We start from the raw sequence: 50,205 nt of genomic DNA on the forward strand, positions 1-50,205 counted from the left end.
GGCGTCCGCCGAGCGCATGAGGAAGAGAAAGCGGCAGGCGTCCCTCCCCACCTCGTCGATGACCTCCCGTAGCGTCACGATGTCGCCGGAGCGCTTGGAGATGCGCACGACCTCGCCGCCGCGCTTGAGCGTGACGAGCTGGCCGATGATCACCTCCAGGCGTGACGGGTCGACGCCGAGTGCGGAGACAGCCGCCTTCAGCCGCGACACGTGCCCCTGGTGGTCGGCGCCCCAGATGTTGATGACGCGGTCGAAACCGCGGATGAGGAACTTGTCGTAGTGGTAGGCGATGTCGGAGGCGAAGTACGTGGGCACGCCCGTCGAGCGCACGAGCACGTTGTCCTTGTCCTCGCCCAGTTCGCTGCTCGCGAACCAGACCGCGCCTTCCTTTTCGGTCACGTGGCCGCGCTCGCGCAGGAGCCGCATCATCTGGTCGTAGCGGCTGTCGGGCCCGTAGAGGGTGGACTCGCGGAACCAGACGTCGAACGTAACACCCATCGCCGCCAGGTCGTCGCGGATCTTTTCCAGCATGCGCCTCAGCCCGATGTCGCTGAACTCGGGCGGTGGGTCGGGCGCGAACTCGTACGGCCCCACGAAGCGATCGCCGTACTCGTCACGGATTTCGTGCGCGAGGTCGATCACGTACTCGCCCGGGTAGCCGTCGGCGGGTATCTCGGCGTCTTTCCCGAACAGTTGCAGATAGCGCGCGTGCAGCGTGCGGGCGAAGATCTTCACCTGCGTCAGCATGTCGTTGACCAGGTATTCCTCCTCGACCCGGTATCCCGCGGCCTTCAGCGCGTTCGCCAGGGTGCTGCCTATGGAGGCCCAGCGGCCGTTCCCCACGTGCAGCGGGCCGGTCGGGTTAGCGCTCACGTACTCGACCTGGACCCTGCGGCCTTCGCCCAGCGGCACGTTGCCGTACGCTTCCCCTTCGCGCAGCACCGCCTCCGTCTGCTGCGCCAACCACTCCTCGTTGAGGCGGAAATTGATGAAACCGGGAGCCGCGACGCTCACCTCGCCTATTGCGGCGTGCGGCTTGATGTGGCGGGCAATGCTCTCCGCCACCGACATCGAGTCGACGCGGCCCGCCCGCGCCAGGCGGAGGGCGAGACTGGAAGCGTAGTCGCCGTGCTCCGGTCGTTGCGGCCGCTCGATCTCCACTTCGGGCAGGGCCACCGAGGGCAGGTCGCCCTGCTCGCGCGCCTCTTGAGCGGCTTCCGCCACCAGCCCAGCGATCTCTTGCTTGATCATGTTGTTGCCCTCATCAAAGCCTCGGACGAGGTCTAGCCTCGCCCCAACCCCGTATTATAAGCAAAGAAGCGGCAGCGGTGAATCAGGGGGACTTTTCCCTCCCCGGCTGCTCCCAGAACCGGTCCAGCACCATCCACTGTCCAGGGTCCATCCGCAGGTACTTCTCGATGTAGGCAACGACCTTTTGCGTGTTGGCCAGCGCGTCCGCGGCCTCGTTGCCCGTGCGCGTCATCTCGATGGGCGGCTCCGTGTACACCTCGAAGTGCTTCCCGTGCGTCCGCCGGCAGAACATGGGAATGAGCACGGCGTCCGTCCGCAGCGCGAGGTGGGCCGCGCCCACGGGCAGACGCACCTCGTGGCCGAGGAACGGCATCGGCACGCCCGTGCGCTGGATGTCGCGGTCGCAAAGAATTGAGACCGCCCTCCCTTCCGAGAGCCAGCGGAGCGCCTCTTTCATCGTCGAAAGGCTGACGGGGCGAAAGGTCTGCCCCTTGCTCTCGCGCAGACGGTGGATGAAATCGGAGAGCCGTTTCGGCTTGAGGGGTTCGGTGATTCCCAGCGCCCTTATGCCGATGGCGCCCGCGGCCTGCAACACGAGCTCCGGGTTGCCCAGGTGCGCGCTCGCCACGACGACGCCCCGTCCGGAACTGACGGCTTCGAGTACGTAGTGCAGGTTATGCGTCGTCAGGTTGTTCTCGTAGAACTTCGCCACGTTCAGCCGCGGCATCTGGAGGAGGTCGGCGTAGTAGAAGGCGAGGTTGCGGAAGGCCTCCTTCGCTTTCGCGCGCACCTGCGCGGGGTCGGTGTCGGGCCCCATTATCACCCTGATGTTCGCCTGGACGTTCCGTCGCAGCCGGGGGCGAAGGTAGTAGACGAGGGTCGCCGCGCGGGCAGCGATGAAGTAAGCGGCCGCGGTGGGGAGCCAGCCCAATAGCCGGTAAATGAGAACGAAGGCGAGGTACTTGAACATAGAGGCCGCGGCGACCTCAGGGTTCGGGCGCCAGGGCCCGCTCTCTCTGCGGTACCCTGGCCGACCGGTTCCAGAGGGGGTGGAAGATGAACCACTGGTCGGGATCGTGGCGGATGAGCCGCTCGAGCGACCACATGATCTGCTGCGTAAGGCGGCGGACGTCCTCCTCCTCGTCGCCCGTCTTCTCAAACGCGAAGTCGAAGTCGACAACCGGCCGGATCTTGTCCTCCTCGCCTCGCACTCGCAGGAGGACCGCCGGCATGACGCGGGCGCCCGTCCGCAGGGCGATGCGGGCGGGCCCTACCGGCACCTCCATCGGCGAGCCGAAGAAGTCGACTTTCGCTGTGCCGCCGGGCTCCGGCGCGTCGATGAGCAGGGCGAGGATCTCTCCCCGCCGCAGGGCGCGGATGATGCCGGGCCCCACCTTCTCCATCGGCGTCACTTTCATCCCCAGGTGCCGGCGCGACCCCTGCACGAGAGCGTTCATCTGCGGATAACGGAACGTCTCCGCTACCACGTTCACCGGGTAGCCGTAGGCGGCGAGTCCGGCCGCGCCCATGTCCCAGTTGCCGAAGTGTAGGGTTATGAAGATAACGCCCCGGCCCGCAGCCATCGCCTCGTCGATGCGCTCGATATGATCGAAGACGATGCGGCGCCGCACCTCTTCCGGAGTCGAGTCGAAGAAGTGGATGAAGTCGATCACGTACTTGCCAAAATTCCGGAACGAGCGGCGGGCGGCGAGGCTTATCTCCTTCTCGTTGTCCGTGTTCAGCACCCGCGCCATGGCGTCCTTGAGGGCGCGCCGCTGCTCCCGAAAGAACAGGTAGCAAATGTCGGCAATGATCCGGGCGAAAAAGTAACCAACTTTGGGAGGGAAGGGACGTGCCAGGACGATTATGAGTCGGAAGATCCAGTAGACAATCATGCTTCGCTCTGCGCGATAAACTCCTCTACCATTTCACGGGCGCGGTCGTCGGTGAACTGCTGCGGCGGCGACTTCATGAAGTACGCGGAAGGGGCAATGAGGGCCCCGGACATGCCCCTGTCGAGCGCCAGCTTGCAGCACCGTATGGCGTCGATCACCACACCGGCGGAATTGGGACTATCCCACACCTCGAGCTTGAGCTCCAGGTTCAGGGGCACGTCGCCGAAGGTCGTCCCTTCCATGCGAATGTGGCACCACTTGCGGTCCTGAAGCCAGGGGATGTAGTCGCTGGGCCCCACGTGGATGTTCTCTTCCGGCAGCTCGTAGTCGAGCTGTGAGGTGACAGCGCCCGTCTTTGATATCTTCTTCGACTCCAGCCGCTCCCTCTCTAGCATGTTGAGAAAGTCGGTGTTGCCGCCGAAGTTGATCTGGTACATGCGGTCGATGCGGACGCCGCGGTCGCGGAAGAGGCGCGTCAGGACGCGGTGGACGATCGTCGCGCCCACCTGCGACTTGATGTCGTCGCCGATGACGGGCAGCCCGCGGTCGGTGAACCGGCCCTGCCAGTACGGCTCTCGCGCGATGAAGACGGGAATGCAGTTGACAAAGCCGCAGCCGGCCGTGAGCACCTGCTCTACGTACCACTTCGTCGCTTCCTCTGAGCCGACGGGCAGATAGTTGATGACGACGTGCGTCTCCGTCCGGCGGAGTATGTCGACAATGTCGTCGGTCGGGCCCGGGGCCTTGCGGATGATCTGCGACAGGTACTTGCCGAGGCCGTCGTGCGTCATGCCGCGGTGGACGCGCACCCCCAGCTTGGGGACGTCGGCGAAGCGGTAGGTGTTGTTGGGGGGGGTGTAGATAGCTTCAGCGAGGTCTTTGCCCACCTTGTTGGCGTCGATGTCGAAGGCGGCCACGAACTCGATGTCGCTTATGGCGTAGCCGCCGAGCTCGGCGTGCATGATCCCGGGGATCACCGCGCCGGCCTTCGCTCCGCGGTAATAGGTGACGCCCTGAACGAGGGAGGAGGCGCAATTCCCTACGCCGATGATGGCAACGTTAATCTTGCCCAACCTTATCTCTCCTGATAAGCGTTCCAGTGGAGCGGGCAAAACCCGCTGCATTCTAGCAGTTGGCCTGTCTGAGCGGCAAGCTCTAATTCTAATGTAGCGCAATGGCCGCCGTTCGGCCAGTCTGCCGTCGGGCGCGTCGAGAGGTTGGCTCCGCCCGAAAAAAGGGGACAGCGACCCAGACGGTCGCCATCCCGGGGCGCTACAGAGGGACTACTGGCTTAGAGAAAGGAAGTCGTGCTGGCCGGCCTAGCCCTTGCCGATGCGATACATCTTCGTGCCGCAGACGGGGCACTCGCCCTTCGTCGCCGGCTTGCCGTTCTTCATCGTCACCTTCTGGGCGTTCTTCATCTCCCTCGTCTGTCGGCACTTTAGACAGTATGCCTGCATCCGATGTTACTCCCTTCTTAAGAACTGCGGGGTCTTACCCCCGCCCTTTCTCGGCGCCTTCGCCGTCACACCCAATGTTGCTTGCATGATAGCCGTTCCTGAGTCCGTGTCAAGAGATTTGGCCCCAATTGACCCCATTTGCCTCCACCAATACTTTTTCGGGCATCTGCCGTGGCTAGAGGGCGTGCTTGAAAGAATCTGCTGCATGTTTACATAAAAGGGTTGACAGTGCGGGGGGGGCAGTATCGTCCAAGTATTAACAGGCAAGGATATGGTAGGAAGTTTCATAACGCGCCGGCGCGGGCACACGACCCAAACGACGCAGGCGATGAAGCGTGAATAACGGCCTTCTTCCTCCGGTCGCTTTCGAGGGCCGTCTGGTCAAGCTGCGACCCGTCGTTCGCGATGACTACCCGCTGATCTTTACGTGGAGGATCGACGCCTACTCCGAACCGGGCTGGCAATGTGTACGTACGAATGTACAACGGATATACCAGCGGATCGCACACGCTCTACGATACGAAGATCGCTTGGACCGACGGCAGTGAGATCAGCAGCGCATGTTCCCAGAAGGTGAATATTCCTGTGGGCGGCGCCCCCAAACAGTGCAATTTCCCACGTACAGGAGGCGGCGTCGTCAGGACGTAGGCGAGCCCCCTGGGCCCGAGCGCTGATTACGTATATGCCGACGTAGCCTTCGGGCCGTGACAGAGAGACTCCTTCGCTGATCAGGCGAGGAGGAAGGAGATCAAGATGAGACGGATAGCCATCACCGCCGTCCTGACGGTCCTGGCTGCTGTGGCACTCTACCCCCGGCTAGCCGGACGATGTGCAGAGGCTCTGCTTTTGAGTGGCGAGACTCCTGAGGCCTCAGCAACGGTCGTGAGTGCCCCCGTTCCCCCGGTGAGCGGCGGTGACGGGGCGCTGCCCGCCAGCGGCGCGCCTCAATCAGAGCGTGGCTTGGGCTGGGCGCCGTCAGCGGCCGTCGGCGTACTGGGCCTGTCGGCCGTGCTGATGGTCGCGTGGGCAGTCTCCGGGCGGTCGGGTAGACGGAGTCACGAGCGCTAGTTCAGGGTTGGCGGTCACTGGGGCGGGCGTCAAGGCGGGCGGAACACCTTTTCCGGCCGCCAAACGAAGCCAGCGCCCTCGTAGCGCAGGAGCGCGACGAGCAGTCCGTCCTGCGAATAAGCGCGGCACAGCGTGCCTTCGGCAACCGACGCGGCCCTCGTGGCGTCAAGCGGCGTCAGCTCGACGGCGCGTCCGTGGGCCGCCCATTCGCGCGTCTCCTCGCCGAGGATTGCGGCGTATCTGTCCAGTAGCGCGCAGTCGAGCGCATAAAGGAGCTCCTCCCACGTTGCGTCCTCGAAGGCCTGCTGTAGCTCACCCATCGTGATGGAGCAGCGCGCTTCGAACGGCCCTACCGCCAGGCGGACGAGGTGTTCCAGGTGCGCCCCGCAGCCCAGACGCTCCCCCAGGTCGAACGCGAGTGTGCGCAGGTAAACGCCGCGCCCCGATTCCACCTCGATGGTCACGATAGGCGGCTCGAACGCCAGGAGCGATATCGAGTAGACGCGCACCTGCCGCGGCTGCGCCTGCGCCGGCTTCCCCGACCGCCCCAGCCGGTAGAGCGGCGTCCCTTCGTGCTTCACGGCGCTGAACGCGGGCGGTATCTGGCTGATCTCGCCGGCGAACGAAGGAAGGACGTCTTCCACCATCTGTCGCGTCACGCCCGAGGGGTCGCCTGTGCGCACGACCTCGCCCTCGCCGTCGTACGTATCAGTGACGATGCCGAGGCGGATGCGCGCGCGGTACCGCTTGCCAGCGTCGAGCAGGTACTCGACGATACGTGTGGCGCGGCCGATGCATACGGGAAGGACGCCCTCGGCCGTCGGATCGAGCGTTCCTGCGTGGCCGACGCGCCGCGCCCTCGTGCGACGCCGCACCACGCGCACGACGTCGAAAGACGTCCACCCGGGCGGCTTGTAGACGTTGAGTATGCCGTCGGCGCTCAACCCGGGCCCTTCTCCTGCTCCTCAACCTCCCGCAGCAGGTCGAGCACGTGGGCGCCCTGTTCGAGGGAGTCGTCGCGGCGGAAGCTGAGCCGGGGCGTGCGGCGCAGGGACAGGCGGCGGCTGAGCTCGTGGCGCATGAAGGCGGCGGCGGCCTCCAAGCCCTTCAGCGTCTCTTCCCGCTCTTCCTCGCTCCCCAGCACGCTGACGAACACCTTTGCGTGGGCGAGGTCGGCGGACGTTTCAACGTGGGTTACGGTGATCAGTCCGCCCAGACGGGGATCCTTTACCTGGCGGCGCAGGAGGTAGCTTATCTCCTCGCGGAACTGGTCGTTGAGACGTTCGATGCGCCTGCTCATGATGAGGCTCTTTCAGGTGGAGGCTTCCTGTGGGAGGAACGACGGCGCCCGGTCAGGAGACGCGCTCGCGCCGGTAGAAGGAGAGAACGTCTCCTTCCTGGAAGTCGTGGAAGTCGCTGAGGCCGATGCCGCACTCGTAGCCTGCCTGCACTTCGCGCACGTCATCTTTGAACCGCTTCAAGCTTGCGACCGTGCTGCGCGCGATCACTTCTCCCTCACGCTCCACGTTGGCGAGAGCGCCGCGCGTAACCGTACCGTCGCGCACGTAGCATCCGGCGATGTTGCCGACGCGGCTAATCTTGAATACCCGGCGCACCTCCGCGTGACCCTCGACGACGTCCCTGTACACGGGCTCGTGCAGCCCTTTCAGCGCCTTTTCGATGTCCTCCACCAGCTCGTAGATGACGCTGTAGAGATGCACGACAATGCCTTCGTTCTCCGCCAGGCGCCGCGCGCCCGGCTCCGGCCGCGTGTTGAAGCCGACGACAATGGCGTTCGAAGCAAGCGCCAGGTTAATATCGGACTCTGTGATGCTGCCCGATGCGGCGTGGATGACGTTCACCCGCACCTGCTCCGTGCTCAGGCGCTCCAGCGAGTCGCGTATCGGCTCGATGCTCCCCTGGACGTCGGTCTTCAAGACGACGTTGAGCTCCTTGACCTTGCCGGCGCTTATCTCACCGAAGAGCGTCTCCAGGCTGACCGCCCGTTGCTCTCGCAGGGCGGCGGCCTCGCGCTGACGCTGGCGTTCCTGCACCACCGCCCGCGCCGTCTTCTCGTCCGGCACTACGGTGACCACCTCTCCGGCCTGCGGTACGGCGCTCAGCCCCAGCACCTTTGCCGGGGAGCCCGGCCCCGCCGATTTGATGTGGCGGCCGTGCTCGTTGAACATTGCTTTTATCTTGCCGTAAGTCTCGCCGATGATTATCGAGTCGCCCTGCTTCAGCGTTCCCGTCTGCACGAGGACGGTAGCCATCGCGCCCCTGGTCGTGTCGAGACCTGCCTCGACGACGACGCCCCGCGCCGGCCGATCGGGGTTAGCCTTCAAATCGGCCACCTCGGCGACCACGAGGATGTTCGCCAGAAGATCGGGAATGCCTTCCCGTGTCTTCGCCGATACGGGCACGCAGATGACGTCGCCGCCCCATTCCTCCAGCATCAGGCCATGCTCCGCGAGCTGCTGCTTGACGCGGTCGGGGTTTGCGCCCGGCAGGTCGATCTTGTTCAGCGCCACAACGATGGGGACGCCCGCCGCCTTCGCGTGTGAGATCGCCTCTATCGTCTGCGGCATAACGCCGTCGTCCGCCGCGACAACGAGGACGGCGATATCGGCGACCTTGCCGCCGCGCGCCCGCATGGCTGTGAACGCTTCGTGGCCGGGGGTGTCGAGGAAAGTGATCCGCTGGCCATCGACCGTAACCTGGTAGGCGCCGATGTGCTGGGTCATGCCGCCGGCCTCTTCGGCGGTGATGTTGCTCTCGCGGATGACGTCGAGGAGGCTTGTCTTGCCGTGGTCGACGTGGCCCATGATGGTGACGACGGCCGGCCGCGGTTGCAGGTTGCCTTCCTCCTCTTCGCCGACAACCTTCTCCGCCTCCTCCAGCGCTCCGCGGACCTCCGGCGGTTCCGCCGCGGCTGCCGGCTCCGGCTCGAAGCCGAGGTCGTGCACGATGATCGCCGCCGTATCGTAGTCGATCACCTGGTTGATGCTGGCCATGATCCCATTCTTGATGAGCTCTTTGATGACCTCGATCGGCGACATGCCGACAAGGTCACTGAGCTCCTTCACGGTCAGAGTGCGTGGGATCTCGACCGTCTTCTGGCCGTTCCCTGAGGGGGCGGTCGATTTCGTTGTGGCGCGGGAGCCGCGGGTCTCCTTGTTCATGTCGTGCTCAGGATGCCTTCTCGCCCGGTTCCGGCTTCAGGAACTCGTCGGCGTACGCCTTGAGGGCCTCTCTGTCCGCTTCCTGGAGCCGAACGCGAAGAGCCTTTCCCAGTCTTTCTTTCTTAAGCGCTTCTTGCCAGCACTCGTAGCGCCGGCAGAGGTACGCGCCCCGTCCTGCCTTCTTCCCCGTCTCGTCGACCTCGACGTTCCCCGCCGGTGTGCGGACGAGCCGTATGAGGCCGCGCTTGACGGATATTTCGCGGCAGCTCACGCAGGTGCGCAGGGGCGCAGCCTTCTTCTCCACCGTCTGTGCTACTCTTCCCATTCGTCGAGTTCTTCGTCGTAAAGGGGCCGGCGGCTCTTCTTCTGCCGCTTCACGCGGGCGGCTTCCGCTTCCTTTTCGGTCTCCGCCCCTTTGCGGCCCTTGACACGTTTCTTGCCGGCGGGAGCGGGACGAAGCAGCTCTTCCGCAAAGCGGATGTGCGGCTTCGCTTCGGCGGGGGCAGGCACCTCAGCGATTGGCGCTTCGGCCTCTGCCTCGGCGGCGGCCGGCTCCGCCTCCTCTTCCGCCCGAGCGGCGGCGAGCACCGCTTCTTCCTCCGGCGTGAGGGGCCGTTCTTCTTCTGCAGGGGCTTCTGCTCGCTGCGCCTCGGCTTCGGCGACGGCGGCTGCAGGGGCCGTCTTCGCGGCTTTCTTGGGAGCGGGCGCCGCTTCCGCCTCAGCCTCCGGCGCGACCTCTTGCTGCGCAATCGACTCGCTGCGGATGTCGATCCGCCAGCCTGTCAGCTTGGCCGCCAGGCGGGCGTTCTGCCCTTCCTTGCCGATGGCGAGTGAGAGCTGCCGGTCAGGCACGATCACCGAAGCTGTGTTCTCGGCCTCGTTCACGCTGACCCTGACCACCTGGGCCGGGCTGAGGGCGTTGGCGACAAAGCGGGCGGGATCGGGGTCCCACTGCACGACGTCGATCCGCTCGCCGCCCAGCTCGTTCACGATGTTCTGTATGCGGATCCCCCGCAGGCCCACGCACGCTCCCACGGGGTCGATCCCCTCCTGCGACGACCACACGGCCACCTTGCTGCGGTAGCCGGCCTCGCGCGCGATAGAGCGCAGTTCTACGGTGCCCTTGAAGATCTCCGGCACCTCTAGCTCGAACAGGCGGCGCAGGAGGTTCTTGTGCGTCCTGGAGACGGTGACCTGCGGCCCCTTGTTCGACTTGAAGACTTCCAGCAGGTACAGCTTCAGACGCTGTCCCGGCCGGTAGTGCTCCGTCTTCACCTGCTCCTGCGGCGGGAGCACCGCCTCCGCCTTCCCAAGATCGATGATCACGTTCTTGCCCTCGAAGCGCTGCACGATGCCGGAGACGATGTCGCTCTCCTTGCCCGAGTACTCCTCGAACACGAGCTCGCGCTCCGCCTCCCGCAGACGCTGGAGGACGACCTGCTTCGCCGTCTGGGCGGCGATGCGGCCGCCGTCCGTGGGCTTCGTCTCGAACTCGATGACGTCGCCGACGACGGCGTCGGGCTTGAACTTGCGCGCCTCCTCGACGGTCAGCTCGATGCGGGGGTCGGTCACCTCCGCCGCCACCGTCTTCTGGTTGAAGACGCGCACGGCGCCCGTCTCGCGGTCAATGCGGACGACGACGTTGCTGACGGCCGTCTGGTCCTTCTTGTAAGCGGAGGCCAGCGCCGATTCCACCGCCTCGAGCACCATCTCACGGGGCAGGTTCTTCTCCGCCGCCAGTTGCGTTATTGCCATTAAGAAGTCGCTTTTCATACCAGACAAGAACCCCTTGACCTCCGGCTCACCCGTCCGGTCAATAAAAAAGTGGGTTCCACCCACTCCCGAAGAGTTTCCAAGTCTGAGGCTAATATATCACTTCAGAGGTGCGTTTGCAAGGGTCGAGGGGCTAAAATGCGCCTGGGCGGGAGCGCCTTGAGGGGTGACGAGAGAAGGCCGAAAGGCGTTTTTTGTATGAGGCGTGTATGAAGTTTCTCGGCTTTGGCTGGCGTAAGGAACAGCTGCGGGCCCGCTTCTATCCGGCGGATTTCCGCGGGATGTACAGGCGCTTCGAGGACGCGATACGCGAGCTCAGCGAGGGCGCCGCGCTCGTGCTGGACGCCGGGTGCGGCAGCGGGCGCGTCTTCCGCTACGAGACGGCCGCGGGCGCGCGCGTCGTCGGCGTGGACGTGACATCGGAGCTGCGCGGCAACCCCAACATCGGCGACGGCGTGCGCGGCGACGTGACGTCGCTCCCCTTCCGCGACGCCGCGTTCGATCTCGTGCTGTCGAGCCACATGATCGAGCATCTCCGCGAGCCGGAGCGGGCGTTTCGCGAGATGGCGCGGGTGCTGCGAGGGGGCGGCCGCCTGCTGCTGCTCACGCCGAACCGCTTCCACTACGTGCCGCTCGTCGCGTCGATGTTGCCGCAGCGCCTGCACGTGAAGATAAACCGCTCGCGGGGCGTCGATGCGCAGGACGTCTTTCCGACGCTCTACCGCGCGAACACGCCGGGAAAGCTGCGGCGTCTGCTGGAGGGGGCGGGGCTGACGGTTGAGCGTCTGGAGCGCTTCGAGACGGAGCCGGAGTACCTGGCGTTTCATCCGCTGGCGTACGCGGTAGGGGTGGGGTACGAGCGGTTGGTCAACCGGTTCGGCTTCCTGGCGGCGCTGCGCGTCAACCTCGTCGCCGTCGCCCGCAAAGACTAACGTTGGCTGGTTGGCGGGTGGCCGTGTCGTTCACGGCGCGGGGATAGTAATGCCTCCAATGCGCAGCCTAAGTCTCGCTACGATTGCGGTCGGCAATGGCGGCAACGGCAGAAGAGAGTGGAACGAGCGACGATTCCGTCTCCCGGCGACTCCTCAACTCCACGCTGTCTTTCGCGAGCGTGCGCGGACTGACCGTCACCCGCAGCGGCATCCCCAGCAGGTCGGCGTCGTTGAACTTGACCCCCGGCGACTCCTCGCGGTCATCGTACAGCACCTCGACCCCCGCCGCCTGGAGGTCGGCGTACAGCTTCTCGGCGGCCTCGCGGACCGGTGGCGTCTCCACGTTCAGCGCCACCAGGTGTACGTGGTAGGGCGCCACGCTCGCCGGCCAGATGATGCCCTTATCGTCGTGGTTCGCTTCGATCACTGTGGCAAGCAGCCGCTCGACTCCGATGCCGTAGCAGCCCATGACGACAGGCCGCGCCTTCCCCTCGCTGTCGAGGAACGTCGCGCCGAGCTTGTCGCTGTAGACTGTGCCCAGCTTGAAGATGTGCCCCATCTCGATGGCGCGGTGCAACTCGAGCGGCGTGCCGCAGCGGGCGCAGGCGTCGCCCGCCCGGGCGAGGGCGATGTCGCGGACGACGTCGGCCCGCCAATCGCGGTCGTAGTTAAGGTTGCGGAGGTGGGTGTCGGGCTTGTTGGCGCCGCCCACGAGGTTCGGCGAGTCGAGGACGGAATCGTCAGCGACCACTTTCACGCCGCGCAACTCCGCGGGCGACGCCGACCCCGCGACCAGGCCCGCCTCCTGGACCTCGCGGTCGTCCATCAGGCGCAGCTCGCCGCCGCCGAGAGCGTTGCGCAGCTTCGTCTCGTTCACTTCGAGGTCGCCGCGTATGGCGACGAAGACAGGCTGCCCGTCGGAGGCGTAGAAGACCGCCTTGAGCGTCTTCTCGCGCGGGATGCCGAGGAATTGCACAAGGTCGTCTATCGTTTTCTGGCCGGGCGTGGCGATCTCCTCCACGGGCAGCGGCTCTTCCGGCTCCACGCGTTGCTTCTGGAAGTCGGCCCGCTCCGTGTTCGCCGCGTAGCCGCACTCAGGGCAGATGAGGACGGAGTCCTCGCCCACGGGCGTCAGGTGCATGAACTCCTGATTATCGCGCCCGCCGATGGGGCCGGGGTCGGCCTCGACGACGACCGTGGGCACGCCGCAGCGGTCGAATATGCGCTTGTAGGCGCGCAGCATCTTCTCGTAGCTGACGTCGAGGCCGGCGTCGTCGGCGTCGAAGCTGTAGAGGTCTTTCATCGTGAACTCGCGCGTCCGCATGAGACCGCCACGGGGGCGCGGCTCGTCGCGGAATTTCGTCTGCATCTGGTAGACGAGCACCGGCAGGTCGCGGTAGCTCTGCACCAATCGCTTGAACAGGTCGACCACCACCTCCTCGTGGGTCGGCCCGAGGGCGAGCTCGCGCTCGCGGCGGTCCCGCAGCGTGAACAGTATCTGGCCGAACGCTTCCCGTCGGCCCGACTCCTCCCACATGTCGAGCGGCTGGAGGGCGGGCAACATCACCTCCTGGCCGCCGGCGGCGTCCATCTCCTCGCGGATGATCTGACGTATCTTCAGCAAAGCGCGCCAGCCGAGGGGGAGGTAGCTGTAAACGCCGGCCGTGAGTTGCTGGATCAGCCCTGCCCGAAGAAGGAGCTGGTGGTTCGGCGTCTCGGCCTCAGCGGGGACGTGACGAAGCGTCTTGCTGAAGAGGTGGCTCATGCGCATAGGGCATCCTCAATTCGGGGGCTTTTTTCGAGAATAGAGCACGAGCGAGGGTGGGTCAATGGCGGGCCGCATCGCGCCGGCCCGGCGTGCGGGCAAGATGCCGCCCCATACTGAACCGGCGAAGGTCGCGGGGGAACGTTTTCAGTGGAGGTCCCTCAGCCGGAGGTGGCCCCAGTAGACCGTGGCGATTGTAAAGAGAAGCCCGCCCATGAACGCGATTGGCATGCTGATGAGCAGGCTCCTGTCGTCCGTGAACCCGAGCGCGGGGACCAGCAGGCCGCCCACTATGCCTCCAACGATGGACAGCGGCAGCGTCAGCAGGACGTCCTGCCCGTGGTGAACGACGGCAAGCACAAGCCATGGGAGCACGCCGATGCCCGCCCAGAGGAGAAGGAGTATGGCGATGGCGAAGGCGTCGAAGTTCACGACTCACCCTCCGGTGAGGAACTTCTCTCCCTCCTCGATGAGGGCCGCGAGAAAGTCCCTTTCCTCCACGGTCCGCACTATCTCTCCCCGCCTGAATATCACGCCTCGTTCTTTGCCCCCGGCGAGCCCCACATCCGCCTGTCGCGCTTCGCCGGGGCCGTTGACGACGCAGCCCATAACGGCAACCGTTATCGGCTTGCCGAGCTTGCGGAAGTGTTCCTCAACCCGCTCCGCCAGCGGTATGAGGTCGATCTCAGCGCGGCCGCAGGTGGGGCAGGCGATGACCGTCGCGCCACGGCGCCGCAGCCCCAGCGCGCTGAGTATCTCCCAACAGACGGGTATCTCCTGCGTCGGATCGGCGGCGAGGGAGACACGGATCGTGTCGCCGATGCCCTCGGCCAGCAGTATGCCGATGCCGACGGCGCTGCGGACGGCGCCCGCCGCCGGCGTGCCCGCCTCCGTCACGCCGAGGTGGAACGGGTAGGGGACCTTCGGGGCGAGCAGACGGTTGGCCTCCACCATCGTGGGGACGTCGAACGCCTTGAGCGAGACCTTAATCAGGTCGAAGTCCATCTCTTCGAGGAGGCGTATTTCCCACAACGCCGCCGCGACCATCCGCTCGGCGGTGGAGGGCGGCAGTTCGCCGTCTTGGAGCGGAGGCAAAGGCGGCAGGCTGCCGGCGTTCACCCCCACGCGGATGGGCGCGCCGCGCGCCTTCGCTTCTCGCGCTATCTGGCGCACCTTCTCGGGGTCGCGTATGTTCCCCGGGTTCAAGCGCAGTGCGTGCACACCGGCGCGCAGCGCTGCCAGCGCCAGGCGGGAGTCGAAGTGGATATCGGCGACGAGCGGCACCGGGGTATGACGCACGATCTCGGGCAGGGCGTCCGCCGCGCGACGGTCAGGCACCGCCACGCGGACGATCTCGCAGCCCAACTCGGCGAGATCGTATATCTGGCGCAGGGTCGAAGCGGAGTCCTCCGTCCTCGTGTTCGTCATCGATTGGACGACAATGGGCGCCCCACCGCCCACCGTCACGTCGCCGATGTGTACTGCTTTGCTGGGCCTGCGCGCCGTCAACGGAAGAAACTCTCGCCCCTTATGATGCGCACGATATCAAAGTAACTGATGACCACAAAGAGCGTCATGAAGAAGACCAGCCCGATCAGGTGCACCAGCGCCTCCCGCTGGGGCGCGATGCGCCGGCCGCGACGCAGTATTTCGAGCAGCACGAAGACGATGCGTCCGCCGTCGAGCATGGGCAGAGGGAGTATGTTTATCACCGCCAGGTTGATGCTGAGGAGCGCCGCCAGGTCGGTAAGCGACTTCCATCCCGCTTCCTTCACCACCTCACCCGTTGCCTGGGCGATGCCCACCGGGCCCGCCACCTGCGGGCTGCTCGCGCCCTTGATCCAGGCGATCACCTCGTTGCGGGCGAGCTTCAGGGCGTCGAAGGACGCGCGCCAGCCCAGTGGCACGGCCTTCCATGGCGGGTACGATTGCATCTCCGTGAACGGGTACTGGGGCGCTATCTGAATGCCCGTCGGCCCCTGGCCCTCGGGCGGCGCCCATCGCGCCCTGACCCGCAGGTCAACGAACTCGCGGCCCCGCTTCACCGTCATCGTCATCGTCTCGCCCAGGTTAAGCCGGATGTTGTAGCTGGCCTCCTGCGTGTTCTTGATCTCTCGCCCGTTTATCTCGTAGATGATGTCGCCGGTCTGCAACCCCGCTTCCTCTGCCGGCGACCCGGCCACGACCTCGTTTATGATGGGCCGCCCGACCGAGACCTCCCTGGGGATCATGTAAGCGACACTGAACAGGACGATGGCGAGCACGAAGTTCATCAACGCCCCCGCCGAAAGGACGATGATGCGCACCGGCCGCGACTTGGCGGCGAGGCTGGCGGGATCGGAGGGGTCTTCCTCGCCGAGCAGGCGCACGAAGCCGCCGAGGGGCAGGGCGTTGACCGAGTACTCCGTGTCGCCGCGCTTCACGGCGGCGAGACGCGGCGGGAAGCCTACGCCGAACTCGAGCACGCGCACGCCGAACAGCTTCGCGGCGGTGAAGTGCCCGATCTCGTGCACGAGTATCAGCAGCACGATGATGAAGAAGAAGGGCACGAATGAATTGATAATGTCGCTCACGTCTTCGCTCTCACAAGGTCGTCGGCCTGCTTCCGCGCCCAGGCGTCGGCCTCAAGCACCTCGCTCAGGTCCGGCTCCGCCACGGGCTCGTGCCTGTCCAGAGTCTCCTGGATTACCGACGCAATTTCCATGAAGCCGATGCGTCCGGCCAGGAAGTGCCCGACTGCCACCTCATCGGCGGCGGTGAGCACGGCTGGACAGGTGCCGCCTCGATGCCCCGCCTCGAGCGCCAGGGCAAGGCAGGGGAACCGCTTGAGATCGAGCTGCTCGAAGTGGAGCGCTCCCACCTGCTTGAGGTCGAGATGCGGCAGCGAGGGCATAGGGAGACGCTCGGAGTAAGAGAGGGCGTACTGTATGGGCAGCCGCATGTCGGGCAGCCCGAGTTGCGCCTTAAGGGAGCCGTCCGCGAACTCCACCAACGAGTGGACGATGCTCTCGCGATGCATCACTACTTCAATCCTCTCGAAAGGCACGCCGAAGAGCCAGTGCGCCTCTATGGCCTCCAGCCCCTTGTTCAGCAGCGTCGCCGAATCGATGGTTATCTTGCGCCCCATGCGCCAGGTCGGGTGCCGCAGCGCCTCTTCCGGCGTGACCCGTCGCAGCTCTTCCAGGCTCTTGTCCCTGAAAGCTCCCCCAGAAGCGGTGAGAATGATCCGGCTGACGTCGGAGTGCTTCTCGCCGCGCAAGCACTGCCAGATCGCGCTGTGCTCGCTATCGACAGGACGTATCTCGCCGCTGCCCTCGGCCATCGCCTGCATGACGAGCTTCCCCGCCATGACAAGCGCCTCCTTATTGGCCAGCGCCACGCTCTTGCCCGCGCGCAGCGCCGCCAGCGTCGGGAAGAGGCCGGCCTTGCCGGATGTGGCCGCCACCACGATGTCCACCTCGGGGTGGACCGCCATCTCCTCCAGCGAGGCCCATTGGGCGCCTCTAAAGGCTATAACGCCCCCGGGCGCCGGTTCGTTTCCGCTGTGGCAGATGAGACGGGGCGAAAACTCCCGCGCCTGCTCTTCGAGGAGTGTGACGTTCCGCCCCGCAGCGAGGGCGATGATACGGAAACGATGACGCAGCCCTCGCACCACGTCGAGGGCCTGACGTCCGATGGATCCCGTGGAGCCGAGTACCGCGAGGCCTTTTACGGAAGTACCCACGTCAAGTAATAGTATACCACCACGACCGTCAGCAGGACGCTATCGAGCCGGTCCATCAGGCCGCCGTGGCCGGGTATGAGGTGGCTCGCCTCCTTGATCTCCATACTCCGCTTCAGCTTCGACTCGACGAGGTCGCCGAGCTGGGCGGCGAGCGGCAGCAGCAGCGCAAGGGGAATGATGAGCGCGGCCTCCTTGCGCAGCCCCAGGAAGTAGTTGAAGAGGAGGACGGCGGCCAGGCCGGCGGCAAACCCGAAAAACGCCCCCTCGACCGTCTTGCCCGGGCTGACGGACGGCGCGAGCGCCCTCCGGCCGAAGGCGCGCCCGCCGAAGTAGGCGGCGGTGTCGGTGGCGAAGACGGAGAAGACCGTCAGGTACACCCAGTCGCGCCCGTCGTCGAGGTCGCGCAGCAGCACGAGGTGGCTCCCCAGCCAGCCGAGGTAGAGCACGGCGCCGGCGGTCCAGAACCAGTCCGTGAGCGCCGTCGGGGTGTCGCTCGTGAACGTGATCCAGAGGAGCGGGATGACGACGAGGCCCGTGACTACCCACGTCATCCAGTCGAGGCCGAGGTGCGCGGCGACGGCCAGGAAAGCGGATAGTCCGGCGCTCAGGACGGCGAGCGGTTGGAGCCAGGTGCCGCGGGCGTTGTGGAACTCGAGCGTGGCGACGAGGAGGATGAGGGCGACGACGGAGGCATACCACCATTCGCCGGCCCAGATGAGCAGGACAATCAGCGGCAAGGCGACGATTGCGCTAGCGACCCGCAGCTTCAGCATGCGTCCTGCCTCCTGAGTTTCCCGGCTGCTCTCTGCCGGGCGCATCCCTTCGTCTAGCCGACGCCGCCGAAGCGCCGTTCGCGGCGGGCGTACTCCTGCAGCGCCTTCTCCATCTCCTCCGGCCCGAAGTCCGGCCAGTAGACAGGCGTCGAATAATACTCGGCGTATGCTGCCTGCCAGACGAGGAAGTTGGAGAGCCGCATCTCGCCTGCGGTGCGGATGACGAGGTCGGGGTCGGGCAGACCGGCCGTGTACAGGCGGGCGGCGAACGCGTCCTCGTCGATCTCCTCCGGCGAGAGCCCTTCGGCGGCGATCCGCCGCGCGGCGTCAACGATCTCGGCACGCCCACCGTAGTCGAACGCCACCGCCACCGTCATCCGCGTATTGTCCTTCGTCAGGTCGACGGCATCCAGCACCTGCTTTCGCAGCTCGGGCGAAAGGTGCTCGAGGCTGCCGAGGTGGACGAGCCGGACGCCCTTCTCATGCAACTCGCGTATTTCCCGCTTGATTACCGTTCCCAGCAGACGGAGGAGGGCGCGGACCTCGGCCCGGGGGCGCCGCCAGTTCTCTGTGGAGAAGGCGTAGAGGGTCAGGTAACGGACGCCGCGGTTACCCAGGTAGTCGATGATACGGCGGATGTTTTCCGTGCCGGCGCGGTGTCCCGCCTGGCGCGACAAGCCGCGTTCCTTCGCCCAGCGGCCGTTGCCGTCCATGATGATGGCGACATGATTCGGAAGCTTCATTGGCACCGGCATGTGACGGGACCGCCGCGCGATGGCGGCGGCAAGACGGCATTGCGCTCCCGGTCGAAAAGCAAGATTCGCGGCGCGCCGGACGCGGAGGTGCAGGGGGCGAAGCCCTCTGCCGGGGGGTTGGGGCGGTGCCCCGTCAAACTGAGATGGGGAGGCCGCGAGCCGCCCTTTCTGGAAGGGGCGTGCGACGTGGCCGGCACATCGATCGGCTTTTTCAGCGATCTCCCGATATTCACCGGCCCGGAGGAATGCGCCCGAAGCATCATGAGGCGAAGAACGTACACGGATCTAGATCTCCAGCAGCTCCGCTTCCTTCTCTTTACCCAGCTTGTCTATGTCCTGGATGTAGCGGTCGGTGAGCTTCTGCAACTGCTCCTGCGCCCGCCTGTCCTCGTCTTCCGACACCTTCTTTTCCTTGTCGAGCAGCCGCAGCTCCTCGACCGAGTGCCGGCGGACGTTGCGGACGGCCACCCGGCCTTCTTCCACCTTCTTGTGCACCACTTTCACCAGCTCCTTCCGCCGCTCTTCCGTAAGCTGGGGGATGGCGAGCCGGATGCTGTGGCCGTCGTTGATGGGGTTGAGCCCGAGGTCCGACTTCTGGATCGCTTTCTCGATTGCCCCCAGCGCTTGCCGGTCCCATGGCTGGATGGTGATGAGACGCGGCTCGGGCGCGGTTATGGTGGCAAGCTGATTAAGGGGAAGAGTGCTGTCGTAATAGTCCACCTTGAGCTGCTCGACCAGGCCCGGCCGCGCGCGACCGGTACGGATGGAGTCCAGCTCTCGCTGGAGCACGCTCACGGCGTTCTTCATGCGTCGTTCCGCTTCGGCAAGCGTCTCGTCTATCATCGGCGTCGTACCTCTTTCGAGAAGGAGTTGCGACTAAGAGGCCGCGTCGGCGAACGACGTCGGCCGGCTGCTGATAACCGTTCCCATCTCCTCGCCGCAAACGGCGCGGACTATGCTGTCTCGCTGCGTCAGGTCGAAGACGATGACGGGGAGGTCGCTTTCCATGCATAGCGCCAGGGCGGTGCTGTCCATGACGCGCAGTCTGCGGGCGAGGGCGTCGGCGTAGCTGAGCGCCGCGAAGCGACGCGCCCCCGCAGTCTGCGCCGGGTCCGCCTCGTATACGCCGTCGACCTTGTTCTTCGTCATCAGGAGGACGTCGGCGCCGATCTCCACCGCGCGCAGGGCGGCCGCCGTATCGGTTGTCATAAAGGGGTTGCCCGTGCCTCCGGCGAAGATGACGACCCGCCCCTTTTCGAGATGGCGTATCGCCCGCCGGCGGATGTAAGGTTCGGCGACCCGCTGCATGCTTATCGCCGACTGTGTCCGGACGTCGAGGCCGGTCTGTTCCAGCGCGTCCTGGAGCGCGAGGGCGTTGATGACCGTCGCCAGCATGCCGGCGTAGTCGGCGGTCGCGCGGTCCATCCCCTGCTCGCTCTGGCTGAGACGGATCCCCCGCAGGATGTTCCCGGCGCCGATGACGACGGCGATTTGAGAGCAGTTGTTGTGGGCGGCCCGGATCTTCTCGGCGGTGGCGGCGAGCGTGGGAGGGTCTATGCCAAACCGGCCCTCGCCGGCGAGGGCCTCACCGCTTAGCTTGAGGAGGACCCGCTTGTAGACCGCCCCGGCCATGCTGGGCTAATTTCCAAGCTCGAACCGCGCGAACCGACGCACCCTGATGTTTTCGCCCGTCTTGGCAATGACGTCGTTAACGATGTCCTGCACCTTTCGGGACGGATCGCGGATGAAGGGCTGGAGGAGAAGGCAGGCCTCTTCGAGAGGGCTGTCCGCTTCCGTGGGAAGGTCTTCTTCGGTGACGGCGAGGGGTGCCTGGGCGGCGACCTGCATCGCCAGGTCACGGGCCAGCGTCTTAAAGTCGTCCGTGCGCGCCACGAAGTCGGTCTCGCAGTTGACCTCGACCATCGCCCCGATGCGGCCGCCGGCATGGATGTAGCACTCGACGAGCCCCTGGCCGGTGACGCGGTGCGCCTTCCGTTCGGCGACGCTCAGTCCGCGCTCGCGGAGAATCGCGATGGCCTTCTCCTGATCGCCGCCCGCCTCAGTCAGCGCCTTCTTGCACTCCATCACGCCCGCGCCGGTCTTCTCACGCAGCGCCTTTACGTCGGCCGCAGATACGTTCGCCTGTGTCATCGTCTCTATCTTTCCTCTTCCGTTGGGGTCTCTGCCTCGGGAGTCTCCGCGCTGGTGGTGGTCTCTTCCGGCGCTGCTTCCTCCTCGCCTGCTTCCTCTCCCCGCTCCTCGGGGCCCGGCTCCTCGGGGGAGACGCTGTACGTCTGCCCGGCGAGCACCTCCGCCTCCTCTGGGGTGTACTCTCGCAGCGCCAGCCCCTCGAGCACGGCGTCGGCGATGCGCGACGTGACGAGCCGCACGGCGCGGATCGCGTCGTCGTTCGAGGGGATAGGGTACTCTATTTCGTCGGGGTTGCCGTTGGTGTCGACCATGGCAACGATGGGGATGCCCACGCGGCGCGCTTCCGCCACGGCGATGCGCTCGGCCGTGGTGTCGACGATGAACAGAGCGCCGGGAAGCTGGGTCATCTCCTTGATGCCGCCGAAGTGCCGGTTCAGCCGCTCGATCTCCTTGTCGATCTTCAGCACTTCCTTCTTCGGGAGGCGGTCGTATTCGCCGCGGGCCTTAGCGTCCTCCAGCCGCACCAGGTGGTCAATGCGGCTCTGAATAGTGCCGAAATTGGTGAGCGTGCCGCCGAGCCAGCGGTTATTGACGTACGGCATGCTGCAACGCCGGGCCTCGCTCTCGATGGAGTCCTGCGCCTGGCGCTTCGTGCCCACGAAGAGCAGCGTCTGCCCGCCGGCGACGACGTCGCGGACGAAGTCGTAGGCGCGCTGCAGGTACTGGACGGTCTGCTGGAGGTCGATGATGTGGATGCCGTTCCGTTCGGTGAATATGAACTGGCGCATCCGGGGGTCCCAGCGCTGGGTCTGATGACCGAAGTGGACGCCGGCCTCGAGAAGGGATTTCATGCTCACTGGTGCTGCCAATGGTCCTCCTGCGAATGCGGGAAATGCGCTAACTGCAATAACCCGCCCGCTTTCTATTCGTAGCGGGCGAGCCAACTCACTATAGCATAGGGCGCTATCGCCAGGCAACGGTGCGCGCTCCCCCGGGCCTCTTGTGCCCCCTTCGGGTTGCCTCTTAAGCTTATTCTAGTCTAAAGTAATATCTAGGTAAGCACTTCGGAGGTCTCCCTTGCCGACGTATGAGTATCGCTGTACCCAGTGCAGCCATCAGTTCGAGAAGCGAGAGGGCTTCGACGCCCCCTCTCTCCAAACTTGTCCCCAGTGCGGCAGCGAAGCACGACGCGTGCTGTACCCGCCGCCCATACTCTTCAAGGCCCAGGGCTTCTACGTGACCGATAACCGCAGGCCTTCGCCCGTCGGCTCGTCCGCCCCGGAAGTCGAGTCGGTGACGGCTGTGGAGACGAAGAAGGAGCCGGCAGCCGAAAAGCCCGGAGGCGACGGCGCCAAGGCGTCGGAGGCGGCCGCGGGGTAAGAGCCGTTGAAGGCGGTCATCCAACGGGTAACCCGCGCTTCTGTTTCGGTCGACGGCGAGAGCCTCGGCCAGATCGGCGCCGGCCTGGTGGCGCTTGTCGGCGTCGCCCAAGACGACACCCCGGAAGACGCCCGCCGCCTGGCGGAGAAGACGGCCGAGCTTCGCATCTTCAGCGATCCCGAGGGCCGCTTCAACCTGTCGCTGCTCGATACAGGTGGGCAAGCGCTCGTCGTCAGCCAGTTCACCCTCCTCGCCGATTCCCGCAAAGGGCGGCGCCCCAGCTTCACGCGCGCCGCCGCGCCTGAGATCGCGCGGCCCCTCGTCGAGCGGTACGAGGCGGCGCTGCGCGAGAGGGGGATAACGGTTGTTAGTGGCCGCTTCGCCGCCCACATGATGGTCGAGCTGGTGAACGACGGCCCCGTCACGATCATCCTCGACACCGCCGATCTCGAGAGGCCGCGCCGCGGCTAGACCCCTTCCGCGCACGTCTGTATACTGTCGAAAAACGCTCGCATGCAAGGGGCTGTGACGACGATGCGGGGCAGAGTGTTGCGCGTTCTCCTTCTCGGGCTCTCCGTTCCAGCCGTTATCGCCGTCCTCGTCTTCTTCCTCGTGTCGTGGTCCGATGCGACAGACGAAGACGCTTCTCCGCAAGAACCGCAGGCAGCGGCGGCGCCCGACTGGGACGTGACGGAAGCCCAGGCGGAGATCTTCCTCTACGAGGTGGTGGCGGCGAGAGAGGCGACGCGCCTCGCTCCCACGCCCACGCCCGAGCCGACTCCCACGCCCGTGCCGTCGCCGTTCGAGATCGCGCAGGCCGAGCTGCCGTACGCGGTCCCGCCTCCCAACGTGGCCTACGGGCCTGAGGAGCGCTGGATCGGGGTCAATGTCACTACGCAACGGGCGTATGCCTTCGTGGGCGGCAAGGCAGTCTACGTGGCTCTGGTGACGACAGGCATGCCCGGCTACGAGACGCCGCTGGGCGAGTTCCGCATCAACTACCGCAAGGAGAAGGACATCATGGACTCGGAGACCATGGGTGTCCCTCACGACGACCCCGAGGGCTACTACCTGGAGGACGTGTACTTCGCGCAGTATTTCGCCCCCGGGTATGCGTTGCACTCCAACTACTGGCGCCCGATAAGCTACTTTGGTAACGTTGCCTCCAGCCACGGTTGCGTGGGCATGCTTTACGACGACGCCAGGTTCTTCTGGGACTTCGCGACCTACGGGACACGCATCGTGGTCTACCGGTAAGCGGTGGGGGCAAACAGCTTGCAAGTGGAGAGGGAGCACGTGAACAAGGTCTACGCAACCGCCGTTGAAGCCATCGCCGACGTCGAGGACGGCGCCGTTATCATGTTCGGCGGCTTCGGTTCCGCCGGCAGCCCCACCAACCTCATCCTCGCCCTCGCCGAGAAAGGCGTCAAAGACCTCACAGCCATCTCCAACAACATCGGCCTCGGCGACAAGCTCGATGTCCTTGTGCAGAACAAGCAACTTAAGAAATTCATCGGCTCGTTCCCCATTCGCGCCACCACGAATCGCCGCGACTGGCTCTTCGAAGCGTTCAAAGCGGGCGAGGTCGAGGTCGAGGTCGTGCCGCAGGGGACGCTCGCCGAGCGCATGCGCGCTGCCGGGGCCGGCATCGGCGGGTTCTACACGCCGACGGGCGTGGGCACCGTCGTCGCCGAGGGCAAAGAGGAGCGCGTGATCGACGGCGTGCGCTACCTGCTCGAATACCCTCTGCGCGCCGATTTCGCCTTCATCAAGGCCTATAAGGCCGACACGCTGGGCAACCTGGTCTACCGCATGTCGACGCGCAACTTTAACCCCGTTATGGCGACAGCCGCCCGCGTCACTATCGTGGACACGGAGGAAATCGTCCAGCCCGGCGAGCTGGACCCTGAGGCGGTCGTAACGCCGGGCGTATTCGTCGACCGCATTGTGAAAGGCCCCAAGCATGACCTCCATGGGTTTGAGTAGGGAGCTCATCGCCCTGCGCGTCGCCCGCGAGCTGCGCGACGGCATGGTCGTTAACCTGGGCATCGGCATCCCCACGCTCGTCTCCGACTTCATTCCCCCCGGCGTTACCGTCATCTTCCAGGCCGAGAACGGCATCCTCGGCTACGGCCCGACGACCGCCGACGAGAGCGAGATCGACTGGGACCTCATAAACGCCGGCGGCCAGCCCGTCCTCCTGCTGCCCGGCGCCTGCTTCTTCCACAGCGCCGACTCCTTTGCCATGATCCGCGGCGGCCACATCGACCTCAGCGTGCTCGGGGGTCTCCAGGTCTCGGAGAAGGGCGACCTCGCGAACTGGATGGTTCCCGCGCGCGGCACCGGCAGCATCGGCGGGGCGATGGACCTGGCGGTTGGCGCGCGACGCCTCATCGTCGCCATGGAGCACACGACGAAGACGGGCGAACCGCGCATTGTGAAGGAGTGCACCTACCCCCTGACGGCGGTCAACGTCGTCGACCTCATCGTCACCAACCTCGCCGCCATCGAAGTGCGGCCCGAGGGTCTCGTCGTCACCGAGCTGGCGCACGGCGTCTCGTTCGACCTCGTGCAGTCGCTGAGCGAGCCCTCGCTCATACCGTCACCGGACCTCCGCGAGATGGAGCTGTAGCCGCGGTTGACCACCGTGGCAAGCCAGACGCAGCACTAGCCGTCGAAGGAGGGACTCTTCATGACCGCTCTTCCCTACGAACCCCAGTACACCCGTCTCCGCTGGTTCAACGCGGGCATGGGCCTGCTCCATCTCCTGCAAGGGCTGGCGATACTCGCGCTCAGCACCGGTCTGACCCTGCCCCTGCGCACGACCTTTCTCGACGCGACGGGCCCGCCGGGGACAGGCGTCGATACGGTTACGCGCACCGTCTTCGACATCCAGCTCGCGCCGATGATCGCCGCCTTTCTGTTCATCTCGTCGATCGCCCACTTCGTCACCGCGTCGCCGGCCGTCTTCCCGTGGTACGTCGAGAACTTGAAGCGGCGCATCAACTACATCCGCTGGTTCGAGTACTCGGCGAGCGCGTCGGTGATGATCGTCGTCATTGCCCTGCTCAGCGGCATCTTGGACCTGCCGACCCTCGTCCTCCTGTTCTCCCTGAACGCAACGATGATCTTCTTCGGCCTGATGATGGAGAAGCACAACCAGACGACGGAAAAGACGGACTGGACGGCTTTCGTCCTAGGCTGCTTCGCGGGCATCGTGCCGTGGGTGATCATTGTGTGGGCGTTCACCGGCGCGGTGCTGACCTCGGACGAGGGCGACGTGCCGGCGTTCGTCTACGGCATCGTCGCCTCGCTCTTCGTCTTCTTCAACATCTTCGCCGTGAACATGGTGTTGCAGTACGCGAAGGCCGGGCCCTGGCGCGACTACCTGTTCGGGGAGAGGATGTACGTCCTGCTAAGTCTGACGGCAAAGTCCGCCCTCGCGTGGCAGGTCTTCGCCGGCACCCTGAATTAGCCTCACCGGGCCCCAGGGCGGGCTCCGGGGTCGGAGCGCACGGTAGGGCCGGCGGCGATCGCAAAGCCGGCGTGACGGCAGGCGCGTCGCCGTTTTGTGCATGAGTCCTTTACATTTCTTCCCGCGTCGATCACGCGCGGTGCACGCACCCCTTCTATCATCTCGTCATCGGTCAGGCGCCGTCACGGGTTGACGGACATTACAGGAGGAGGCAAGGAATCGTGCCGACTTATCTGACGCTGTGGAAATGGACCGAGCAGGGGGCGAAGAACGTCGCTGGGGCCGTCGAGCGCGCTCAGGGCTTCAAGGCCGATATCGAGCGCCGCGGGGGGAAGGTCATCGCCTTCATGTGGGCCCTGGGCGAGTATGACGGTTTCGTCCTGGCCGAGGCGCCGGACGACGAGACCGTCACGTCGGCGCTGCTCGGCGTCGCGCAAGCGGGGAACGCGAAGACGCACACGTTCCGGGCGTTCAACGAAGAGGAGATGAAGAAGATCATCGAGAAGATGTAATCGGCCTCAAGGCGCGCGCAGTTCGGGCGGGCCGAGCAGCACCCACGTGCGGCGCTGGATGACCTCCGCCGTGTGCGCCCGCTCGTGGGAGATCATCCGTCTTATCACCTTGCGCGCCGTCCACTCCTGGGGCTCCGTCTGGCCCGGCCGCAGCGGCCTGAATACTCTCCGCCGCTCCTCTTCCGATAGCGAGCGCAGCAGGGCCAGCGTCTTCTCGCGCTCTTCCGCCGGGTCCGCCACCTCCTCGAAGAGCCCTTTCGCCGCGCCGTCGCGCAGCCCGTCGCGATAGTAGACTTCGGTCTGGAAGACGTGCCGCAGGACGCCGCGGATGCCCCTGACGTCCGGCGCCCAGGGGTCGAACGAGGCGAACGCCGACGCCGGCGGCTCCCAGTCGAGGATGGCGTCCGGCACGTCGCGGACGGCGTCCAGCAGGTCGGCCCTCGCGTACTGCATGCGCGCGATGAGGGTCTCGAGCTCTTCGCTGCTAAGGGGCGCGCGGTCGGCATCGAAGAGGGAGTCGGGACGCGAAGTTGCGTCGAGGGTCTCGGTGGTCTCCCATCCCTCCGGGTCGTCGATGGCTTCGCCGTGGCGCCGCAGCCAGGCAACGTGCTCGGCGACGGCAAGGGGCAGCATGCGTGCGATTTCATCCATGTCGCGCCCGCCGGCGAGGCAGCCGGGCAGGTCGAGGACCCAGGCCTGGAGCCGCGCTCCGAGCGTGACGAGGCCGACGCGTAGCTTCATCATTCGCCGCCGGTCAGGAGCGGCGCTTGCGGCCCATGCGCCGCGCGATGTCGGCCGCGAAGTTCGCCGCCGTCCCCACGACGCCCTTCGTCTGCGGTATCGCCCGCATCGCCATCGATAGCTCCGGGTGCGCCCGCGCGTACGCCCGCACCTCGTCCAGCGTCACCCCATAGCTGTCGAGGACGCGTTGCATCTCCTCGCGCGCCTTTTCCTTCGCCTCCTGGAGCTTCATCTGGACGCGGCTCTTCACCAGCACCTCGCCGTCGCCCGTCGTCTCGATGGGCACGAACACCGTGTCGACGAGGTCGCTCACAACCTTCGCCTGCACGCCGTCGCTAACCGTGCTGGGCATGCACCCGAACGGCTTCACCGATATGAGCATGTGCGCCTTCGAGTGCTTGACCATGTATATGTGCTTCGTCACCTCGAGGTGGCCCTCGCCGGCGATGAGCCGCTTCTCGTAATAGCCTTCCGAGTACTTGTCGAGCTTGCTCATGACGGGCAGCGGCTGCGGCTTGAAGTTCATCAGCGCGCGGTAGAACAGGTACACCGTCTCCGCCAGCAGCTTGCCGGCGCGCAGCCCCAGCCAGACGAGCCAGGGGTTGGCGGTGCCCATGCCCTTCTCGTCCGGCTTCACGAACAGGCGGTCGAGCACCTTCAGCTCGTTCAGCCAGATCATGTACTCGAACCACGCGCCGATCGTCTCCCGCGCCACCTCGGCGCCCTCGTCTTCCAGCCACTTCAACAGCAGGTGGTTCGACTCGCCTTCCGCGTGTTTGAGGAAGAATTCGCCCGTCACTTTCACACGCGGCTTCACCCGCAGGTAGTCCATCTCGACCTCGTTGAACAGCTTTCTGATGCCGACCATCGTCTTGCGGGCGGAATGGCCCTCGCGGGCGGCGATCCGCAGGCGGCGCAACGCTTCTGCGGTCACGGCGTCCGTCTCGCCCGGCCTGACCTCGTACGGCCGCACCTGCGAAGCGATATCGGCCACGAGATCGGCTGAGATCGCTACCCGGCCGCCGCGCCAGAACGTGATGGGCCGGATGCGCACCCCCGCCGATTCCTGGTCGATGTCCAGCCCGTGGGCGATGTCGATCATGGCGATGCGGAAGTTGGGGAAGCCCGCCGCCTTCAGCGCCTTGCGCATGTCCGCCTCGTACATTCCCATGCGGCAGGGCCCGCAGTCGGACGCCCAGAACATGGCGTACTGCCGCTCGATCTCGCTGTCGGACATGCCCTGCTTCCGAAGGTCGAGCAGGAACTTCAGCAGGCTGCCGATGGTGTAGTACGTGGGGTTGCACTGCCCGCGGTTGCAGTACTCCTTGCCGATGGACAGACATTCGTTGTCCGGCGTGGGAAGGATCTGCGCCTTGTAGCCCTCGCGTTCCAGCACGCCGAGCAGGACCTGCTGGAGGGTGTCGGGGAGGCCGCAGTAGACGACGGTCGTCTCGCCCTTTCGAATCGGGACGGGCGGCTCCTCGGGCCGCTTGAAGTGACGGACGGGCGGCTCGGCGAGTCCCATCTCCTCCCTCAGCGAGCGGCGGTAGGCCTCGATCCGTGCCTCGATATCGGTTTCCGATAGCGCCATCGTTCTCCTACCTTGCTGCTGTCTGCACGCCGAGCAACTGTCGGCGGTACTCCTCGACCCGCCGCTCGACCTCTTCCGACAGCTCGCGGCGCCGCCGCATGTCCTCCTGCCGTCGCCTCAGGAAGTAGTCGATGGTCTCCACGCGCAGCTTTATCGACCCCACGGGCCGGTTCTCATCGAGGTCGTGGAAGGTGAAATAGGGGGTGTTCGCCGCCTCCAGTATCCCTTCGATGACGTTGTAGATGGGGGCATCGAGGCCGCACTTGAAGGAAGAAACGTCGATGCCGACGAGGTTGGGATGACGGGCGACGTACTTCGCCGCCCACACCTTGCGGCTGGTGTTTTCGCTGAACGTGTGCTTCCAGACGTCGTGGATGTCCGTCGCGTCGGGGATGTCTCCGCGCCGCAGCTCTTCGCCAAACAGCCGCTCGATAATGTCGTCGTCCACGGGCAGCGAGTCGATGCTGAAGACGGGGTAGCCGAGCCGCTGGATCATCTCCGGTATGCCGTGGTGGATGCCGGGGTCGTTGTGGTACGGGCGCCCCAGCAGCACGACGCCGATCCGCTCCTCGCGCTCGAGCTGGTCGAGCGTCTCCCGCGCGCGCCGTCGCAGGCCCTCGCGGAACGCCTCCAGCGCGCGGTAGCCTTCGCGCAGGGCGGCGGCGTTCTCCTCTTCGCTCGCTCCCAGGAGGCCGCGGAAGAAGCTCAGCATCTGCTTTTGGAAAAGGTTGGGCTCGCCGAGGTGGAGCACGGGGTCGTAAAAGGCGACGCCTTTCTCCGCGAAGGCGTCTTTTTCCGTGGTGAACGCGGCCTTCACTACCTCCGGTATCCCCTGCACGGTGGGGCAGGCCCAATTCGACTGGCAGTCGTGGATGTCGCTGGGAACGTTCATGATGATGGGGAAGAAGATGACGTCGACCTGCTTCTTGTACAGCAGGTTGTGGACGTGGGAGACGGCGATCTTCGCCGGGAAGCAGGGGTCGATCGAGCCGCGGCGCGAGCCCTCGCGGTACATTTGGTCGTCCGTGTAATCGGACCAGACGATGTGGCTGTGGGGGACGCCCAGGCTTTCGAGGTAGGCGGTGAAAAGTGGCGCGTGCGAGTACATGGTGAGGAGGCGCGGCATTCCGATCCGCATCGTCGCCCGCCGCGCCCGCGCTCCGCCGCCGTTCGAGCCGTCGCGCCCGAAGAGGAAGCGCCGCTTCTGCGCAAGCCGGCCGTTGGCGCGCTCCGGTGAGTAGCTGCGGAACGCCTCCCGCGCCGCGATCTCGACGAAGTTCGGGTTCGCCTTCTTGACGGCGTTCTCGCGGATGTTGAACGCCCGCACGTCGTCGAGGCTCTCCTGCATCCCTCGCTCGCACGTCGCCGAGATGAAGCGGGTCGTGTGCTCGGGGGACGTCTGGATGTCGACGAAGGTGCGCAGGCACTTGTTCTTGCAGAAGCTGCAGCGGGTCGATTCGTCGCGGGTAGCGGTGAAGGTGAGCGCCTCCACGCGCTCAAAGCCGATGAAGCTGCTCCCCCCGCCATCGCAGACGCGGATCGCCTCTGTGGCCGCGCCCAGCGCCCCGCTTTCGCCGGCGTGCGGGTGGACGTGTATCCGGGCGTCGGGTACGCGCGCGCGGATGAAGTCGTACTGCGCTTTCACCACCGCCAGGTTGTAGTGCGTGCCGCCCTGGAGCAGGAACGTCTTGCCGAAGCGGGCGAGGTTCGTCTCCTGCACCACGTACAGCCAGACGTTCTTGGGCAGGGTAAGCGCCAGGCCGGCCATGATCTCCGGCGGCGACCAGCCGAGCTGCTGGAAGTGGGAGATGTCCTGCTCAAGGAAGACGGCGCAGCCGTAATGGAAGTTGGGCGCGCGCTCCGCGCTCAGAGCGACGTCCGCCCAGCGGCTGATGTCGTAGCCGAAGCGCGCCGTCGTGCTCTGGAGGAAGTAGCCGTTGCCGGCCGAGCACTGGGTGTTGAGCTTGAAGTCCTTGACGGCGCCGCTCTTCATGATGATGACTTTGATGTCCTGCCCGCCCACGTCGGCGATGACGTCGACGTCCGGATAGTAGCGGAGGGCGGACTGCGCGTGCGCCACCGTCTCCGGAATGGCGATGTCGGCGCCCAGCGCTTCCTTCAGCAGGTCCTTCGCGTAGCCGGTCGTCGCCATGCCGAGGATGCGGACGGTCGCGCCCTGCTCCCGCACCTGACGCCACAGCTCGCCGAGCACGTCCTTCGCGTCCTGGAGGGGGTTGCCTTTGCAGAGCTGGTAGGCTTTCGCGAGCAGATTGCCTTCGCGGTCGACCAGCACCGCCTTTGTCGAGGTCGACCCGCCGTCCAGCCCGATGTACCCTTCGACCACCTGTCCGGGTGAGAAGACGGCGGGCGTGAACGGCCGGGGGGCGTAGAGCCGCCTGAACTCCTCGATGTCCTCGCCGGGGGCGAACGGGCCGCGCTGGCCCGTCTCCTCCTTCCCCCTGCGCCGTCCCTGCTCGATGTACTCTCTTAAGGCCTGCGTGCCGGCGTAAGCGGCGCCTGGGCCATCTTCCTGCTGTCCGTAGAGGGCGGCGCCCAAAGCGGCATAGTATAGCGAGTTCTCAGGGACGACGATAAGCTCCTCGGGGTCGCGATCGCCGACGGCGAGTCCCCGTTCGCGCCACAAGGGCGGGATATGACGGCGCCACGCCTCCTGCAGACAGGGGAAGAACGTGTTCGGGCCGCCGAGCAGCAATACGCGCGGCCGCAAAACGTTCCCCCGCGTGAGGACGCTGAGGTTCTGCTGCACGATCGCCTCGAAGAGGGAGACCATCAGCTCTTCCGATGACACGCCCTGCTTCTGGAGGCTGTTCATGTCGGTCTCGGCGAAGACGCCGCACTTGCCGGCAATCGAGTGCACCTTCGTGTTGCCGTAGCGCATGGTGCGGAGTTGCGCTGGGTCGAAGTGGAGCTTAGCCGCTATGCGGTCGATGACGGCCCCAGTGCCCCCAGCGCACTTATCGTTCATGTTGGCGAGCTTGTGCTTCCGGCCCGTCTTCGGGTCCTGGCGCCAGATGATGATCTTGGCGTCCTGGCCGCCTAGCTCGATAACGGAGCCGATGTCGGAGCAGAGGGCTTCCGCCGCCAGGGAGACGGCGTTCACTTCCTGCACGTAGCGAGCGCCGATGTAGGGGGCGAGGGCGCCGCCGCCGCTGCCGGTGACGAAGACCCGAAAACGCTCCGCCGGGGCCTGGAACCGCGCCTCTATCTCCTCGAGCAGCGCGAGAACTGTCTCCGGCTGGCGGGTGCCGTGCAGGCGGTAGTCGGCGTGGAGGATGTCCTTGCTGTCAGGGGCGACGATTACGTACTTGACGGCGGTGGAGCCGACGTCGAGCCCGATGATGAGGCCGCCGGCGGGCGGTTCCCTGACATCCCGCCCTGTGCCCGGCTCGGCCGGCGAGTCGGCGCCTGTCGGATCCTTCACGTTCAACCTCTAGGTAGCAACCGCCGGGGCCCCGTTGTGGAAACCGCGTCCTGCAAGTCCGATCGCTCTGCCCCTCGCGACGGACCGACGTGCCAGGAGAGGCCTATCTCCCAGGGACTCCTATCATACCAGCTTGATAACGATGCCTTCAACGGGCGAATAGGCGACAGTCGGGGGAGCGGCAATTGCGAGCGGGCGATGGACGTGGTGGTATGATGTTTGAGAAGAGCCGGCGGCCCGAAGAGGCTGTCCGTCTACAGGGGGCAAGGATGCGCGAGAGAAGAGACGTCTTCGTCTGGCGAGAGGAGCCGGAGCCATCGGTGTGGCTTGTCGCGGCGGCGATACGCTGGGCGATTAACGCCGTCGCCCTCTGGGTGGCGGCGGGGCTCGTCCGCGGCATCGACATCGACGGGCTAGGGTCGCTGCTGGTGACGGCGGCGGTCTTCGGGCTGGTCAACGCTTTCATAAAGCCGCTGGCTCAGCTCATCGGCCTTCCCATCACCTGTCTGACGCTGGGGCTCTTCGCGCTCGTGATCAACGCCGCGATGCTCGGCCTCGCCGCCTGGATTGCCGATGCCCTCGGAGCCGACGTTCACATCGACGGGTTCCTGGCCGCGTTCCTGGGCGCCCTTCTCGTCAGCTTCGTCAGCACGGTACTGAGCGCGTTTGTCGGGAAGCCGCTGCGCCGCGTCCTCCTCTGAAACAACGCCCTACGGCGGCTCCTGCTCGCCCGGCGGCTCGTCTGAGTCTTCCGGCGCCGCAGGATAGAGGATGTCCTGCTCCCTGAACTCCTCGCGGACGTCGCGGGCGAACTCATCGTCCAGCTCCGTCATGTCGAGTCCTTCCGCGTTCAGCATTGCCCGCAGCTCTTCCTCCGAATCGGTTATAGGCGAGAAGACGACGCCGCCCAGCTCTCCCTCCAGCCGCTCGTACCAGCGCGCAAGCGACCACACGAAGACCCTGCCCTCTTCGGGTTCGTCCGCGTTGGTGGCGAATACCCTCTGGTCCGTTTCTCGCACGAAGAGGTCCTGCTCTTCCATTGCCATTTGCGCCGTGGCTCCTTTACCTTCTTGCGAATCTCTTGCCGGGGCGCGGTGCCGCGCCTTTGCACTCCATCATCCTATGGAAAGGCGCGGAATCCATTGCCCGCCGGTCAAGCGCGGCCGACGAGGAGGACCACGCAGGCCGTCGGCGGCTGCCGTGGGGAAGTCGTGAAGAGGCCTGTGGTCCGGGCGAAGGTGTTAGCGGGAAACGGGAATGACAAGCGTATCGCCGGCTGCAAGCTGGGCGTCGGGCGAGAGGCCGTTGCGGGACGCCAGCTCTGCGGGGCTTATCGTGTACTCGCGGGCAATGCTCCAGAGGGTGTCTCCCTCTACCACCATGCGCACGCCCTCGCCCTCGGTGGCGCCGGGGCCGCTTGCGTACTCGACGGCCGGCCCGCTGTCGTATTCGATCACCGGCTCGACGACAAGCTCGACGACGGGCTCAACGAGAGGGGCGATGGCGGCGCCGGCGACCTCCGAGACTTGCTCGCGGGGCGGTTGCGCAGGCTGCGCCCGTCGCGCGAGAAGTAGCTGGACGTCGGCCGTCAGGCCTTGTGAGGCGTCCGGCGCAGACGCGGGAAGAGAGTTGTTCGCCTTCGATTCTTCCGCCAGCCGGGCCGCCATGGCGTCCGGACGGTAGGCCGCGGGCGCGAAGGTGTCGGCGCGGTCCAGAGAGAGAAAAGCGGCGGCGGTCACGGCAAACCCGATGAAGCAACCCAGCGCAATCATGCCGATCGACTTCAGGAGGGGGTCGGCAGGCGCCTCAGGCATGATGATGCAGTCGATATCGCCGAAAGCGGCGAGCGGCGGCTCGTGCTGCTGAAAAGCCGGTTCTTCGTTCGCGGGAACAGTCTCAGATACGATGGCGCCTGTCTCCATTTGAGCGACACTCCCTGTCTAGCCCAATACAGGATTGCCCGCGCGCCGCCCCGCCGTCAATCGGGACAATCCCTTATTGCCGCGGAGCCTGCCATACGCGCCGGAGCAGTCCCGCATCTGCGGTAAGGGCCGCGAGCGTCCGAAAATCATTCAGGAGTTGTGCAGGATGGAGAACACGCTCCTCAAAGCTCTCATTGTGCAGGACGTCGCAGGAAGTTGACTCTTAGACCAAGGACAATCGGCCGGCGCTACGCGCTCGCGGTGCTCGTCCTGGCGCTGCCGCTCTGTGCTCTCGCTGCGGTAGCGGCGTGGCACGGGCACGACGAGTCGTCGTCGCGTCGCGATTTGGAGAAGAGAAGCCTCGCGGCCGCTGCCCTCGACGATGCTCGCGCTCGCGTCTTCCTCAGCACGCTCTACATCGGCGCCGCCGCCTTCTTCGAAGACCCCACGCCGTTTCTCGACAATTACGCTGCGGCGCGGTCGCGAGTACGAAGCGATCTGGCCGAAGCGCGCGCGATATTCGACTCTCTCGGCGCTACTGAAGAGCTCGCCGCCATGGACGATATCCTGGGGCAGACGGCTTCGCTCGAGAGCCGCAGCTCTTTCCTCTTCAGTTTTCCTTCGCTCCCTGTCACCGAGCGCGTTGATGTCCTGAGGCAGTCCTACGTCTCCTTGTGGCCGGATGTCCAGACCCTGACATCGTCCCTCAACACCTTCGTCGATCAGCAGCATGAGAAGCTGTCGCAGGAAAGACTGGCAGCCGACACGAACGCCAATCTCACGCTCGCGCTGCTGCTGACGTTCTGCTTTTTCGCTTTCGTTGCCGGATCGGCGGCGTTCGTCCTCATCCTCTTCTCCATAGTCCGTCCCATACAGGCCCTCAAGCGCGACCTCCAGGCGATCTCCGACGGCGGCTCGTCTCGCCTTGTGACTGTCTCAGGCCCGGAAGAGGTGGCGTCTCTGGGACGGCATATCAACGAGATGGTGGAGCGCCGAAGAAAGGTGGAGGAGGCGCTCCATGAGAGCGACGAAAGGTATCGCACGCTCTTCGAACGCTCTCTCGATGCAGTATACGTGCACGACTTCGAAGGACACTTCCTCGATGCCAACGACGCGGCTCTTCGCCTGCTCGGGTACTCGCGCGAGGAGATAATAGGACTGTCCTTCGCCGATCTCCTCGACGATTCCCAGCTCGATGTCGCCATGGCCACGACCCGCGAGCTCGCCACCACAGGCCGGCAGGCGAGACCGGTCACCTACCGTCTTAAGCGCAAGGACGGGACGTATATCGAGATGGAAACGGCGGCGGCCGTCGTGCACAACGATGGGCAGCCGGCGGCCATCCAGGGCGTGGCCCGCGACATCACCGCGCGCAAAGAAGCGGAGGACGCGCTGCGCGAGAGCGAGGCCAAGTACCGTCACATCTTCGAGACCGTGCAGGACATCTTCTACCGCACCGATGCCAGAGGCATTATCACGGAGATAAGCCCTTCCGTCGAACGCTGGGGATACAAGCGCGAAGACCTCATAGGCACGCAGGTGCTTGACGTCTACGAGAACCCTCGGCAGAGGGCGGCCCTTCTCAAGGCGCTATTCGAGAAGGGCGAGGTGACGGACTTCGAGGTCCGCCTTGTTGCCGCCAACGGGGAGGTGAGGGATGCCTCCGTGGGCTCGCACCTCATTTATGCCGCCGACGGCAGTGTTGCCGGCGTGGAGGGCTTCCTGCGTGACATCCAGGAGCGCAAGCAGATGGAGCGGGCGCTGCGGGAGCAGATGCGCCGCGACGCTCTCACCGGCGTGCTCAACCACGCGGCCATCGTCGAGGAACTGCGCAAGCTCGTCGGCGGCGGCGAGAAGGCGTCCTGCGCCGTGGCCATGACCGATGTCGACGGGTTGAAGGCGATAAACGATACCTTCGGTCACAGCGTCGGCGATAAGGTGCTTAGTACAGTGGCGCGCGCGCTTTCGAGGGACGGGGCGCTCGTCGGGCGGTACGGCGGCGACGAATTTATCTCCATCCTGCCCGGCGCCGATCGCGACGCGGCGGAGAACTACCGGAGGGAGGTCCTTAAGAGACTGGGAAGGACAAGGATGCGCGACCCCAAGAGCGGGACGCCTGTTCGCGTGGTGGTGAGCGTGGGTGTCGCCATCTCACCCATCGAAGCGAACCGGATAGAAGACCTGATAAACCTCGCCGACGGCGGCATGTATGAGACGAAGAGACAGCGTCTCGTCGGCGTGTCGGCGCCGGACGCCCTTGACGAACTGGCGTCGAGGATTGTGGGCCAGATCGTCCCGCTGCTGACCTCTCCCGGCGAGCTGGGAGAAAAGCTGCGGCTGGTGGGCCGGAGACTATCGATCGCCCGCGAGTACGACGCCGTCAGCTTCGTTCTCTTTCCCGAGGGTGAAGACGCGATCGTCAACACCTTTGCCCGCCTCCCGAAGAAGCTCGCCGATGAGTGGAACGAGGAGCAGCGCAGAAAAGGAAGGGCCCTGCTTGCGACGCGCGACGTGCTGGAACAGGGGCGGGCAGTCATCCTCGACAACCTGCCGGAAGACGGGCGCCTCACCGAGAAGGAGCGCCGCTTGATGCGACTGGCCGGTCTCAAGGCGGCGCTTGCCGTGCCCATGGTATGGCGCAAGGAACTCATCGGCATTCTGTGCGTGGCGAGCAAGCGAGAGGCCGCTTTTGGCCCCCGCGACGCCCGCTTCCTGACGGCCGTTGCCGCCCAAGTGACGGCGCTCGTCAGCATGGCCACGCTTGTCGAGCAGTTGCGCTCCGCGTCGCAGCAACTCTCCCGCGCGCACGCCGAAACCGTGCTGCTGCTTGCCGCCGCCGCCGAAGCCCACGACCGGACGACGGGAGAACACCTCCAGAACGTCTGCCGGATATCGGAGAAGATTGCCATCGAGCTGGGGTGGGAAAGGGACAAGGCGGCAGAGCTCGGGCTGGCCGCCGTGCTCCACGACATCGGTAAGATACGGGTCGCCGATTCCGTGCTCGCGAACAACGGCAAGCTGACGGATGAGGAATGGGAGCTGATGAAGCGCCACGCAGTATGGGGCGAGGAGTTCCTGGCCGGGCGTTCCGGCTTCGAGCTCGCGGCGACGATCGCCCGCTCTCACCACGAACGCTGGGATGGACAGGGCTACCCCGACGGCCTGCGGGGAGAACAAATACCGCTGGCGGCTGCAATCGTGGCCGTCGCCGATGGCTTCGACGCCATGATCAGCGATCGGCCCTACCGTCCGCGTCGCTCAATCTCCGCCGCCATCCAGGAGATCGCCGCCTGTTCGGGAAAGCAGTTCAGCCCAGAAGCCGCCGAGGCTATGATGAGGCTGTACCGGCGGAAAGCCCTCTACGGGCTGCCGCGTCGCCAGAACCAGGAAGCAGCTTAGGACTTCTCGGGCAAGACGAAGAAAGGAAACCATCTGGCCCCCTTTCCTTCGCCTGACCTCGTTCTTCGGGCCGCAACCCCGGCAGAGCTACGCCTTCCTGTTCAGTACCAGCGACCGGCCCTCGTGCCGAAGAACAGATTGAAGATCAGCACGACTATCGCCGCAATAAGGAGTATCCAGATGAACGCTCCCCAGTTGACGGCGAAACCGACCAACCACAACACCAGAAGAACCAGGAAAAGCAGCCACAACAGAGCGATCATTCGTTTCTCCTTTCGAGACTGCCTCCGCGACCTTGCCTTAAGCTTTGCCCCGGATGCTCCTCGACTCTAACGCTCGATCGTAACCGGTCGCCCACCACGGGGGCCGAGGGCGTACATCACCATCCGGATAAGCGCGATCAGAAAGACAGCCAGCACCAGGTACACGACCATCGCGATGATTATCGCGGGCTCGAAGACTCCGCTGTCGACGCTCCGGCTCTCGATAATGCCGGTGAATGGTCTGATCATCTGGTCGGTGACGCCGTAGATGAAATCCACGAAGTTATTGCCCTCGTTCGCGCTCGCCACTTTAAATCCCAGGCGGAAACCGAGCGCGGACTCGGTCAGCAGCGTCAGAATCGCTACAATCGTCACCATCAGGGCGGCCAACGCCGCTGCCGGCTCCCATGGCTGCTCCTCCTCGACGATCTCCTCTTCCACCATTGGCCCTTCCGCTGCCGGCTCGTGCATCTCTGTGCGGCTGCGTCGCCGAAGGATCCTGAACATCGACCCCTCCTTAACCGTCTTCAACTTCCTGTTTACATAATAGGTGTCGATTGTGGACGGGGCGTGCTCGTTGATTGCGAATGTGTCAAGGAAACGTGAATGCTCCGGTTCGGGCGCATGTTCGCGCGGCCGGGCGGAAGCGCGTGACAATTTGGGGTGCTTCGACTATAGTTGTCGCAATGAAGCTGGTGGCTGTCCCCATAGCGGCTATCGTCGCCGCGATCTCATTTGCGATCACCGCAATCGCGCCCGCGCTCGGTGCCCCCGCGGCGCTGGCGCAGGAGCGGGCGAATTGTCCCAACGGCTTCTTTTGGGAGCGGATGTCGGGCCAGTGCTGCGTCCAGGACAGGGCCACGCTCCCCGGGTACGGCAGGATTGGCTACACGGGAAACAGCCTCTGCGCGGAGGGATACGAGGGCATCTATGAGCAGCGCTCAACGACCGACGGAAAGGGCCCTCCCGGATGCCCGCAGTACACCTCGTTCGCTTTTCTTGTGGAGTGCGTCACTCCCGGGGATTGGGACAAGCGCGCGCAGGAACTGGCGAGGGAACGAGACAAGAGGGACGAGCCGGTCGGCGGCGCCGCGAGCACCCTGTACGGGGGAGGCGGAAAGCCTTCGAAGGAGGAGGTCGCGGGCGCGGGAGCGGCAGCCGCCGTTCTAACAGCCGGCGCCGTCGCCGCGACTCGCAGCGGGGTCCCGGCCGGCCGCAGGCGGCTCGAACGACTCCTGCGCGACGCCGACCGCCGGTACCGGCGGCTTCTCCAGCAGGAGGACGTCGCTTACCGGGAATGGCAATCGATGAGGAAGACGGCGGAATGGTACATTGACCGCGCGCTCATACACCTGATCGGCCCCAGCCTGTTCGCCGCCGGCTCGATCACCGCCGGGGCAAGCGCAATGCTTCTGGCCGAGAAAACGGCCCTGCTCTCCAAGTTGCTCATCGGCGGCGGCGCTGCGTCGATCGGCGTGGCGACCGAAGTGGTGCCTCCCGGCGATGCCCTGCGCCAGGCCCAGGCCGCTTGGGAGCAGTACAAGAAGCTTTCTCCCAAGGTGGAGAAGGCCTTCACGGAGTGGCGGCAGGCGCGAAAGGCGTCGGCAGAGATGAGATCGAAGGTCGACGCGCTGCAGCGCGAACTGGACGCGACGCCGGCCTGGACTGCAACCGCGCCGTTCAAGATATAGCCACCGAAATCGGTCGGGCGGCTAGAGCGAGCGAGAAAGCGAAGAGAGATGGAAGCACTGACCATTCAGGAGATAGCCGGCTGGCTGGGGCAGGTGCGGGTGCCCGCTGTAAGCGTCGGCGTGATCGGTGAGAGGAGCGTCAACTTCACCGTCGGCGGCGCGCTGGAGATGACCGTCGAGGCGGCGGGGGACACGCTGTCGGTGTCGGGCGAGCGGGCGCTCCCCGATGAGGCGCAGGCCGCGCTCGCTTCCGTCCGCCTGGAGGACGTAGTAGCGAGCATCGCCCGGGCGGCGGCCGTGCCGATGACCGCCTCGACCCAGCAGTCGGGCGCGAAGCAGCGAGTCGCGTTCACGGCGCCCCTCTTCGCCGACGGCCTCACCCGCAACGAGCTGGCTTCCGCCGTCTGGTGCGTGTGGAACGCCCACGACCTCCTGGTGCGGCAGATCGAAAGCTACAGGCAGATCGAGGCCATTTCGGCGGAGATGCAGGCGCTTCGTGAGCAGGAGGCGGAAGCGCCCGCAGCAGCGGACGTCGGGCCGGAAGCGCTTGCCGGCGCCGACGTGGCCGGGGCGCCGGACGCGGTGACTTTGTTCTGCCCCCGGTGCGGCAACCGGGTCAGGCCGGGGGCGCGCTTCTGCAACAAGTGCGGCGGCGCGCTCGAAGGGTAGCGTGACGTGGACGAAGTCTACCAGGCAATTGCGCTGATCGCCGCTGCGGTGGCGGTGCTCGGCGCGCTCACTACGGTGCTGCGCCTACACGGCGAGCGTCCGTTCTCGGCGCTGGGCGTTATTGTTGCCGCTCTCGGCGCTCTCGCCGCTGTCGTTCTCTATTCGCTCACCTTCGACGTGGAGTTGAAGCAGGAGGCCATCTCGGGACTGGTCGCCGGTGGCGCCGTTGCCGGCCTCGTCCTCGGCTTCAAGCTACCGCTGTACGTCGGCGGCGGCTCCGTCGTGTCGCGAATGGCGGGGTGGCACCTGGCCCTGCCCGGTCTGGCTGTGGCGGCACTACAGATAGAGGGCGTCCGCGGCTCGATGGACGGCGTGGTCTTCAGCCTGGCCGCGCTGTATGCTGCGACGGCGCTCGCGGTTGCAGCGTGCGCCGCGCTCCTGCTCCGACGCGTTGGTCTCAGGCAGGCGCGCGTCATCGCGGCTGAGGAAACGCAAGCGCAAGAGGTCGCTTTGTGCGCGGCGTGCGGAGCGAGGCTTTCCACGGGAGCGCGCTTCTGCCGCCGCTGCGGCTCGGCGGTCCCTTGACGTCGCCCGTTCCGCCCGTCACGTTCTATTGACAGGCGCCTGCCCGCCGTTATGATCTGATCAATTTTGGCCGGAAGGAAGCCGGCAAAGGAGGAAACGATGCGTAGCCGGAGATGGTTCAAGGTATTGTGGCTTGTGGCTCTGATAGCAGCCGTGCTCGCACTCTTCGCCGCCTGCGGAGATGACGAGGAGGAAGAGACCGGAGAGACGCCGGCGGCGGGTACCCCTGCGGAAGAAGGCATAGCCGAGCTGGAAGACGGCGTGCTCCAGGTCGGGTCGGACATCGCCTACGCGCCGATCGAGTTCTACGAAGAAGGGACGCAAAACCCCCAGGGACTGGACATCGACCTGGCGAGGGCGCTGGGCGAAGAGCTGGGAGTGCGAGTAGAGTTCATCAATACCGGCTTCGACGCCATAATCGGCGCTCTCGAAGCCAACCGCTTCGACATCATCATGTCGGCGATGACGGTCACCGAGGAGCGGGAGAAGGAAATCGACTTCATTCCTTACTTCAATGCCGGCACCGACATCCTGGTGGCCGCAGGCAACCCCAAGAACATCGAATCGATTGAAGACCTTTCGGGCCTGACGGTAGGCGTCCAGATCGCGACCATACAGGTCGACCAGCTCGAGGCGGCCAACGAGGAGCTAAAAGCGGCGGGCAAGCCGGAGATCAACGTGCTGATCTTCGACCAGAACCCCCTGGCGGTCGAGCAGCTACGCGCCGGACGGGCCGACGCCGTCATCGCCGACTCGCCGGTCGTCGCCAACGACGCCCGTCTCTCGGACGGCGATCTCGAGGCGTTGGGCCTGGCAATCGATGCCGCCCCCTACGGGATCGGCGTCCGCAAGGACTCGCCCGAGTTGAAGGCTGCCCTCGAAGAGGCCCTTGAGACGCTGATAGACAACGGCACGTACGACGAGATTCTCGCGAAGTGGGGCCTTAAGGGCGGCGCAATCGACTAGGGCGCGTCTCCTCCTCCCTGCCGTAGCAAGCGTTAGCGCTGAAGCCCCCTGGCCGCAGGTTGCCGGTCAAGGGGGCTTCTGTTAGTTTCTTCATTGCTAAACGAAAGAATCAGGGCAGGCCAAGAGGAGGCGGCAGCGATGATCGTTCCCCTTCCGTCAATCGACTTCGAGCCGGACGTCGTCTGGAGATTCCTGTTCAATCCGCTCATTCTGGAAGGGGCGCGCACGACGATCATTGTCGCCGTCCTTGCGCAGATACTGGGCGTGGCGCTGGGCGTGATCTCTGCCCTGATGCGCATGTCGAAGAACCCCCTGATCAGCGGTCCCGCCAACTTCTACGTATGGTTCTTTCGCGGCACGCCCCTCCTCCTGCAACTCCTGTTCTGGTTCAACGGCATCCCGCAGTTGCTCGGCAGCAACCCCGACGTGGCGCAGTTCCTCAGCCCGTTCCGCGTCGCCGTTTTCGGTCTGGCGGTGAACGAAGGGGCCTATATGACCGAGATCGTGAGGGCGGGAATCGAGTCTGTAGAGAGGGGCCAGATGGACGCCGCGAAATCGCTCGGAATGACCACCGGCATGGCGATGCGGCGCATCGTACTGCCGCAGGCGCTTCGAGTCATCATTCCTCCCACCGGCAACGAGTTCATCGCCATGCTCAAGAACTCGTCCCTCGCCCTGGTCATCGGTCTTGTCGAACTGCTGAACGCGGCGCGGTTTACCTACTCCTACAACTATAAGATGATGGAGCTACTTGTCGTCGCGTCCATCTGGTACCTTACGATGACGACGGTGTTCAGTCTGGTTCAGGCGGAGATCGAGTCGCGCCTGGCGGTCGGGGTGCGCGAGCGGCCCCCGACGCTGTTCGGGCGGATGACGGAGGCGTTCGGCGTCGCGCGCACGCGCCTTCACTAGCTGATGATGACAACAGATAACGATCGGGCAATGATCCGCTGCATCGATGTGCACAAGCGCTTCGGCAAGCTCGAGGTCTTGCGCGGCGTGAACCTGGACGTCGCCCGCGGCGAAGTGGTCGTGATCGCCGGGCCCAGCGGTTCCGGCAAATCGACCCTTCTGCGCTGCATCAATCATCTGGAGAGGGTCGATAAAGGGCGCGTTTACATCGACGGCCAGCCCCTCGGCTATCGCGAGGTGAAGGGGAAGTTCGTGGAGAAGAGCGAGCGGGAAGTGGCGAAGATGCGCGCATCCATCGGCATGGTATTCCAGCGCTTCAACCTCTTTCCGCACCTCACGGCCCTCGGCAACGTTGTTAATGCTCCTATCCACGTGCGCAAGATGAAACGGAGCCAGGCGCTGGAGGCCGGCAAAGCGATGCTCGAAAAAGTCGGCCTCGGCGACAAGCTCGACGCCTACCCGAACCAGCTTTCGGGGGGACAGCAGCAGCGCGTCGCGATCGCCCGCGCCCTGGCGATGGAGCCGAAGGTGATGCTGTTCGACGAGCCGACGTCGGCGCTCGACCCCGAGCTCGTGGGCGAGGTGCTCGAAGTAATGAAGTCGCTGGCGCGCGACGGGATGACGATGATCGTCGTTACCCACGAGATGGGGTTCGCGCGCGAAGTGGCGGACCGCATCATGCTTATGGACGGGGGCGTCATCGTCGAAGAGGGAACCCCCGCCGGTTTCTTCAACAATCCTCAGCACGAGCGCACGAGGCTTTTCCTCAGCAAGATACTTTAGTTTCTGCGGATAGCGAGTCGCGGGAGGTGACCGAGAATGAGATTGGCAGGCAAGGTAGCGCTTGTGACAGGCGCCGGCTCGATAGGGCCGGGAATGGGCAACGGCAAGGCGGCGGCCATACTCTTCGCGAGAGAGGGCGCCAGCGTCGTCGCCGTCGACCTTAATCTGGAAGCGGCCGAGGAAACGGTCGGCATCATCAGGGGTGAGGGCGGCGACGCCATCGCCTTGCAGGCAGATGTGACGAAAGAGGCGGACATCCGGGCGATGGTGGAAGCGGCGGTCGCGAAGTACGGCAAGATCGACATTCTCTTCAACAACGTCGGCGGCGCCCGCGGCGAGGCGGGACTGAAGGTCGCGCCGGAGGACTGGGACGCCACGTTCGAGATAAACGTCAAGAGCGTGCTCCTCGTCTGCAAGCACGTGGCGCCGGTGATGATAGAGAACGGCGGCGGCGCAATAGTCAACAACTCCTCGATGGCGGGTGTCTTCTCCCACCCTCTCTTCGCTTACTCGGCGTCGAAGGCGGCGGTTATCGCCCTCACGCGGTGCCTCGCGGTGTCTCTAGCAAAGCACAACATCAGGGTAAACTGCGTCGCGCCCGGCTTCATGGACACGCCGATGGTGGCGGCGATAATGGACGAGCGGCGTAGGCGGACCGTGGAGACGAGGGTACCGATGAGACGGCACGGCCTGGCGGAGGAGACGGCGCAGGCGGTGCTCTTCCTCGCCTCACCGGAGGCGTCCTTCATCACCGGGCAGACCATCCCCGTCGACGGCGGGCTTTCCGCAGTGTAAAGGGGCGCGCGCCCCGTTGCCGGAGCGCGCAGGAAGGGCAAGTGCGGGGGCGGGGTTCTTCAAGTTGGCCGGGTCGCTGCGCCGGGAGTTCTGCACTTCTTCTTCCCGACTCGTTCCCTCCGGTTCCCCCGGCGCAGCGACCAGCCGTCCAAATCTTCTGTTCCAATTAGAGCGGACTATCCTTCGGTCAGGGAGCGGTCCCAGCTTCGCGCCGGCAGATCGAATCCGCCTGCGTCATCGGGCGCCGGCAGGTCGAGACCGCGCATGCCGGGTCCCATCATCCTCGGCCCGACGCCGCGAAACCAGCCATGACCGCCTCTGCCTCCAAAGAACGGAAGCATGCCGCAGCCGCCGCCCTTGATCACGGCGCGCAGGTTGCCGTCGACGGAGACGACCGCCACGCGGTCTCCGCTCTCAAACGCGCCGAGGTCGTTGGGGCGGAGCAGCACGTCGTCGCCTATGGTGTACGTCTGGGACCCGCCGGCGTTCAGGTCGACCGTAATCTTTGCGGCGCCGGCGTCGACCGCGCTCACCGTGCCCAGATCGACGCTGACGGTGTGGCTCTCGCCGTCCTTATCGGTGAGCTGGAAAGAGCCGCCGAGGATGTGGCTGTAAAGCTCGTCCCTGGGGATATCGTTCAGCTCCGGCAGGAACGGGTGAGCCTCAGGCAGCGGCTCGGGCCTTGCCTCTAGGGTAACAGTAACGTCCTGGGCGGCGCCCTCCCTGAGGATCGACAGCGTGAGCGTGTCGCCGGCGTTCTTGTCCCTGATGGCGGCGAGCAGCGCTTTCATGTCGTCGACCGCGGCGCCGTCGACCGCCGTAATCACGTCGCCGCGCTGCAGCCCCGCCTTGTCCGCCGGGCTATCGGCGATGACGGCGGCGATGGTAAGGCCGTCGGAAGTCAGCCTGACCTGCGCGCCCAGCCACGGCGCCTCGTCGACGTCCGTCTCCTGCCCGGCGACGGCGGCGGAGAAGATATCGTCCTGCCCCGTCGAGGCGGCAAGGGCGCTCGTCGAGCCGCCGCCGCTCCAGGCCCTGATTCCCAGGGCCGCGCCGGTCGCTATCGTTAGTACGGCCCCGATAAGCGCTACCGCCAGGATAGGTCTCTTCACACCCCTTCTCCTTTCACTACATCCGCTTCAATGCTGCCATGGTAGCCGGCGGGTCTTAAAGTAAGCTTGGAAAATAGTTAGAATTCTTTAATGTATCTTTAATCTTTGCCCTTTATCATTCATGTCGCCTGCCGGCCTGGAGGAGCGCATGTACATCCTTGTCGTCGAAGACGAACGCCGCCTGGCGCGGGCGATCTACCGGCTTCTCGAAGAGGAGGGGCACACGGTCGATCTCGCGCACGACGGCGAAGAGGGGCTGGCCCTCGCCCTCGACGGCTCGCACGACGTGATCGTTCTCGACGTGCTGATGCCGCAGATGAACGGCCTGGAGGTCTGCCGCGCCATACGGAACAACCGCATCGACACGCCGATCCTGCTCCTGACCGCGCTCGACAGCGTCGAAGACAAGGTGAGGGGGCTTGACGCCGGCGCCGACGACTACCTTCCGAAGCCGTTCGCGTTTCAGGAGCTGCTGGCCCGGCTGCGCGCCCTCGGCCGGCGCAAGGTGCGCGATCACGAGCCGTCGCTCCTCCAGGTTGGCGACCTGACGCTCGACCTGAGAAGGCGCCGGGCGCAACGGGCCGGGCGCAACATAGAGCTGAGCCCGAAGGAGTTTGCCCTCCTCGAATACCTCATGCGCAACGAGGGCCGGGTGCTGACCCGCTCCCAGATCCTCGACCACCTCTGGGGGTACGACTACACGGTGGAGTCCAACCTGGTCGACGTGTACATCTCCTACCTTCGCCAGAAGCTCGACCACGGCCGGCCGGACAAGCTGATCCGGACGGTGCGGGGAATCGGCTACGCTCTGGAGGCAGACCGTGTTCACTAGGGCGCGCTGGAAGCTGACGCTCGCCTTCGCCGGGGCGCTGGCCGTCATCCTGGCGCTCACGGGCACCGCCGTCTATCTGAGTGTCCGCGCCACGCTGTACAACCGCGTGAACGACGATCTGAAGGCGCGGCTCGAGCGGGAGGTCCCGCCGCTAGCGGCGCGTCTCGTCAACGCTTCGCGGATGGGTCAGCCCTTTCACCAGATACCCATCGGCCCCTCTTCGGCGGCGGCAGGCTACTTCTATGCCCTGGTCGGAGAGGACAGGGCTGTCGTCGTCAGCTCCACTTCCGTTCAGCCGCAAGACCTGGCGGGCGCAGAAGCCGAGCAGCGCGCGCTGACGCAGGGTTCGACCTTCGTGGATGTCGAGTCGTCGGAAGGAGACACCCTGCGCATCTACGTCAGAGCCGTGCGCGGCCCCGGCGGACAGAACCTCTTCCTCGAAGTCGGGCGGAGCATCGAGCCGGAGCAGACGCTTTTGCGCGGCCTGCTCTTCGTTCTCGTCGCCGGCGGGGGCGCGGGCCTTGTGCTGGCGTTGATTGGAGGGTTCTTCATCGCCGGCCGCGCCCTGCGCCCGATTCAGGCGGCCATGGACCGTCAGAACACCTTCGTCGCAGATGCCTCTCACGAGCTGCGCACGCCCCTCGCCCTCATCCGCGCCAGCGCCGAACTGCTTCAGCGCCACCGGGACGATACCGTGCAGGCGAACATGGAATCGGTCGACGACATAATCTGCGAGACCGACCGGCTGAGCAATCTCGTCGGCCGGATGTTGAGCCTGGCGCGCGCCGATGCCGGCCAGGCGCCGCTGGAGTTGACGGACGTGGACATGCGGGAGCTAACGGAGGACGTCGTTCGGCAGGCGCGGAAGCTGTGCGGGCCGGAGCGAATACCGCTCGACGTGCCGGCGGACGGGCCGTTGACGGTGAGGGGCGACGCGTCGCGGCTGCGCGAGCTTCTGTTTATCCTGCTCGATAACGCGATCAAGTACGGCGACGCGCGGGAGCCGGTCGGCGTCACCCTCCACCAAAGCGACGGCAAGCTACTGCTTCGCGTCTCCGATAAGGGGCAGGGCATCCCCGAGCACGCCCTGCCGCGGGTCTTCGACCGCTTCTACCGCGTCGACAAGGCGCGCTCCCGCGAGAAAGGCGGCGCCGGGCTGGGCCTCGCCATCGCCAGGTGGATCGTCGAGGCGCATGGGGGGACGATACGAATCGACAGCGTCGAGGGAGAGGGCACCTCCGTCACCGTCGAGCTGCCGGCGGCTTAGAGGCGCCCTCAGGGGCCGATGTGCGTGAAGCGGGTCGATACGAAGGCGTCGAAGTACTGCGTCCCCGAGGCCGACGCCGTCAGCCCCGCCTGCGGGCCGAGCCGGACGAAATCGAGCAGGTAGGCGCTCGTGTTCAGGTTGTTGAGTGACTGGCGGAATGAGCCGTCGACGTAGAAGCGGAACGGCACGCTCGCGCCCGACTGCCAGGCGATTTCGATGGAGTGGGGGGTGTTGTTGGCGATAGTGAACCAGCTTGTGGTGGATGTGCCGCCGGCGCGGGCGACCGTTGCGCGCACCTGGTAGGTGCCGCCGCGCGCGTTCTGGCGTCTGTACTCAACGCTGAAGATATTGGTCCCGGCGGCGTTGAAGCCGGCGAATATGGTTTGTTGCTGGTTGTTGCCGGTGAGCGCGCCGTTGGGGTTGAAGTAGAAGCGCGCGTGGTATGATGTCTCGGCCGCGGGCGAACCGTCGGTCACGTACATCGCCGCCGTGCCGCTGGTCGCCGCCTGCATTCCCTTCGTTCCAAAGATTGCCGCCTCCGCCGATACGCTGAGATCGCCGCCGTTCGTCTCCGCTGAAGTCCATGCGCTGAAGTTGCCGGACTCGAAGCCGTCCGCGAAGACGGGATCGACGACAGGGGTCGCCGTCGGTGGAGGAGGAGTCGCCGTGGGGTCGGGGATCACGGAAGGAATCGGTACCGGCGTGGGGGTAGCCCCCGGCGGAGACGATAGCCACTTGTATGAGGCGTAGACGTCGGGCAGCCCGTACCCGTAGATGTTGTCGGGGCCGGCGTCGCCCAGGTCGGCCGCTCCATTCAAAAGCGCCTGCCGCTGCTGCTCTGCGGTCAGGCCGGGGTAGGCATCGAGCAGCAGCGCGAGCGCCCCCGCGACGTGCGGAGCGGCCACCGATGTGCCGGTCGCGTCATAGTACAGGCCATACCTGTCGGTCGTCCTGATGTTCACTCCGGGCGCTACAACCTCGGGATAGATGCTCGTTTGTTCGCCGCAAGCGGACGGGCCGCGGCTGCTGGAGGCGTACAGCAGGCGGTTATCGTCCACAGCGCCGACGGCGAACGCCTCCGGGTTGTTGGCGGGACTGACGCTCGACGATGCGTTCGGCCCGTAGTTGCCGCCGGCGAAAACGGGGACGATGCCCGCGGCCAGCAGCGCCTGTAAATCGAGCTGGAATTCAAGGCTGCACCCGGGGCTGCCGTACGACCACGAGTTGTTGACGACGTGGGGCGCGTCCGCGGTGCCGGGGTTGCCGTCGGGATCGAGCAGCCACTGGAACCCCTGATGGATCGCCGTGGCGGTCGCTGAGCCCTGGTCGTTAAAGATCTTGACGGCGACCCATGTCGCCTCCGGCGCCACGCCGATCGCCGTCCCGCCGGCGTCGCCGCCGACCATCACCCCCATCGTCCACGTCCCGTGCCCGCTGAGGTCCGCCGGACTTGTCGGATGCTGGCCGTAAGGGTCGTACCAGCTATTCGTCCCGCCGCGCCATTTCGAAATGAGGTCGGGATGGTTCACGTCGACGCCCGTATCCATATTGGCGACGACGATACCCTGTCCGCGCCAGCCGAGGGCCCACAGAGCGGGCGCGTTCACCAGCGCTACGTTCGGCTCCGGCTCGCCCGCCGCCGCTGGCGACGCGGGGACGACGTCGATCTCGTCCGGCGTTATGCTTGCGACCTCCGGGCGGGCGGCCAGCTCCTCGATGACGTCTTTCGTGGCCGTTACCGCCAGCCCGTTAAACACCCAGAAGTCGGTCGCCCGCGCCACCTTCCCCTGCAGCGCCCGCGCCAGCAGGAGGCCCTTGAGCCCGCGTTGAGTCGCCGCCGCCTTGTCCTTCAGCCTCCGCTCGACCTCTCGAAGACGGGCCGGCCGGTTCGCGCTTTTCACTTGGTCGAGGTCGGCCTGCTCACGAAGCGTTACGATCACCGATATCATCCCATCGGGCGGCAGCGCGCGCAGCGCCGACTCCACTGCCGGCGCGACGCGGGCCGTCGCCTGCGGGTGGGCATCGTCGCCGGTCTGCGCCGCCGTGAGGCTCGCCCGCCCGGCGAGCGCCATCAGGAAGACGAGCAGCGGCGCCATTGTAGCTGCCGCCAACAGGATCCGCTTTTTCATGGGAGTTCCCTTTTGTGACTTCACTTCGCGATCAGGTGCTCGAGCCGCACGTCGCCGATGACGACGGTGACGGCGGACCCCGGCTTCACCGAGTTCTCAACGTTGGGGTAGAGGATGAAGTAGGTCTGGCCCGTCTCCGGACGCGTTTCCTCCGGAGCCTGCTGGGAGGGGAGCGTTTTCCCGCTCTCCTCGGCGATCAGTGTGGGCGCTTCCGCGCCCGGGCCGAGCACCTGCGCCGCCTTCGCCGCGTCCGTCACCTGGTAGCGCAGGTCTACGAGCCCTCCGCCGGCGGTGACGGCGACGAGGGTGATGCGGATGCCGTATTCCTCCTCGAGCGCGGCCGCGCCCGAAGGCTCCGGCTGCTCCTTGCCGGCCTCGCCCGAGCCGCACGCCACGCCCAGCGCAAGCGCCAGCGCGACGATGAAGATCAACGGGCCGTGCGGCGTTCCCCTCCTGACTGACGCATCCCTCCCCTGTGTGCTGTCTTCCGTTATCTCTCTCACCCAGACCTCGTTTGTTCGGGAGGGGGCCAGGAGGCGGGTCCCGGCCCCCTCATGCGTTGCTGTTGTCGTCGCTTACGGCCCGATGTAAGTGTTGCGGGTCGATACGAAGGCGTCGAAGTACTGCGTCCCCGAGGCCGACGCCGTCAGCCCTGCCTGCGGGCCGAGCCGGACGAAATCGAGCAGGTAGGCGCTCGTGTTCAGGTTGTTGAGTGACTGGCGGAATGAGCCGTCGACGTAGAAGCGGAACGGCACGCTCGCGCCCGACTGCCAGGCGATTTCGATGGAGTGGGGGGTGTTGTTGGCGATAGTGAACCAGCTTGTGGTGGATGTGCCGCCGGCGCGGGCGACCGTTGCGCGCACCTGGTAGGTGCCGCCGCGCGCGTTCTGGCGTCTGTACTCGACGCTGAAGATATTGGTTCCGGCGGCGTTGAAGCCGGCGAATATGGTCTGTTGCTGGTTGTTGCCGGTGAGCGCGCCGTTGGGGTTGAAGTAGAAGCGCGCGTGGTA

51 protein-coding genes are annotated in these 50,205 nt (G+C 65.6%); 19 read left to right on the forward strand and 32 right to left on the reverse strand.

From position 1 onward, the window contains the following. The 10 genes from QME71_10150 to nusA form a co-directional block, all read right to left on the reverse strand. Positions 1-1,251: arginine--tRNA ligase (locus QME71_10150; GenBank protein ID MDI6858662.1), on the reverse strand; the 1,251-nt coding region annotated here is incomplete at its 3' end. An 82-nt stretch (positions 1,252-1,333) separates the two neighbouring features. Further along, a complete protein-coding gene (locus QME71_10155; GenBank protein MDI6858663.1) occupies positions 1,334-2,221 on the reverse strand; it encodes a lysophospholipid acyltransferase family protein in 888 nt (295 codons plus the stop codon). Between the two features lie 16 nt (positions 2,222-2,237). After that, positions 2,238-3,146: a lysophospholipid acyltransferase family protein gene (locus tag QME71_10160; protein MDI6858664.1), complete on the reverse strand. Its 909-nt coding sequence runs from the start codon at positions 3,144-3,146 to the stop codon at positions 2,238-2,240. Then, entirely contained in the window at positions 3,143-4,219 is a 1,077-nt protein-coding gene (locus QME71_10165) for an inositol-3-phosphate synthase (GenBank protein ID MDI6858665.1), read from the reverse strand. The genes QME71_10160 and QME71_10165 overlap by 4 nt, the downstream gene beginning before the upstream one ends. 246 nt (positions 4,220-4,465) lie before the next feature. After that, positions 4,466-4,606 (reverse strand): DUF5679 domain-containing protein, encoded by a 141-nt coding sequence (locus QME71_10170; GenBank protein ID MDI6858666.1) that lies wholly within the window; start codon positions 4,604-4,606, stop codon positions 4,466-4,468. 1,097 nt (positions 4,607-5,703) lie between these two features. After that, complete coding sequence (gene truB, locus QME71_10175; GenBank protein ID MDI6858667.1) at positions 5,704-6,618, reverse strand: tRNA pseudouridine(55) synthase TruB; 915 nt, start codon at positions 6,616-6,618, stop codon at positions 5,704-5,706. After that, entirely contained in the window at positions 6,615-6,974 is a 360-nt protein-coding gene (gene rbfA, locus QME71_10180; protein MDI6858668.1) for a 30S ribosome-binding factor RbfA, read from the reverse strand. Before rbfA ends, truB begins: the two co-directional genes overlap by 4 nt. Before the next feature lie 52 nt (positions 6,975-7,026). Beyond that, on the reverse strand, positions 7,027-8,856 hold the full coding sequence (gene infB / locus QME71_10185) for a translation initiation factor IF-2 (GenBank protein ID MDI6858669.1): 1,830 nt from the start codon (positions 8,854-8,856) through the stop codon (positions 7,027-7,029). 7 nt (positions 8,857-8,863) lie between these two features. Continuing rightward, entirely contained in the window at positions 8,864-9,181 is a 318-nt protein-coding gene (locus tag QME71_10190) for a YlxR family protein (protein ID MDI6858670.1), read from the reverse strand. Continuing rightward, a complete protein-coding gene (gene nusA, locus QME71_10195) occupies positions 9,169-10,611 on the reverse strand; it encodes a transcription termination factor NusA (protein ID MDI6858671.1) in 1,443 nt (480 codons plus the stop codon). Before nusA ends, QME71_10190 begins: the two co-directional genes overlap by 13 nt. 227 nt (positions 10,612-10,838) lie before the next feature. Here nusA and QME71_10200 point away from each other — a divergent pair, with 227 nt between their 5' ends. After that, on the forward strand, positions 10,839-11,561 hold the full coding sequence (locus QME71_10200) for a class I SAM-dependent methyltransferase (protein ID MDI6858672.1): 723 nt from the start codon (positions 10,839-10,841) through the stop codon (positions 11,559-11,561). A 67-nt stretch (positions 11,562-11,628) separates the two neighbouring features. Here the strand turns inward: QME71_10200 and QME71_10205 are convergent, their stop codons facing one another. The 11 genes from QME71_10205 to rpsB all read right to left on the reverse strand — a co-directional run bounded on the left by QME71_10205 (position 11,629) and on the right by rpsB (position 21,580). Next, positions 11,629-13,332: a proline--tRNA ligase gene (locus tag QME71_10205; protein MDI6858673.1), complete on the reverse strand. Its 1,704-nt coding sequence runs from the start codon at positions 13,330-13,332 to the stop codon at positions 11,629-11,631. Between the two features lie 141 nt (positions 13,333-13,473). Further along, on the reverse strand, positions 13,474-13,758 hold the full coding sequence (locus QME71_10210; GenBank protein ID MDI6858674.1) for a hypothetical protein: 285 nt from the start codon (positions 13,756-13,758) through the stop codon (positions 13,474-13,476). Between the two features lie 3 nt (positions 13,759-13,761). Beyond that, a complete protein-coding gene (ispG, locus tag QME71_10215) occupies positions 13,762-14,835 on the reverse strand; it encodes a flavodoxin-dependent (E)-4-hydroxy-3-methylbut-2-enyl-diphosphate synthase (GenBank protein MDI6858675.1) in 1,074 nt (357 codons plus the stop codon). Next, positions 14,832-15,899 carry a M50 family metallopeptidase gene (locus tag QME71_10220; GenBank protein MDI6858676.1) on the reverse strand — a complete coding sequence of 356 codons (1,068 nt, stop codon included), beginning with the start codon at positions 15,897-15,899 and terminating at the stop codon, positions 14,832-14,834. The genes ispG and QME71_10220 overlap by 4 nt, the downstream gene beginning before the upstream one ends. Then, on the reverse strand, positions 15,896-17,050 hold the full coding sequence (locus QME71_10225; GenBank protein ID MDI6858677.1) for a 1-deoxy-D-xylulose-5-phosphate reductoisomerase: 1,155 nt from the start codon (positions 17,048-17,050) through the stop codon (positions 15,896-15,898). The genes QME71_10220 and QME71_10225 overlap by 4 nt, the downstream gene beginning before the upstream one ends. Then, positions 17,035-17,823: a phosphatidate cytidylyltransferase gene (locus QME71_10230; protein MDI6858678.1), complete on the reverse strand. Its 789-nt coding sequence runs from the start codon at positions 17,821-17,823 to the stop codon at positions 17,035-17,037. Before QME71_10230 ends, QME71_10225 begins: the two co-directional genes overlap by 16 nt. A 53-nt stretch (positions 17,824-17,876) precedes the next feature. Beyond that, on the reverse strand, positions 17,877-18,566 hold the full coding sequence (gene uppS, locus QME71_10235) for a polyprenyl diphosphate synthase (GenBank protein ID MDI6858679.1): 690 nt from the start codon (positions 18,564-18,566) through the stop codon (positions 17,877-17,879). A gap of 297 nt (positions 18,567-18,863) precedes the next feature. After that, positions 18,864-19,421 (reverse strand): ribosome recycling factor, encoded by a 558-nt coding sequence (gene frr, locus QME71_10240; protein MDI6858680.1) that lies wholly within the window; start codon positions 19,419-19,421, stop codon positions 18,864-18,866. Between the two features lie 33 nt (positions 19,422-19,454). Then, on the reverse strand, positions 19,455-20,210 hold the full coding sequence (gene pyrH / locus QME71_10245; protein MDI6858681.1) for a UMP kinase: 756 nt from the start codon (positions 20,208-20,210) through the stop codon (positions 19,455-19,457). 6 nt (positions 20,211-20,216) lie between these two features. Next, positions 20,217-20,729 carry a translation elongation factor Ts gene (tsf, locus tag QME71_10250; protein ID MDI6858682.1) on the reverse strand — a complete coding sequence of 171 codons (513 nt, stop codon included), beginning with the start codon at positions 20,727-20,729 and terminating at the stop codon, positions 20,217-20,219. A gap of 5 nt (positions 20,730-20,734) precedes the next feature. Further along, positions 20,735-21,580, reverse strand: coding sequence for a 30S ribosomal protein S2 (gene rpsB, locus QME71_10255; protein MDI6858683.1), 846 nt, complete (start codon positions 21,578-21,580; stop codon positions 20,735-20,737). Positions 21,581-21,806: 226 nt separating this feature from the next. Here rpsB and QME71_10260 point away from each other — a divergent pair, with 226 nt between their 5' ends. The 7 genes from QME71_10260 (at position 21,807) to QME71_10290 (ending at position 26,096) form a co-directional block, all read left to right on the forward strand. Then, positions 21,807-22,109, forward strand: coding sequence for a zinc ribbon domain-containing protein (locus QME71_10260; protein MDI6858684.1), 303 nt, complete (start codon positions 21,807-21,809; stop codon positions 22,107-22,109). Between the two features lie 6 nt (positions 22,110-22,115). Then, a complete protein-coding gene (gene dtd, locus QME71_10265) occupies positions 22,116-22,580 on the forward strand; it encodes a D-aminoacyl-tRNA deacylase (GenBank protein MDI6858685.1) in 465 nt (154 codons plus the stop codon). A 63-nt stretch (positions 22,581-22,643) separates the two neighbouring features. Further along, complete coding sequence (locus QME71_10270; GenBank protein MDI6858686.1) at positions 22,644-23,366, forward strand: L,D-transpeptidase; 723 nt, start codon at positions 22,644-22,646, stop codon at positions 23,364-23,366. 39 nt (positions 23,367-23,405) lie between these two features. Continuing rightward, complete coding sequence (locus tag QME71_10275) at positions 23,406-24,095, forward strand: CoA transferase subunit A (protein ID MDI6858687.1); 690 nt, start codon at positions 23,406-23,408, stop codon at positions 24,093-24,095. Beyond that, positions 24,082-24,741 carry a 3-oxoacid CoA-transferase subunit B gene (locus QME71_10280; protein MDI6858688.1) on the forward strand — a complete coding sequence of 220 codons (660 nt, stop codon included), beginning with the start codon at positions 24,082-24,084 and terminating at the stop codon, positions 24,739-24,741. The genes QME71_10275 and QME71_10280 overlap by 14 nt, the downstream gene beginning before the upstream one ends. 60 nt (positions 24,742-24,801) lie before the next feature. Beyond that, positions 24,802-25,584: a heliorhodopsin HeR gene (heR, locus tag QME71_10285; protein MDI6858689.1), complete on the forward strand. Its 783-nt coding sequence runs from the start codon at positions 24,802-24,804 to the stop codon at positions 25,582-25,584. Positions 25,585-25,805: 221 nt separating this feature from the next. Further along, a complete protein-coding gene (locus QME71_10290; protein ID MDI6858690.1) occupies positions 25,806-26,096 on the forward strand; it encodes a GYD domain-containing protein in 291 nt (96 codons plus the stop codon). 6 nt (positions 26,097-26,102) lie between these two features. Here QME71_10290 and QME71_10295 read toward each other — a convergent pair whose 3' ends face one another. The 3 genes from QME71_10295 to QME71_10305 are packed head-to-tail and all read right to left on the reverse strand — an operon-like array spanning position 26,103 to position 31,870. Continuing rightward, positions 26,103-26,840, reverse strand: coding sequence for a DinB family protein (locus QME71_10295; GenBank protein MDI6858691.1), 738 nt, complete (start codon positions 26,838-26,840; stop codon positions 26,103-26,105). Positions 26,841-26,850: 10 nt separating this feature from the next. Then, complete coding sequence (locus QME71_10300) at positions 26,851-28,428, reverse strand: hypothetical protein (GenBank protein MDI6858692.1); 1,578 nt, start codon at positions 28,426-28,428, stop codon at positions 26,851-26,853. A 7-nt stretch (positions 28,429-28,435) separates the two neighbouring features. Next, positions 28,436-31,870, reverse strand: a complete 3,435-nt coding sequence (locus tag QME71_10305; protein MDI6858693.1) for a BadF/BadG/BcrA/BcrD ATPase family protein — start codon at positions 31,868-31,870, stop codon at positions 28,436-28,438. A 269-nt stretch (positions 31,871-32,139) separates the two neighbouring features. On the opposite strand from QME71_10305, the gene QME71_10310 reads away from it, so the two are divergent. After that, entirely contained in the window at positions 32,140-32,571 is a 432-nt protein-coding gene (locus QME71_10310; GenBank protein ID MDI6858694.1) for a phage holin family protein, read from the forward strand. A gap of 9 nt (positions 32,572-32,580) precedes the next feature. Here QME71_10310 and QME71_10315 read toward each other — a convergent pair whose 3' ends face one another. After that, positions 32,581-32,916 (reverse strand): hypothetical protein, encoded by a 336-nt coding sequence (locus QME71_10315; GenBank protein MDI6858695.1) that lies wholly within the window; start codon positions 32,914-32,916, stop codon positions 32,581-32,583. 195 nt (positions 32,917-33,111) lie between these two features. Next, positions 33,112-33,792, reverse strand: a complete 681-nt coding sequence (locus QME71_10320; GenBank protein ID MDI6858696.1) for a LysM peptidoglycan-binding domain-containing protein — start codon at positions 33,790-33,792, stop codon at positions 33,112-33,114. A 216-nt stretch (positions 33,793-34,008) separates the two neighbouring features. On the opposite strand from QME71_10320, the gene QME71_10325 reads away from it, so the two are divergent. Next, positions 34,009-37,191, forward strand: coding sequence for a PAS domain S-box protein (locus QME71_10325; GenBank protein ID MDI6858697.1), 3,183 nt, complete (start codon positions 34,009-34,011; stop codon positions 37,189-37,191). A gap of 101 nt (positions 37,192-37,292) precedes the next feature. On the opposite strand, the gene QME71_10330 is transcribed toward QME71_10325, so the two are convergent. Together QME71_10330 and QME71_10335 are read right to left on the reverse strand one after the other, a co-directional pair. After that, complete coding sequence (locus QME71_10330) at positions 37,293-37,454, reverse strand: DUF5670 family protein (protein MDI6858698.1); 162 nt, start codon at positions 37,452-37,454, stop codon at positions 37,293-37,295. Between the two features lie 66 nt (positions 37,455-37,520). Next, complete coding sequence (locus QME71_10335) at positions 37,521-37,961, reverse strand: hypothetical protein (GenBank protein MDI6858699.1); 441 nt, start codon at positions 37,959-37,961, stop codon at positions 37,521-37,523. Between the two features lie 179 nt (positions 37,962-38,140). On the opposite strand from QME71_10335, the gene QME71_10340 reads away from it, so the two are divergent. From QME71_10340 to QME71_10370, 7 genes are all read left to right on the forward strand, one after another. Then, positions 38,141-39,145: a hypothetical protein gene (locus tag QME71_10340; GenBank protein ID MDI6858700.1), complete on the forward strand. Its 1,005-nt coding sequence runs from the start codon at positions 38,141-38,143 to the stop codon at positions 39,143-39,145. 48 nt (positions 39,146-39,193) lie between these two features. Continuing rightward, a complete protein-coding gene (locus QME71_10345) occupies positions 39,194-39,814 on the forward strand; it encodes a zinc-ribbon domain-containing protein (GenBank protein MDI6858701.1) in 621 nt (206 codons plus the stop codon). A gap of 6 nt (positions 39,815-39,820) precedes the next feature. After that, positions 39,821-40,399, forward strand: a complete 579-nt coding sequence (locus tag QME71_10350; protein MDI6858702.1) for a zinc ribbon domain-containing protein — start codon at positions 39,821-39,823, stop codon at positions 40,397-40,399. A 99-nt stretch (positions 40,400-40,498) separates the two neighbouring features. After that, complete coding sequence (locus QME71_10355) at positions 40,499-41,365, forward strand: ABC transporter substrate-binding protein (GenBank protein ID MDI6858703.1); 867 nt, start codon at positions 40,499-40,501, stop codon at positions 41,363-41,365. Between the two features lie 138 nt (positions 41,366-41,503). Then, a complete protein-coding gene (locus QME71_10360; protein ID MDI6858704.1) occupies positions 41,504-42,277 on the forward strand; it encodes an amino acid ABC transporter permease in 774 nt (257 codons plus the stop codon). Between the two features lie 30 nt (positions 42,278-42,307). Then, complete coding sequence (locus tag QME71_10365) at positions 42,308-43,060, forward strand: amino acid ABC transporter ATP-binding protein (protein ID MDI6858705.1); 753 nt, start codon at positions 42,308-42,310, stop codon at positions 43,058-43,060. Positions 43,061-43,096: 36 nt separating this feature from the next. Next, the gene (locus QME71_10370) at positions 43,097-43,855 is read left to right on the forward strand and encodes an SDR family NAD(P)-dependent oxidoreductase (GenBank protein MDI6858706.1); all 759 of its coding nucleotides are present in this window, start codon (positions 43,097-43,099) and stop codon (positions 43,853-43,855) included. A 176-nt stretch (positions 43,856-44,031) separates the two neighbouring features. Here the strand turns inward: QME71_10370 and QME71_10375 are convergent, their stop codons facing one another. After that, entirely contained in the window at positions 44,032-44,967 is a 936-nt protein-coding gene (locus QME71_10375) for a PDZ domain-containing protein (protein ID MDI6858707.1), read from the reverse strand. 148 nt (positions 44,968-45,115) lie between these two features. Here QME71_10375 and QME71_10380 point away from each other — a divergent pair, with 148 nt between their 5' ends. Further along, positions 45,116-45,799: a response regulator transcription factor gene (locus tag QME71_10380; GenBank protein MDI6858708.1), complete on the forward strand. Its 684-nt coding sequence runs from the start codon at positions 45,116-45,118 to the stop codon at positions 45,797-45,799. Continuing rightward, complete coding sequence (locus QME71_10385) at positions 45,789-47,066, forward strand: HAMP domain-containing sensor histidine kinase (protein MDI6858709.1); 1,278 nt, start codon at positions 45,789-45,791, stop codon at positions 47,064-47,066. The genes QME71_10380 and QME71_10385 overlap by 11 nt, the downstream gene beginning before the upstream one ends. 8 nt (positions 47,067-47,074) lie before the next feature. Here QME71_10385 and QME71_10390 read toward each other — a convergent pair whose 3' ends face one another. From QME71_10390 to QME71_10400, 3 genes are all read right to left on the reverse strand, one after another. Beyond that, positions 47,075-49,195, reverse strand: coding sequence for a S8 family serine peptidase (locus QME71_10390; protein ID MDI6858710.1), 2,121 nt, complete (start codon positions 49,193-49,195; stop codon positions 47,075-47,077). A 20-nt stretch (positions 49,196-49,215) separates the two neighbouring features. Continuing rightward, a complete protein-coding gene (locus QME71_10395; GenBank protein ID MDI6858711.1) occupies positions 49,216-49,698 on the reverse strand; it encodes a hypothetical protein in 483 nt (160 codons plus the stop codon). 72 nt (positions 49,699-49,770) lie between these two features. Then, entirely contained in the window at positions 49,771-49,950 is a 180-nt protein-coding gene (locus QME71_10400; GenBank protein MDI6858712.1) for a hypothetical protein, read from the reverse strand. Between the last annotated feature and the right edge of the window lie 255 nt (positions 49,951-50,205).

The organism is Dehalococcoidia bacterium (genome assembly GCA_030018455.1).
Taxonomy (GTDB): domain Bacteria; phylum Chloroflexota; class Dehalococcoidia; order DSTF01; family JALHUB01; genus JASEFU01.

Bases quoted from the DNA above. Each gene is read 5' to 3' on its own strand.
- QME71_10155 (MDI6858663.1), bottom strand. From the start codon at position 2,221: ATGTTCAAGTACCTCGCCTTCGTTCTCATTTACCGGCTATTGGGCTGG.
- QME71_10160 (MDI6858664.1), bottom strand. From the start codon at position 3,146: ATGATTGTCTACTGGATCTTCCGACTCATAATCGTCCTGGCACGTCCC.
- QME71_10170 (MDI6858666.1), bottom strand. From the start codon at position 4,606: ATGCAGGCATACTGTCTAAAGTGCCGACAGACGAGGGAGATGAAGAAC.
- rbfA (MDI6858668.1), bottom strand. From the start codon at position 6,974: ATGAGCAGGCGCATCGAACGTCTCAACGACCAGTTCCGCGAGGAGATA.
- infB (MDI6858669.1), bottom strand. From the start codon at position 8,856: ATGAACAAGGAGACCCGCGGCTCCCGCGCCACAACGAAATCGACCGCC.
- QME71_10190 (MDI6858670.1), bottom strand. From the start codon at position 9,181: ATGGGAAGAGTAGCACAGACGGTGGAGAAGAAGGCTGCGCCCCTGCGC.
- nusA (MDI6858671.1), bottom strand. From the start codon at position 10,611: ATGGCAATAACGCAACTGGCGGCGGAGAAGAACCTGCCCCGTGAGATG.
- QME71_10200 (MDI6858672.1), top strand. From the start codon at position 10,839: ATGAAGTTTCTCGGCTTTGGCTGGCGTAAGGAACAGCTGCGGGCCCGC.
- QME71_10205 (MDI6858673.1), bottom strand. From the start codon at position 13,332: ATGCGCATGAGCCACCTCTTCAGCAAGACGCTTCGTCACGTCCCCGCT.
- QME71_10230 (MDI6858678.1), bottom strand. From the start codon at position 17,823: ATGCTGAAGCTGCGGGTCGCTAGCGCAATCGTCGCCTTGCCGCTGATT.
- uppS (MDI6858679.1), bottom strand. From the start codon at position 18,566: ATGAAGCTTCCGAATCATGTCGCCATCATCATGGACGGCAACGGCCGC.
- frr (MDI6858680.1), bottom strand. From the start codon at position 19,421: ATGATAGACGAGACGCTTGCCGAAGCGGAACGACGCATGAAGAACGCC.
- pyrH (MDI6858681.1), bottom strand. From the start codon at position 20,210: ATGGCCGGGGCGGTCTACAAGCGGGTCCTCCTCAAGCTAAGCGGTGAG.
- tsf (MDI6858682.1), bottom strand. From the start codon at position 20,729: ATGACACAGGCGAACGTATCTGCGGCCGACGTAAAGGCGCTGCGTGAG.
- rpsB (MDI6858683.1), bottom strand. From the start codon at position 21,580: ATGAAATCCCTTCTCGAGGCCGGCGTCCACTTCGGTCATCAGACCCAG.
- QME71_10270 (MDI6858686.1), top strand. From the start codon at position 22,644: ATGCGGGGCAGAGTGTTGCGCGTTCTCCTTCTCGGGCTCTCCGTTCCA.
- QME71_10280 (MDI6858688.1), top strand. From the start codon at position 24,082: ATGGGTTTGAGTAGGGAGCTCATCGCCCTGCGCGTCGCCCGCGAGCTG.
- heR (MDI6858689.1), top strand. From the start codon at position 24,802: ATGACCGCTCTTCCCTACGAACCCCAGTACACCCGTCTCCGCTGGTTC.
- QME71_10295 (MDI6858691.1), bottom strand. From the start codon at position 26,840: ATGATGAAGCTACGCGTCGGCCTCGTCACGCTCGGAGCGCGGCTCCAG.
- QME71_10300 (MDI6858692.1), bottom strand. From the start codon at position 28,428: ATGGCGCTATCGGAAACCGATATCGAGGCACGGATCGAGGCCTACCGC.
- QME71_10310 (MDI6858694.1), top strand. From the start codon at position 32,140: ATGCGCGAGAGAAGAGACGTCTTCGTCTGGCGAGAGGAGCCGGAGCCA.
- QME71_10315 (MDI6858695.1), bottom strand. From the start codon at position 32,916: ATGGCAATGGAAGAGCAGGACCTCTTCGTGCGAGAAACGGACCAGAGG.
- QME71_10320 (MDI6858696.1), bottom strand. From the start codon at position 33,792: ATGGAGACAGGCGCCATCGTATCTGAGACTGTTCCCGCGAACGAAGAA.
- QME71_10330 (MDI6858698.1), bottom strand. From the start codon at position 37,454: ATGATCGCTCTGTTGTGGCTGCTTTTCCTGGTTCTTCTGGTGTTGTGG.
- QME71_10335 (MDI6858699.1), bottom strand. From the start codon at position 37,961: ATGTTCAGGATCCTTCGGCGACGCAGCCGCACAGAGATGCACGAGCCG.
- QME71_10340 (MDI6858700.1), top strand. From the start codon at position 38,141: ATGAAGCTGGTGGCTGTCCCCATAGCGGCTATCGTCGCCGCGATCTCA.
- QME71_10345 (MDI6858701.1), top strand. From the start codon at position 39,194: ATGGAAGCACTGACCATTCAGGAGATAGCCGGCTGGCTGGGGCAGGTG.
- QME71_10355 (MDI6858703.1), top strand. From the start codon at position 40,499: ATGCGTAGCCGGAGATGGTTCAAGGTATTGTGGCTTGTGGCTCTGATA.
- QME71_10360 (MDI6858704.1), top strand. From the start codon at position 41,504: ATGATCGTTCCCCTTCCGTCAATCGACTTCGAGCCGGACGTCGTCTGG.
- QME71_10365 (MDI6858705.1), top strand. From the start codon at position 42,308: ATGATCCGCTGCATCGATGTGCACAAGCGCTTCGGCAAGCTCGAGGTC.
- QME71_10370 (MDI6858706.1), top strand. From the start codon at position 43,097: ATGAGATTGGCAGGCAAGGTAGCGCTTGTGACAGGCGCCGGCTCGATA.
- QME71_10380 (MDI6858708.1), top strand. From the start codon at position 45,116: ATGTACATCCTTGTCGTCGAAGACGAACGCCGCCTGGCGCGGGCGATC.
- QME71_10390 (MDI6858710.1), bottom strand. From the start codon at position 49,195: ATGAAAAAGCGGATCCTGTTGGCGGCAGCTACAATGGCGCCGCTGCTC.